Here is a 57,671-nt window from a genome sequence, read left to right on the forward strand (position 1 = left end):
GACAAGATATTAGCTGGTTTAGCTTAACGCCGCTGATCAATCTGCATCATTTTTACAATTGATAATCGTCCTCATTTACGTAATACAATACATGTTCTTGTCTTCAATCGGCAAACGATATATGTTCTTGTCATTCGATTTTGACAAGAACATATATCGTTAAAACAAAAAAAGCCGCTAATACGCGGCTTTTAAGCATACATGTTCTTGCCACCCGACATCGGATGACAAGAACATATATACTTAACTGTAAAAGTGGTCAAACTTACATCCCTTTTACTCGAAGAAAAAATCTTCATTCTGAAATAAGCTTTTTACTGCAAAAAATTTCATCACAAAAAATAGAACAACCGATGGAAAATCAGGAGTGGCTACCTGTATTCCATCGGTTGTAAGAGACAACTTATGACTGTATATTTCTTTTTTTTATTCCGTTCAAATTAAAAGACCTTATTCGTTCTCCCATTCATAATCTTTCAAAGCATCTTGACACTGCTAATCAGCACTAAAGTAACCACCAATTGACCGAAGAAGTAACATAAACCAGTTTTCTTTCTCCACTGTTCGCTCAGTGATTAAATCAACAGTTCTTAATTGTACGACGCTTTGCCCTTTGACTACGTAAGTAAATGTCGCCGTTCCAGCTTTTGTACCAGCTACCACAGGGGCAGCGAGCCCACCTGGAACTAAATTGACTGTAGCAATAGGTTGTGTAGATACATCTGATTTCGGGAGAATAAAATAAACATCATCTTTTGTTACTATCTGAACATTTTTTTCTTTCCCGCCGTTGACAGGAGATGTTTCCATTCCAGTGACTAAACTCCCAGCAGGAATTACTTGATTCATTGTAAAGTGATTGAATCCATAGTCTAATACCTTTGCCGTCTCTTCGAAGCGGCTCCCCATCGATGGAGTCCCCATGACAACACTGATTAAACGCATACCATTGCGCTCTGCAGTTCCGGTAAAGCAATAGCCTGCGCTTTTGGTATATCCTGTCTTGAGCCCATCCAAGCCCTCATAAGCATAACTCGGAATAGCTTTGTTCGTCTCTAGCATTCGGTTTGAATTGATAATTGGATCTTTATCAGACTTACGCATCTTGTAAAATGGAAGGGATGTGACATCAGCATAATCTGGTTCATCTTGAATAAGGTTTTTCGCCAATGTAGCCACGTCTTTTGCTGACATCAGCGTTTCCCCCATTTCATCGGGGCGAAAGCCTTCTGGCATGTCGGCGCGGCTCAGTCCGGTAGCATTGATAAAATGGGTTTTAGTCAGTTCCATGCGTTTGGCTTCCTCATTCATAAGTGCTACAAAGTTCTGTTCTGTGCCCGATACATGCTCAGAAAGAGCAATCGCAGCATCATTCGCGGATCCCACTGCCATTGCGATGTACAGTTCTTTTACCGTATGCTGATCTCCTTCTGCAAGAAATGCACGGGTACCTATGCTTTTAGATGCATGATCGCTGACTGTAACGATGTCATCCCAGGATAGTTCTCCTGTTCTAACTTTTTTGGCGACAATGTACTCTGTCATCATTTTGACCATACTTGCCGGAGCAAAACGCTGATCAGCATGGATGGACAATAGAACATCTCCTGTAGTTTGTACAATGAGAATGGCGGATTTAACATTAAGATGCAAGGATTCCACAGTCGGTATGTCAGACATTCCCGATGAGTTAAGTGTTCCTTGGTTCGTGGCTGAAACTGAGAGCGGTAACACATATATTGCAAGTATACAAACGGCGATTACTGTGATTAATGGTTTGAATATTCTAAAAATCAATGTTCTCTATCCTCATTTCTGATCATTGGTCGTTCCAAATCGATGTTTCCCATTAAGCTTTCTTAATGTTCTCCATTTGCGATATATGAAAATTATAGAACTGAATGATTTAATGTCAACCTTAATTTTTTTCTAGTCTTAAGAAATTCTTTAGAAATTACTTACCTCGTTCTTCAGGATTTGTTTTTTATGATGGATTTAAGTGAAGCAATGAAACTTGCTTTACTGTGTTTGAATGACCGTTGGAAAACGTTGGCGGGATAACCCATTATGAACGAATACCATTCGAGATTTTTTGGGAAAAGCAATCTTTATGTAAAAATTTCAATCCATGTTGGCATCAGTTTATTCCTTGCCTTTTTCCTAACATTAGGCTTCTCATATGATCTTGCGTATTGTCGCGGAATACTAAAACAATCTTTTTTAAATGGTTTGTTTGCATGCTTCCAAGGCTTTGGCTAAAACGTGCAAATCCCTTTACATCAGCATCTATTCGACAATGGCACAATGTTTTTGTCTTTCTCGGCTAAGGAACCAAAACGACCCCCAATCAAATCATTTGATTGGGGGTCGTTTTGAATATGGTGTTATCTGATGGATACGCCAACTAGGAAACACTAACATTTCTTTTACCTAATTTCTTAAATACCGAGTATTCCTTATTGGACTTAATAAAACTTAATATCTTTTCGGCACATTCTGTTGAATTCATCTCTTCCGTATTTACTTCGAGGTCATATTCATCAAAGCAATATACTTTGCTAAACTGTGAAGCTGCTAGTCCAACCTGTCTATCTCCTCTTGTTTGCTCTCTTCTTATGAGTTCTTCTTTCGAGCATATTACACCTATAAATAACGTAGGCTGATCGAAAAATTGATCAAGCCACTCATTAAACCTCTTGTCATTGTCGATTACGGTATCTACTATTACATTAAAACCCATTTCTGATAACAATTTAATTGTCGAATGGTACACTGAGAATATGGAATCATCAAGTATTTGTGAGACAACTTGATGATCTATTTCTCTTGTGGGTTCATCTGGAAATTTATTATTAATAAAATCATTGTAATTATTAAAAAAATCATCAATTGATAAATGATAAAAAGGAATCTCTTTCTGATTTATCAGTTCAGTCGATATGGAGGTCTTTCCAGAACTTGAAGTTCCATTAAGAAAAACTAATATCCCTTGCTTCAATTTAATCATCCCTTCAAAAAAAATCATTGCGTATCTTTCAGATAACGTTATATTCACAAAGTTCATAAAATTATCCAACTCAGAAAATATTCGAGAAACGATTGAAATATCCTGCCAGTTAGTTCAACGAGTTGCCGAAGAAGCACGGCTACCTCACTTTTTCTCCCCTTGTACCGTTTCTTATACCGTTTCTTCGTTATTGGAACTTTTCAAACTCATTTTTTAACCACTGTTTATTTTGATGAGAAATATATTGCTCCATCTTAATAATCATTTCAATTAATTCTGGCTTAGTAAGCTGTATATAGCGTTGTCTTACTCGTTCTATATTTCTATCAACTTTTATATGCTTATAAGCGTCCAAATCCTCCAGTAATGCTTTAGAAGTTCTTTTGCTAAACTTAGAAATTGATATTATATAGTATTTTATACATATGTCTAAATGAAAACTAAAAGCCTTGTCCATCAGGACTTCTTATATCTTCGTCGCAGCCAAGGATTCTTTTATCTTTTCCTCATGAAGAACAGGATCAAGATCGTGGATCTTGATCCTTGTTTGTGTTTTGGAATGTGTCTCGGGATACGTTCCATTCAACTTCTATCGCTCCTCCGATAGGAAAAAAAGAGACAAATTTATTAGTTTTTCACGGTCAATTTAATAAACGGGAATAAATTCATCTTTTATACTCATCAATCCATCACCATAAATCAATTCAATTTCGTGTTCTTTACCATTGCTGTCCTCTATAACGAAAGTAAACCGTTTTTTATAACGAACTGACATGTTCTCGGAACTAAAAAAATTCTCATAGTTACTTATTATTTCATTAGCAGCCCACTCCGGAACGTCGATATCGTCTGGGTTTAAAAATTTAGCCAATTTAGTGGTGTTCCCCGCATCAATAAGCTCTAAATAGTTAACAACCATACTTTCTGCATAAGGGAAATACTGTATAAAAGGATTGTGATAAACGGTAACTCCATTTTCTTGATAACGAATGACTAGCGAATTCTCTTCATGATTTTCTTTAAAATTCTTATCGACCAAAACGAATTCATACTGACCATCTTCAGGAGACATTGCAGGTTCATCATAATTTATCTGTACGGATAGGGACTCTAAATCAAAATTTTTATCGAAGCCTTCGATTATTGTATTTACTCCATCAATATCTAGTTGAGAACGGGCTGACATATTAACTGTTCGTAATAATTCATTTGAATCTTTTGCCTTAATAAGCTCTAGAAGCTCCTGGGCATCTTTTATCGCTTTCGTTTCATCGGTGACTGCATTCTCTTGGCTCGACGGGGAGCTTTCCAGTTTTGGTATAATGCTTTGTTCTGTTCCTGATGGCGACAGTGTATCCGCTTTTCCCTTAGTGTCATCATGGTTACTTGACACCATGTTAACCGTTCTTTGACTCGTACAGGAAGATAAGGTCAGCATCATCAATAACCCGACGAAGACCAGGCGAGAAGAAATCTTCATTATACCACTACTCCCTACATCTCTAAATTTTCTAACTACTGTTTGTAAGTGCCCCCTTTTCTGATTATCAATTCCCTTATCATCCAAACGTATATGATTGAATTTTGTTGCACGAACTTGCTCATTCGTATAGCTTAACGCCGCCGCGCTAGTCTAGAACTTTTATTTTCGACAGACACGTACAACGAGCCGGTACTTACTAACTGTCCCCTCTGGACAGTATTGATAGCTCCCCATAGTTCCCCCTTAAATAACCGTTCAAAGGCAATAAAAAAAAGGCCACTCCCGATAACAAAAATGGGACGGGCCATTACTATGTGACACATACGAGCCTTGTATAGCATCGTCAATCAAACTTATAACTAAACAGGATTTGCAGATGTTTTTCCATTTTCACCCTCGTTCTACACTTTTTTGAATTCGTTAACCGCTAATTTCGGTTTTGAGCCACTATTATACCTCTTGATTCTTTTGAATGTAAACAGTTTCATGAAATGCATTTCATTCAATCTCTGGACTGAGCCCCGACAACCATTTGGGAACACTTTGAATGTCCTCTGCCGAAATGTTTTTTAACTTGGGCATTCCATCTTTAACCAGAGCAGCTCCGTAAGGTTCGTTACCATGTTCAACGGCAAATTCTGCTAGGGCGTGTCTGAAAACCCGTTCAGTGGCCCCTTTCACCGCCTTTTCGCCCCCTGCTTCGTTCCGTTTGCTTGACGTACCCCCGGTACGCCTTCACAAACGCGCCTTGCATGGAACGAAAATTCGGCAAAATTTGCTGTCCTCAGAGTTCTCAGACACGCCCTAGCTTAATCGCTTCTTTCATAAAAAAACTCGTCTCGGTTCATTATTTCCCGCTTTTTAACATTAATCATTAAATGTTACCACATTTTATTTGAAAATACGGATCTGCTCAGTCTACCCTCTGCTCTAAAAATCTTGGAATATATCTTCTTGATTATCTCTTACGACCCATTTAAGCCACAAAGGATAATGGCTATTCAATTCAATGTTACGACGTGCATTGCCTGTTCGCTAAATCAGATGACTTGTACGTGATTCCCTTCCCGTACTTCTTCTTGATCGAAAAAAACACCGGCATTCGTGTGGACTCATAATTAATGTCCAGACTGCCGGTGTTTTTATACTAACGTTATCCGCCGCTTTCTTCCACTGCGAGCACGCGCATGCCTGCTTTCAGCGTCCGAATGATGCGGCTCGTATCATAAACACAACCTTTCCAGGTTCCGCCGCTTGCAGACTGCAGCGCGGCCCAAAGCCGGGTATCGTCCGGGAGCTCGGGGTCCTCCGCAAGAGAGGGATGCGGCGATCTAGCAGAAAGGATCGCTTCGCCTGCCTCCGGCGTATCCGGCAGCTCGCCGCAGCCGACCATATTGATCGAGCCCTCTAACTTGCGCGTGTCGATGCGGATGTCTACCCAGTCCCCGTCTCGCAGGCTCCCTACGGGACCACCTGCAAGCGCTTCCGGACCGATATGTCCGATGCAGGCGCCGGTCGAGACGCCGGAGAACCTGGCATCGGTCAGGAGCGACACCTGCTTGCCGAATGTCAGATGCTTCAGCGCCGACGTCAACTGATAGGTCTCCTCCATCCCGGTTCCTGTCGGACCGCGGCCGATCAGAGCCAATATGTCGCCAGCGAATATGCCACCGGTCTTAATTGCGCGGATCGCATCGCGCTCGGTCGTGTACACCTTGACCCGTCCAACATGCCGGAATACCCCCTCGTCGTCAAGAACCGACGGGTCGATGGCCGTCGACTTGATGACGGAGCCTTCCGGCGCGATATTTCCGGACGGGAACGTAACGGTCGGCGTCAAGCCAGCGGTCCGCGCCCGTTCTGGGCTGTATATGACCGTATCCGGGTCGATCCCTTCCCGCTCAGCAAGATAGTTTCGCATGCTCTTCCGCCGCTCGGACGTCTCCCACCAGTCCAGCGTCTCGTTTAGTGTGACACCGCTCGCGGTGAGTACGCTTACATCCAGCACGCCGAGCCGCCGAAGATGCAGCATCACCTCCGGCACTCCCCCGGCTAGAAACACACGGACTGTTGGATGAGGAACGGGGCCATTCGGCAGCACACTGACCAGTCGGGGAACGGTGCGGTTGACCTCCGCCCAGTCCCCGGCGTTCGGCACCGTGAGACCTGCCGCATGAGCAATCGCAGGAATGTGCAGCAGCAGGTTCGTAGAGCCGCCGAAAGCCGCATGAACAACCATCGCATTACGGATAGACGCGTCCGTCAACACATCACTAAGCGTAAGGCCCTTGCTTGCCAGCGCCATCGCCGCTCGGGCAGATTGGCGTGCCATCTCCGTCCAGACCGGCTGACCTGACGGGGCAAGCGCGGCGTGCGGCACCGTCATTCCGAGTGCCTCCGCCACGACCTGCGCGGTACCCGCCGTTCCGAGAAACTGGCAGCCACCGCCCGGCGTCGCGCAGGCTCGGCAGCCAAGGTCGGCAGCCTCCTCCAATGACAGCTCGCCGTTTGCATATCGGGCGCCAATCGTCTGAATTTTGCCAGCATCCTCGCCATTCGTCGGCGGCAGTGTAACACCGCCTGGCACGATAACGCCAGGCAGGTTTTTCATTCCGGCAAGCGCCAGCATCATCGCAGGCAGCCCCTTGTCGCATGTCGCGACGCCAACAACGGCTGCTCGGGTAGGCAGCGAGCGGATTAGCCGCCGCATGACCATTGCTGCGTCGTTGCGGTAAGGCAGTGAATCAAACATGCCCGAGGTGCCCTGTGATCGTCCGTCGCACGGATCGCTCACATGAGCCGCGAAAGGAATACCGCCCTTTGCGGCAATCTCTGCCGCCGCCGCCTTCATTAACAGGCCAATTTCCCAGTGGCCGGTGTGGTAGCCAAGCGCAGCGGGCGTGCCATCCTCGTTGCGGATACCTCCAAGCGTGCCCAAAATTAGAACTTCCCTGCCCTGCAAGCGGTCCGCTTGCCATCCCATGCCGACGTTCTGACTCCAGCCGAACAGATTGCCGCTAGGTTCGTTCAGAAGAAGCTCCGGAGTCAGCGGGAGCTTGCCGGAGGGCCCCGGAGCATGTGTGAACACGTCGAAATAATCCGCTTCGTCCGATCCCATTACGTTTTTTAACAGATCCAGATCATCCATTATGCGTACCCCTTCTGGTTATGGCTTCATGAAGACCGTTTTCACAGCTGTGTAAAACTCGATAGCCGCCTGTCCCTGCTCGCGAGAATGGGAGCTGGAGCCTTTCATTCCGCCGAACGGCGCCTGCAGCTCCACGCCCGCTGTCTCGGCGTTAACCCGGACGAGCCCTGCATCCGTTTCCTGAATAAACTTCAGTGCATAACCCAGATTGCTTGTATAAAGGGAGGCACTGAGTCCATATTCCGTATCGTTCGCGAGTTCAATCGCCTCATCAAGGTCACGCACCTCGATCAGTGCCAGTACTGGACCGAAAATCTCCTCTCGTGCAATGGCCATCTTCGGCATCACCTGATCAAACACGGCCGGTGTAATGAAGTAGCCGTCCGCCAGCTCCGGATCATCTGGCTGCTCGCCGCCAACGAGAAGCTCCGCACCTTCCTCCTTGCCCTTGCGAATATAATCTAGCACGGTTTCATACTGCTTTCGGCTCGCACATGGGCCAAGCCACGTCTCCGCATTCAAGCCATCGCCTACCTTTAGCCTTTCCACCTTCTCGAGCAATTTCGATCTGAACGACTCGTAAACGTCGCTCACAACGATAACGCGGCTCGTAGCGGTACACTTTTGGCCGGTTGAGCGAAGCCCTCCGCTGATTGTCGCATCAACGGCTAAGTCCAGATCGGCGTCGGCTGCGATGATGATTGGATTTTTACCGCCCATTTCAAGCTGATACTTCGCCCCACGTGCTAGAGCGATCTGGCCGACACGCTTGCCGACCGTGTCAGAGCCCGTGAAGGTGACAGCGTGAATGCCCGGATGCTCGGCGATACCCTGACCAATGACGGCACCTTCGCCAATAACCATGTTCATGACGCCCGCCGGAAAGCCAGCTTCATGGAAGCAAGCCATAATTAGTGAAGCGGTGATAGCCGTCTCAGCCGCTGGCTTCCAGACGACCGTGTTTCCGAAAACCAGTGCGGGCGCCATTTTCCAAACGGGAATCGCTACAGGGAAATTCCAGGGCGAGATGACGCCGACGACGCCGAGCGGAGCGCGAGTCGTGAACATCAATGCTTCAGCGTCTGTTGCTGGAATAACGTCGCCGACCGGACGCATACCCTCGCCTGCATAATAGCGTAAAATGGCTGCACCGCGGGCCGTCTCCCCCTTCGCCTCGCCAAGCGTCTTGCCCATCTCGCAGGTCATCGCACGGCCGATCTCCTCCAAGCGGCTCTCCAGCAGATCAGCTGCCTTGAACAGCAGGGCGCCGCGCTGAGCACCGGTTAGCTTTCGCCAGGCATAGCGGGCAGCCTCGGCGGATGCGACCGCAACGTCTAGATCGTCACACTCGGAGTCAGGCGATAAGCTAACGATTTCACTGCTGCGGGCCGGATTGCAGCCAGCATTGCGCTTGCCAGAGAGCGGTGGCTTCCACTCGCCTCCGATATAGTTATCTATTGACGGAATTTCCGGATTCACCGTGTATTCGCTGTTTACCATTATTTTTTCCCCCTTAGGCGTGATTTGGAGCCATGTCCAGCTCATGAGTGCTAATTACCGTGTTCACCAGCGTCCCTATACCTTCGATTTCAATTTCAATGCGGTCGCCGGAGGCCAGCGTAAACTGATTAGGCGGAACGAGACAGGTGCCTGTCAGCAAAACCGTACCGTCGAACAGCTCATTATCCCGTTTCAAGAAGCTGACAAGCTCCTCCAGTTTGCGCTTTAACAGGCCGGTATGCGCCGTTTCATCAACAACCAGCGCTCCATCCCGGTAAATGCGGCAGGCAATCGAGAGCGCGTACGGGTCAGCGACCGTCTCCGCAAGTCGGACGAAGGGGCCGATTGAGCAGGAGCGCTTCCAAATTTTCGCCTGCGGCAAGTAAAGAGGATTTTCGCCCTCGATGTCGCGGCAGCTCATGTCATTGCCAGCCGTATAGCCGATGATGGCGCCAGAGCTATCCAAGACCAGCCCAAGCTCTGCCTCCGGCACCTGCCACGAGGAGTCGCTCCTCAGACATACCGCTTCACCAGGTCCAACGGTACGGGCTGCTGTTGATTTCATAAACAGCTCCGGCCGTTCTGCCTCGTACACCTTGTCGTAAAAGGTGTCAGCATCGAGCCTTCCCTCCGTCGCCTCATAATTTCGCGCCTCACGGCTGCGTTGATAGGTCACACCTGCCGCCCATACCTCCGGTGCGTCCAGCGGCGTCGTCAGGTGCAGCGTTTCTGCCGGAGCACCGATCGGCGAGAGACTGCCAAGCATCGTCCCAACATAAGCAGCGGTTGTCAATCCGGCGGTGCGGGCATTTGCGACGAGTGTCATAAGATCTGGCGCATCTAGCCGATAACCATCTCCGCCTTCTGTCATTACTCCCAAATAGGAAAGCGAGTTTTCAAAATAACGAAATATACGCATAATTACATGACCTCCAGTTATTTTGTTTTATATTATAAAACTCCGTTCTCGTATTATGCTAAAAAAGATCCGCCCAGAATCTTTGCGTATAATCGCATTATCTTGGACGGTAGCCGAGTCCGCGTGAAATCTGTTCTGCTGTCTCCCGCAAAAGCAGGACGAAAGCTGCTAATTCCTCATCCCCAACTGTTGACGTCATCGTCGAGATGCTGATCGCCGCCGTAATTTGGCCGCTGTGGTCATACACCGGCGCCGCAGCACAACGGACACCTGCTTCATTCTCTTCCCGGTCGTAGGCGACGCCCGCATTTCGCGAGGAGATCAGCTCTTTCAGGAAGTCCGACTTGTTTGAGATCGTATGTGGCGTATGAATGGAATAGTCGTAGCTCTCCAGCAATCTCTCCAGCTCAGCTTCCGGCACGTAAGCCGCCAGCATCTTGCCGACCGCGCTGCTGTGCAGGGGCACCCGCCGGCCAATTCGGGAATATCGAATGGCTGCTTTGCTGCCTTCGACCTTATCAATATAGACGCCTTCCGCTCCGTCCCGGATAACAAGATGAACAGTCTGTCCCGTCTTCCCTGACAGTGCATCCATCGGTCCTCTTGCGATCTCCCGGATGTCAAAGCTCTGCAATAGCAGCTGCCCCTTCTCCAGCAGACGCATGCCGAGCCGATACAGCCCGTTCTCATCCTGTTCAATATAGCGATGATGTTGAAGCGTCTTAAGCAGGGAATGCACCGTACTTTTATGCAGTCCGACCCTGACACTGATTTCGGTTATTTTCAATACTCGAGTATGCTCATCAAACAAATCCAGAATGGTAAGCGCCCGGTCGACTGATTGAATGATGGGCATAAAATACATAATCCTCCTTTCGTTTTATAATACAAAACAACGTTCTTATATATTGTACCAAACGATTAACAGTGTCGTCTAGCTGGTTTGATTCGTTTTTTTTCGAGCTCGATATAGCTGCGGCGTTACGCCGACAACTCGTTTGAATAAGTTAGAGAAGCTTCCCAAGCTGGTATACCCAACCTTTTCCGCAATATCGGTAATTTTGAATTCGGTTTCTTCCAGCAATCGTTTGGCCTCCTGTATTCGTTCCTGAATAATAGCGTCAGACAACGATAATCCGGTCTCCTTCTTGAACAATCTGGATAAATATGCCGGGTTTAGATAGACATGGGCGGCCAATTCTTCGCGAGTGATTTCCTGATTTAAACGTGAACGAATGTAATGTCTGATCTTGGTGACGACGGTAGAGGAAACATTCTTGCTTGTCCTAAGAAGTAATACGGTCACCCCTAGAATCCCCCGCGTCCAATTTTGCAAACCTACCGAATGCTTTGGGTAACTTTCCTTATCCAATAATTGCTTTAACTCCAGTGACTCGTGTATGGACAAACCTTTCTTGGCCAGAATGGTATGCACTATAAAAAGGATGCCATGAATGAATTGTCGATGCGATTCTTTCGTCCATATGATCGCCTCGCTGCTGCAGAACCATTGCTTAACACGGCTATCCAGCTCATCCAGCTCGCCGAGCTCTAAAATGGTCGCCCACTCTGCAAACAAGTTCATTGGAGCAACTACCGGCAGCTGATTTAACAGCCTAGTGGAAGGCGGATAGGCCGGAGTGAAAATTTGCTGTGAGCTGTTTAGGTTGCTCTGCTCTCTTTCTGTCACATGAGCATAAGCGCTAACGATCTCTGGCAGCAATACGGTCGGGCTGATATAAATCGATAAGGAACAATGAAGAATCCGTTTGCACTCATTAAGAAACTGCCGGCAATTGTAATCAAGCACATTACCAACAAGAACCTCTTCGTCCCTCACATATACAATCGCCAAATTAAGACCTACATGATCTTGAAGTACGACGCCCTCTAGCCCTCTCAGAAGCAGTTCTCCAGCCAAATTGCGAAGGGCGTACTCCATAATAGCCTCATCACGAGCGCTTAAATTTTCCTTCCATTGTTCCAGGCCTAATAGAACTAGAATATAACGATCCTCCTTTTTGAGATCCAGGCCGCAAGTTTGCGAAGATATCTGCAACGATTCCGGGAGAAGAGAGGTGCGCTGGCTAAGGATGTCTTGCCAGAAGCGTTCTACTAATATAGGCAGCTGATGCTCCCATTTTCTTCGATAGTCTTGTATAAGTATTTCAAACTTATGCTGCTCTTTCTTCCTCGCGACTTCTGCAATAGCTGAGCTTGCCACCTGCTTCAATTGCTCGTAATCGACAGGCTTCAACAAATAATGGAACGCCCCATGCTGGATGGCCTGCTGTGCATACTCAAAATCAGCATGGCAGGTGAGCATAATCGTTAGCGTGTCCGGTGAGTGCTGCGATACCCAGACCAATAATTCCAGTCCGCTCCTCCCTGGCATCTCAATATCACAAATAAGTAAATCTATAGGGTGGCGCTCCAGGCACTCCACTGCTTGTTCTACGTTTTCCGCCAGATGGACATCTGCAATACCTAATTCGTCCCAATTCACGCCTTGCTGCAAACCGAGCAAGGCAAAATATTGGTCATCGACGATCAATATCCGGTACATATGTAAGATCACAGCCTCCTATGTATAGGCAACATTATTTTTATTACTCCACCGCCCTGAGGATCATTGCTAAAGGTAATACTCGCCCGTTCATTATAGAACATGCTCAAGCGTCGGCGTACATTCCATATCCCTAATTGGCGGTCAGTCGGATCTTTTTCATACAAACCAAGGTTAAGCCTTTCGAGCTGCAGCTCGGAGAATCCCGGACCAGAGTCGCTGATTTGGATGGCCATACACATAGCGCCATCTTTGCTGACTTCTTCATTTATTGTAATGTTGACTCTAAATGGTTTTGTGTTATTAATAAATCCATGCTTAATCGCATTTTCCACGAACGGCTGCACAAGCAATGGTGGTATGAGCGCATTTTCCAGCTCCTTCGGGAATTGATCATGAAAGCTAAGCTTGCCTGGGTACATAACCATCTGTATTTCCATATAATTTCGAATATGATTCAATTCACTAGTAAGCGTAATCCACGTATCGTTCGTGCTCATGATGAATCTGAAATAGGAAACGAGATGGGCAATTATTTTCTTAATTAGCGAATACTTCTGAAGCTCTACAAGATGAAAGACAATATTCAAAGAGTTCAAGAAAAAATGCGGGTTTATTTGAGCTTGAAGATGCTTAAGCTCTGCTTGCTGCACTTTCATTTTCTCTTCATATACATCGATCTTAAGATTTCCGATTTGTTCGGCCATTCGATTGAACTGCTCTGTAATCAACTGGAACTCCTTCGATTTCCCTTCCTTAAGGCGGTAATCCAGTTGTCCCTTTCCAATAATGCGCATCCCGCTGGTCAATTGTTGTATAGGCTTAAACACGAGCCGATTTAGTAGAAAGAACATAATAACCAATATCACAACCACTGCGATAGGAATAGCTTTAATCACGCGTTGGAACATCGGCAGTTCATCCAAAAGTGACTCCTCATCCAACAGAATGAATACGTGGAGATCCGAGAAAATGGACGGTTTGTCTACAAACAAGTAGCTGCTCCCATCATGGAGGCGCAATGATGCGTTAGCATGATTCGATTGATCTTTCAACTTACTGCGGAGCAAGTCAAGATCCTCCTTTGAGAATTGTCCCCATAACAGATTGCCATCTTTGGAGATGATGCCGATCTTTTCGTCGCTCCTTACAGACTCCAATTGGGTTAAAGGCTGTGCCAATGAGTCAATGCTGACAAGTACACCGATGAGCAGCCTTCCACTTTTATCAGGCAGCACCTTAAATAAGACCGGCTCACCTCCGACCGTAACGATTTCCCACTTCAAAGAAGTCGGAAGCATGAAGGTCTTCAGCTTGGAAGACAGTCCGGAACGAATAGCGTCCTTCTCCTTGTAATATTCTTTTTGGCTGCTGAGGAACAGTTCATCCCTATCATGGCGATACACAAACACGCTGCGAATACTGGAGTAGTAGCTGACATCGCTGTACCATTGATCCATTAATTTTCGTATAGATAAATAATAATTAACACTTTCCGGATCACTTTCCGAGTATAGCTCGAGCAGCATGCTCTCGTTTGAAGTGCGAAGTAAATAAGTGCTCGTCTGCTCTAGCAATTCATCAAGAGCACCTAAATGAAGGGTCAGTGTATCCGATGCAGATTTTGCCACTTTCTCCCGAACAATGTTTGTAGAATAGATGTTAGTATAGTATAAAAAAAGAAAAATAGGCGTCACTAGAAGCAAAACGAGAGCGCTTACTTTAAATTGCAAAGATAATTTCACATTTTCTCTCCTTTTCCTATCCTATTAACGCCTGTGAGGCGCAAAAGGGGAAAGACCTCATCAGTCTTCCCCTTTGCCTGCTTATGGTTGCTTCGCTTTCCATTCATCGTATTGCTTTTGAACTTCGGCGCGGATGTTCTCGATACCATTGGCTTGTAACTTTCCGTTGTATTCAGCCAATACCTTGTCTGCGTCCAAGCTTCCCGTTTCAAGCAATGGGCGATATTCCTTAATAATATTGCTGACGACGGATACTTCCGTTTTGACGGGAACCGTATTAAAGTTAAAGCCGAATGACTTCACCTTATGGGATTTCTCATTATAAGCCTTAAACTTCTCCCATTTGTCAGCGCTTTCTCCTTCCCACAAATAGGTGAGCGTCTGATTGCCGAACATCCATTCAATGCCCGGAGCCCACCCCGTATCCGCGCGGGTAGCCACGCCAGCCGGCAGCTTAATGAAATTATCCGTACCTTCTACCTTGACATATTGCCGATTTTCCACACCGAAGTCAATCAAATTGATTAGCTTCTTATCGGTATGCAAAAGATTCAGCAGCATCATCGTCCGCTCCGGATCAACGGATGTACGCCCTATTGCCATCATGGAATTGCTAACGCTGGCCGTGCTGATCTCGGGATCATTCCCTTTAAGCTTGACGAGCTCAATGCCTGTAGCGATGGAATCCTCTTTGTCGGAGTCCGGCTTGTCGGAACCGAACTTCATCCACGTTTTCCCAGCCTTAAGCGCGTCTTCGGCACTCGTTTTGGTTGTTGCGGCATCTTGGTTAATGTACCCCTTCTTAAACCAGTCACTGTAGAGCTTCATGCGATAAATAGCCATATCGGACTCCATAGAACTGATGATCATCTTGTCTGTCTTCGTGTCCAGTACGATTCCGGCAGGCGCACCCGCTACAAGCTCGTAACGAAAGTTTTCTGCTACACTAGGCCTTGTTTTGTCGAAATAACCAAGTGTATCGGAGCCGCTGCCCGAGAGCCAGATTGGAGCTATGCCAGGCTCTTTATCCTTAATCGTTTGAAGCCATGGCTCCAAATCCTCCAGCGTATTGATCGAATCGACATCAAATCCATATTTATCTACTAGATCCTTCCTAAACATAATCGTATGGCTTTCACCAATTTCTTTATTGGTTGGAATGGCATAGATTTTATCATCTACTTTGCCGCCGTCAAGAAAACGGGGATCCAGCGTCTCTGTAATTCCTTGTCCGTATTGGGCTAACAGATCATCAAGCGGGAGGAAAGCCCCCTTCGATACATTATTAGCAAAATCAGCCCAGTTTGGAGCAAAGGTTAAATCTACTTGTTCACCGGACTGGTAGGCAAGCGCCATCTTTTCCGACCATGTGGACCAAGGAAGTCCTTGAAAGTCAATCTCGGCATTAATTTTCTCTTTCAAATATTTGTTGATTTCTGCTATAACTTCCTTCGAGTCGTTCTGAGGGAAATTACCTACGGTATACACCTTGAGCATGCGGTACTTCGAGATGTCGGGATTGCCGGATGCGTTGTCTCCGGATGACTTGCTCGTTGACGCCGGATCTACGCTAGACGTATTGGTCGAGCTTGAGCTGCTGCTGCAGCCGGAGATTGCCAGCATGGTCACGGTTAGCCAAGCAAGCGTAATGCCCCACCCTTTCATTTTCTTCATTTTGTTTCCTCCCCATTCATATAATCATATATTCTAACCAGCCGTATAGCTAGAGTTAGACCATTTAACCTTTAATGGCTCCGATGGTAAGTCCCTTGGTGAAATACTTCTGGAAAAATGGGTAGACGAATAGTATAGGACCAATGGAGACGACTACCATCGCCATGCGAAGACTTTCTGTTGGAACCGCTTCTTGCACCATAAGAGCTACGCCGCTGCCCGCCAATTGATTTTTAAAAAACTCTGCTTGGCGAATCATTTGAATCATGACATACTGCAAGGAATATTTATCGGTATCATTAATGAATAACATGGAATTAAACCAATCGTTCCAATACATTAGAGTCGTGAACAAACCGACAGTTGCAAGAACAGGTAGAGAAATAGGAAGAACCAGCTGGAAGAAAATGCGCCACTCCGATGCTCCGTCTAATTTACCCGATTCAATCATCTCTTCCGGAACGGTCTGCTGAAAAAAGGTACGAGTAATGAATATATAAAACGCATTCGAAAGACCAGGAAGAATTAGCGCGGCAAATGAATCCTTCAGCTCCAAAAAGTTGACGTACAGTAGATAGAATGGGACCAGCCCTCCAGAAAACAGCATCGTAATCAGAAGATAGAAATTAAATGCCTTTTTGAATGGAAAATCCTTGCGAAAAATAGGATAAGCGTATAAGGCAATTAACAATACCGCAAGTATCGTTCCTATAATGGTAACGCTAAGGCTAACCCCATAGGCTTTTACGAGTGTTGTGGAATTGGTAAATAAATATTGATAGGCGGATACATCCAGTTTGTCAGGCCAGAACTTGTAGCCTTGTAACGTCAGAAGTTTTTCATCTGATAACGAAATAGCGACAATCAGCACGATAGGCATGATACATGCGAGACTAAAAGCGATGAATATAATGTGAAGTATAATCTCGGCTAGCTTGGAGGCCCTCTGATACGATGTAACACTTGCTTTTGGGTTCATTTCGATTCTCCTTTCTAGAAAAGTGCTGTATCGCGATTAAGTTTGCGAGCCAGACTATTGGCTCCAATGACAAGGAAAAATCCGACAACGGATTGGTAAAAGTTTGCTGCAGAGGACATTCCCAAATCATTGAGCTGAATCAAGCCTCTGTAAACATACGTATCAATGACATCCGTCGTCGAGCGCAACGCGCCAGAGTCGAGCGTAACGTGATAGAACAAGCCAAAATCGGAGCGGAAAATGCCTCCTAAATTCAGAATCGTCAGGATGACCATCACAGGAGTAAGAAGCGGAATCGTAATTCGGGTAATCTGCTGCCATTTGTTGGCGCCATCCATTTTCGCAGCTTCATACAGCTCCTCACTGATCCCGGTTATTGCCGCCAGATAGATAACGCTGCCTATACCAACAGAGTGCCACATTTTTGTTATCCATAAAATATAAGGCCATGCCTGAGGGTGCATATAAGCATTTACGGAAGAGTAGCCGAACAAGGGCAAGATATATTTCACCAAAAAGCCGTATTCTGGATGCAGAAAAGCGTATACGATATAGCTGACAACGACCATGGACAAGAAATTAGGCATAATCATAATCGTCTGATAGACTCGCGAAGCAAGCTTGGCACGCACTTCATTAATGGCAATGGCGACTGCAACCGAGAGAATTAGCCCAGAGACAATAAAAGCAACGTTGTAGGCAACTGTGTTAATGGTTACTCGCCATGCATCTGAGGTCGCAAAGAGAAAGCGGAAATTGTCCAGCCCAGCCCATGGACTGCCCATAATTCCATCAATATAGTTAATATTTTTGAAAGCAATGAAGACACCAAACATCGGAATGTAGCAGTTAACGAAAAAAATGATGCTTGTCGGCAGCAGCATAAGCAGCAGCACTCGATATTTCACAATATTTCGCAGCAGGAGGGCGATGCCCCTCTGTCGCTGTGAATGCGTTTGCTTAGACAAAGAATGTACAGTTGATGGAGTAGCCATAGTATTTAACCTCACTCTAGTTAACAGGATAGATTCATTATAGATGAGGTGGATACAGGTTCTCTCCATCGCAGGTGACCTCTTTTATTCAAAAGTTACTTTTTCAAGTTTAAGATAGCGTACGCATATCATTTTATTTTTTCATAAAAATATCCATGCGAATATAAACAGACATGATGATATCATCATGTCTGTTTATATTCAATATGAAGAAGCTTATAAAATGAACCATGTTTATCTTTTTATTTCACTCTAGTATTAGGGCGTGTTACAAATACGAACCGTATGAAGCATTGCCCCGACCCTCCTCTGCAAAGTCCCTAGAAATCCTAGTTCGTTTGTGACGACGGCCACTTAAACTTGAAATTTTTGAAAAATGAGCTGAGAAAAATGATATAAATCATTTTTCCATACCGGCCAATCATGGCCTCCGCTCTCCTCATACCAAATGTGAGGCACATTATGCTGGGACAAATAAGCATGTGTCTGGTCGCTGACATGTTTAAGATTATCCAGCACTCCGCATGAAAGCCAGAGCAGCTTGAGTTTTGAGGTTGCTTCCTCAGGATGAGGTACTAGCCGTTCAGGTGCCTTTGTATTAGGAGCAGAAGAGAAACCGCCAATCCATGCAAAATGGTCGAGATTCCCTAACCCGATATTGAGCGATTGCCCTCCTCCCATAGATAAACCGGCAAGCGCGCGATTCTCTCTGTCGATCTGAACCCAATAGTTTGATTCTATAAATGGAATGATTTCATATAACAAGTCAGATTCAAAATCCTCGAAAGCTTTCAGCTTGTCGGTATCGAATAGATTTCCCTCCGCTCGATCATTCGGCATTGCCCGGCCGTTTGGCATGACAACGATCATAGGCGCAAGCTTGCGCGCTGCATACAGATTATCAAGAATAACTTGCGGACTGGCATGATGGCACCATTCCGTTTCATCTCCACCGATACCGTGCAGTAGATAAAGTACATTATACCTTTGATTCTCTGTATAGCCGGGTGGGGTATAAATCATCATTTTGCGTGTGGTGCCTACTGTCTTAGAGACATATTCAACCGTGTCTATTTTTCCGCGCGCGACTGTTTCCCCATATTGGTCATATCCTGCTGGTGCGTTATTCAATATTAAATGATATTTAGCCATGTTCATGATCTTCCTTTCCTTAATGGAAGTACTGCACTGCCAACAGTGTAGTACTTCCATTTATTAATTACAACCTGTCGATTCATACTTCTTTCTCATCCCCCAAAAGTAGAGTTAAGCGGGGCATCCCCCATAATTCGACAGGTTGCCGTCGACCATTGTCTAGTAGTAAACTCATTTTGTAAACGCATACATTTAGTTCCATTGCAAAAACCGCCCCTAAAGCGAAAGGAATGGGCCGCTCCACCCTACTTCATTACTACCATGATTCACATAAATCAAAAAATTAAGGGAGATGTATGGAATGAGGAAGAAGAATGTCAGTTTAGGAGTAAAGATTATGCTGCTTCTCGCACTATTGATGTCACCGATGCTGCTAAGCGGAAATCCGGCAGAAGCATGGGTTGGCATGCCAATGTCCAAGCTTCATGTCAGTGGTAACCAGTTGGTAAACACTGACGGTCAGCCCGTATTGCTTAGCGGTTGGCACCAGCCTTCCGGTGCTTATTGGACCTACCAGAACAGCAACTACTATCTGAATCAGAACGGCGGGAATCGGCATGCTGCTATTCTGGCATATTTAAAGGATATTACCGATACCTTTACGAGCACTTCCGCCAAATACGGCAACAACCATGGATGGTATATGAATCAGGTTCGTCTATTCATAGACCGGGAAGACATGGGAGACGTTGCAGCGGGCACCTATAACTTTGCTGGTTTGCAGGCCGTCACCCAGAACGTAATCATTCCTTATATCAACTATGCTAAGACCAAAGGCTTATATGTTACACTTGGCCTCGATTACACGCTGAATAACAACCAAGCGACAACGCCCGACAATCTTGCTAAATTCAATCAGATCTGGGGCTACCTAGCTGATCAGCCGGGCATTAAGAGTGCGGATAACGTCATGTTCGAGCTAATCAATGAGCCTGTATTATCCGATGTTAACGGTGTTTGGGGCGGACACCCTTCCCAATCCAATTTCGCTGCTCACTGGAACTCGCTCAAAAATTTCCAAAACTCAATGATCTCTACAATCCGCAGTAAAGGTGCAGATAACGTTGTCTGGGCCGCGGGGCTCGGCTGGGATCAATACTATCAATTATGCGCAGCGTATCCACTGACGGATCCACTGAACAATGTTGGTTATTCGGTCCATTGGTATCCAGGGTATGGCGCCAATGACAATTATGCGCCTCTGCAGCAGCAGTGGGATACCAATATTAAGCCTTGCGCTGATAATTATCCAATCAATATTACGGAAACCACCTGGTTTAAGACACAACCTGGAGACTCCTCCTATTGGGAGCTCTTTAATGGCTCCAACGAGGGCTTCGGCAAAAACACAAAAGCGATCTTCACAGCAGCAGGCAATGTGAGCATTGCCGTCCATATGAACGGATTTTTGCTGAATTCCGGCATAAGAAGCTCGTTCGCGGACCCGACAGCTGGCTTGCTTTATGATGGCAATACAGCCAGAGATGGCATGGCCCGTTTTATTTTTGAATGGTATTATGAACGCGCCCAGTTCAATCCTTGGAATGGGGTTTGGAATGGAGTGACGAATGGGGCAACGTACAAGCTTGTGAACCGTGCATCGGGCAAAATACTCGAGGTCCCTGGCGGTCAGAATACTAACAATTTGCAGCTTGAGCAGCGGACAGACAATAACACGACGGCGCAGCGCTGGGTCGTTACGGATCAAGGAACCTATAACAACTATTATAAGCTGCGGAGCGTGAGCTCATCTGACAATAAAGTCATGGATGTTCGTAACGGAACGAAAAACAACGGGGAAGCGATTCAGCTTATGCAGGATCTTTCCAATACAGCACAACAATTTCGATTAATCAAGCTGAGTAACGGATACTGGAGCATGCTTAATGTGAATAGCAACAAAGCAGTTGAGGTTCTGGGATCCTCCACCGCAGATGGAGCGAAGATCCAACAAAATTTATACCGCGGCGATCTGAATCAGCAGTGGCAGTTGGTTCAGATTAATTAGCCAGCAGACTTTTGTAAGTGAAAGAATTAGAAATTAAGGAACACTAATCGAATATGTTCTCAAAGCAAAGAAGCTGGTGCCTTGTATATCAAGCGCCAGCTTCTTTGCTAAAGATAGGATTTCGAAGCAAGGTACAGAACCAGGAAATGGCTCTTGCTTAGCGCTTGAAATATTGCCTGACCAGAAATTGCATAACCTCACCAGGAAGCTCCTCCACAAACTCCGCCTTTTCCGCAAATTTCATGCCGTAAGGTGCTTCCGCTGTACACGGTTTCCAAAGAGGCATATCCTCTCCGGTTGAATCTTTGCCATTTGGATCTCCCGTGCCAATGAAATAGGCAAGATAATTGCACATCTGACGGGCAAGATCATAATGCTTGCCCACAAAGGGACGCCAGCATTTGGCTAGTGTCTCGAAGTGAAACCACAGATCCACCGAATGAAAGGTTCCCGGATTGTCCCAGCCCGGAATGTCTGCATCAAAAGTGTAATAATACATAGGGACGCCGCTGCCGGAATCACTGTTGGCCTTAACGGAAACACGGGCCGCATATTCAATATGGTTAACGGAAGCCTGACTTATCAATTCTTCCAGATTTTCTGAATGATCAGCAAATAGCTTAAGGTATTCCTTCGCTTCCTCGCCGAACATTTCAACAGCCATAGCATTAAATTCATCTACGCTGCTGACAACGGGTACGCTGAAAAATTCGGAGGCGGTATTTCCCAGCATAATCGGTACCTTATGCTGCTGCCCCTTCAGAAAAAGGTCATAAGGATTGCCTTTACAGTACACTTGGTCCACAACTGTTCCCCATAATCCGCCATAATCCAGCATTTTATCGCGAATATATACGGCGTCCAGTTTGCGAGCCTCTTCCAGTGTCGACACACCCATAAACTCAAAGAAGGACACCCCCTCCTCCTCAGCCGCCTTAAGGGATCGGTTCCTTGGAGGCACTGGGTTGTTTGGGTAGAGCGGAGTGAAGACCCCGCTCATAATTACGGCCCGCTGGAACAGTCCCTCATTTTGCGGGGAGGTCAGCTGGCTCAGCACACTTCCGCCGCCGGCCGATTGCCCCCCTATTGTGATTTGATCAGGATCTCCGCCAAAAGCAGCAATATTTCGTTTCACCCACTGCGTACCCGCCTGCTGATCCAGATGTCCAAAATTCGCGGGAGCATCGGGCGATTCGGCAGTAATTTCAGGATGGCTTAGAAAGCCAAAGGCATTCAAGCGGTAATTCACGGTCACTACGACAATCCCTCTGCGGGCAATACGTTCGCCGTCAAACTCCATTTCCGCCGTATGTCCGACCTGGAAACCTCCGCCAAAATACCATACAAAAACGGGAAGCTTCTCATCGGTATGTTTCGCAGGTGTCCACACATTAAGATAAAGACAGTCTTCATCCATCGGAAGGTTTGGATCAACAGCCCATTCCCGGGAATAAATATTATTGATATCAATGACGGTCGGTACTTGCATGGAAATAGGGGCAAAATCATACGCTTTCCATTTCCCATCCCAGCTTTGCACAGGCTGAGGAGCGCGCCAGCGGTTTTCTCCAATAGGCGGCGCTGCAAACGGAATTCCCTTGAAGCTGGTAATACGCGGATCAGCCGCCGGCAAACCTTGAATGATCCCATTCTCAACATGCACTTCTCTTAACATGCTTTCGCTCCTCTCTGAATAAGCTCCTACTTACCCTTTTACTCCGCCTACCATCATGCCTTTAACAAAATATTTCTGTAGGAACGGATACACCATAATAATCGGCACCGAGGCAACAATCGTCATCGTAGCACGAACGGCCATCGGCGTAACCATATTTTGCTGACCTCCGGTGGCCCCTTGAATCATTCCATCCATGCTGGATGTTCCGGTGGTCGTATTGGAGTTCTGTAGAATTTTCTGCAGCTCATATTGCAAGGTGCTTAAGTTGCTGTCTGATGAATTATAAAGAAATACGTCAAACCACATATTCCATTGGTATACCCCAGAAAATAAAGCAACCGTTGCTAGCACGGGCACCGTTAACGGCAAAATAATATTGAAAAAGGTTCTGTAATCTCCTGCACCGTCAATTTTTGCCGACTCCAGAATACTTTCCGGAAGATTTTCAATAAAGGAACGGATAATGATCAGGTTGAAAACGCCAATGATACCCGGAAGAATATACACCCAGAAGCTGCCCACCAGCCCCATATCTCTCATTAGGAGATAATTAGGAATCAGTCCTCCGTTAAAATACATGGTCATGATGAAGGCCACGGTGATGAATTTGCGCAGCACATATTCCTGTCTGCTAAGCGTAAAAGCCACCATGGCTGAGCAGAAGACTGTGACGACGGTTCCTATGACTGTCCGTAGGACTGAAATGAAAGTCGCATGAAAAATGGTCGCCTCTCTAAAAATATAGCTATAGTTAGCGAGTGTCCACTCTCTTGGCAGCAGGTATATTCCGCCCTTTATTGAATCCTGTGCACTGTTGAGAGAAACCGCAAGTACATTCAAAAATGGGTAGAGAGTAATAATCATCAAAAAAATCATAAAGCTGTAGTTGCAAATGACGAACAAGCGGTCACCGATGGAAGAGTTCATTTGATGCTTGTTCCGTTTATTCTTTTTGACAGCTACGGTTTCCATTTTCGTGCTCCTCCTTTTCTAATACAGCCTGGCTTCGCCCATACGTTTCGCAGCGTTATTCGCTATGAACAAGAGAATGAAGCTGACGACGGTCTTGAACATGCCTGCAGCAATGGAGAGAGAGAAATTGCTCTGGGCAATCCCGTATTTCAACACGAAAATATCGATGTTTTCGGAATAATCCACATTCATGCCGTTGCCTAGCAAATACTGTGGTTCGAAGCCCGACTCCAGCAGATATCCGATATTCATAATTAGCAGGATGATCACAACCGATTTAATACCAGGCAGTGTAATATAAATCATCTTTTTGAAACGGTTTGCGCCATCAATTTCTGCAGCTTCATATTGCGTAGGATCAATCGTAGTCATCGCTGCCAGATACACAATGGTATTCCATCCGATGTCTTTCCAAATAGAGCTGGCTCCGAATATGGTCCAGAAATATTCAGGAATGCCTAAGAATAATATTTCACTACCGCGATCAATAAAACCTAACCCTACCAACAATTGGTTGATCGTTCCATCCGGCGACAGTGTCGTTTGGATAATACTCGCAGCTACGACCCAGGATATAAAGTGAGGTAAATAGCTGACTGTCTGAACGACACGTTTAAAGGCGATATTGCGTACCTCATTAAGCAGCAAAGCAAGTGTAATCGCGGTAACGAAACCAAAAATCAGATTAATCGAGCTCATAGCCAGCGTATTCCGAAGAACCCTGAGAAACCGATCATCCCCGAACAAAAATTTAAAATGCTCGAACCCAATCCAGGCTTGATCCATAAATTTCTTAGCTGGCTTATAATCCTGGAAAGCGATGGTCCAGCCCCATAGCGGTAAATATTTAAATATAATTAGCCATATTAAAAAGGGAACGGACATGATGGCAAGGGCCCGCTGTTGAAACAGCCTCTTAAAGAAAAGACTGATTCGGCTCGGGTGTTTGTTTGCCTTTGACTGTGACATGGCCAATACCGTATTTTTGTCCACCTTTATTCTCTCCTTCCAAAACCATACGGGTAAAGCAAACATTCAGAAAGGCCAGCCCCAACCGATGCAGTCTGGCCTTTCTCATAAACAGGATTACTGGTTCGCCATCTCAACCTTCAGCTTCACTTGCTCTGTTGTCCATTTTTCATAGCCAGCCGTGTCTAGCTTGCCGAATTCCTTCATATACTCCTCCCATATCGCATCAAACTTATCAGGAGCTGCCATTACCATTTTCGGGAAGTATTTCTTCGTCATTTCATCCTTGCTTGCTTCCCATAGCTGTTCCGGTGAGTTTTGCTCCTTGGCAAAGCCCCAAGCAGGGAAGTAAGGACGGCTTACCGGCTCAGCATACAACTGGCTATAGGTTTGAACACCATATTTATCCAAAATTAATTTATCCTTCTCTGTCAGTGTCATTTGGAAAACCTCTGGTTGGCTGGCAACATTCCGGGCATTTCCGTTAGCCAGTGTAGAGGTCGCATTATACATTGGCCAGTTCCAGCTGTAATATTTGAAGCCAAAGCTTTCTCTGAACGGCTCATCAATTTTGTCAATTTGCTCTTGCGTACGATAGTAGCGGCCTTCTTCATTTACTTCATAGGTTTCGCCCTTGATTCCCCATGACAACAGCGTTTGATTCTCTTCCGTCAGCATATTGTCAAAGTATTGAATGATTCGGACCGGATCCTTGGCGCTAACCGTAATCCCGATTCCGCGGTTGGTTACTAGTCCACCCGGAGGATCCAGATAAGCATCCGGCGTATTTTCATCAAAGGTAATTGGAAGCGGGAAGTAATTATATCCGTCCAGGGAAGGATCTTTTCTTGCCGCATCCTTCAGTACATTAAGCGCATTGTCTACCTGCCAGCGGTAATCGAAAAAGCCGAGTACCTTGTGGGAAGTTAATTTGGCAATATATTGGTCGTAGTTGTCTACAAAGGACGCTTTGTCAAACAGTCCATTTGCATTGAGATTATTTAATTGTTTCAGCCACTTCTTGGTAGCATCTGAGCCTGCATACGTTTTTGCTTCCCAAGTGTTGGTATCGACCATAACGTTGCCATCATTCGGATAGCCCATAAGGTGCATAGGCGGATTGGAGGTTGCAAAAAATCTCCAGTCATGTGTAAGTGACACTAATCCTGTCAGATTTTCGTCCTTATGCTTCTCCCGGTAATTCGTGATTAGCTCGACGTATTGATCCAACGTTTTGATCTTGGGATATCCAGCTTCCTCCAGCACACGACGCTGTACCCAGAAAGCCGCTCCTGCTTCCGGCTCAGGAATAAAATCGTTCACCTGTGCGGCAATAGGGAGGAAATAGATTTTTCCATCTTTAGATTTCATTTGATTCAGTGATTTTCCATAAACCCGCTTGATATTCGGACCGTATTGCTCAATGAGATCATCGAGAGGTATAAAAGCACCAGCATTCAGCACTTCTTCTATTGCTGCATCCGGGATTAGCACATCTGGGTAATCGTTAGCGGCAATCATCGTTCCAATCTTTGTATTTAAGTCGCCTACCACAAACTCCAGCTTAAAATTAACACCGGTTTGATCCTCAAGGAGCTTGCCGATGGTCGTTTGATTGGTATTTCCATCCTTCGAGCCGGCTACCCCGTTGAAAATTTTAAATGTTACTTTATCTTGCTTTGCTTCGGCACTCGCACTACCACTCGGCTCCGCCGTTCCTGTACTTCCCTTGGTCGTATTGTTGCCAGAGCAAGCTGTAATCATAGATAACGATAAAACGGCAGTTAGACAGAGAAGCCACATTCTTCTGGTTTTGCTCATTGCTTTTACTCCCCCTTTTATATGAATGATGTGTTACTCCCTTAGTATAAAAGCGTTTTCATCCCATCGTTACCCATTAAATTATGGTTTATTCTTTGAAAACTATGGATTCGTTGGAATTTTCAGCACGATCCGTGTTCCTTCACCAGGCCCGCTATGTACTTCAAATAACATTCGGTCGCCATAAAGCATTTTGCCCCTGTAGATTACATTCTGTATCCCTATCCGGTCACCAATAATGTCCTCCGTCGTAAGGTAATCATACAGCCTGCTGACCTGTTCCCCGTTCATGCCAATGCCGTTGTCTTGGACTGAGAAAACGACAAAATTCTCCTCAATCCCAATTCGGATATCAATTCCCCCGCCTTTTTTCAGCGGTTCAATCCCATGAATACTCGCATTCTCCACAAAGGGAAGGAACACCATCTTAGGAACTACACAAGCACGGGCCTCAGGCTCTACATCGACCTGGTATTTCAGCTTGTCCTCAAAACGGTATTTTTGGATTTCTAAAAAACACATGATAAAACCCAATTCCTCCTCTACCGTTACCCATTCCTTATTCCAGGTTAAGGAGCTGCGTAGAATCATCGCCATGCTCTGAATCATTTTGGCTGTCTCCTTCTCTTGCTTAAGCAGACTCCTCATCCGTATCGTTTCCAGCGCATTGAACAGGAAATGGGGATTAATCTGACTTTGAAGAGCATTCAGCTGAGCCTTCCGCCGTTCCAGCTCAAGTGATTTTTTCTGTATGGCCGTAATATACACATCGTTAATTAATGTCTTAATCTGCATAATCATATTGTTGAATTCGAGTGTCAGTTGACCGATTTCATCACGTGCTTCCCCATACATGATCATCTGGAAATTCTGTGTTTTTACTTTCTTCATATGCTTTAGGATTTCGATAATCCGTACGTTAATGGACCTTGTAATAATTAAAATGATGACAGTAGGAAAAATCATCATCACGCAGCCGGACCAAAGAATGAAATAGCGTGACTTCAGCTCCTCCTTAATAATCTCATGCTCATTGATGGTACCTACGATCTTCCAGCCGCGCAAATAACTGATGCTGCCATAGCCCTTTTCAAATTGGATAAGATTGTCTGTTTTCAGGGAGCTGTATAGATGCTTCGTATTGGTCTGCCAGTCAATTGCCTGGTTGGTTGTGTATTCTATTCGGTCTCCTGGACCCAGCAGGTACATATCTCCCTTCACATTTAAATTGGAAAAAATTTCTGTGATATCAATCGTCTTGAAGTCAAGTTTGATCAGCTTTTCCTTGTCCATTCGATCCGCAAAATAATCCATTCTCCGAAGCAGCGAAAAGGATTGAAACTGCCCCTCCGGGTCTTCGATGCGAACAAATACAGGCTGTGGTGACGCCTCCTTCAGCCAAAGCTTATACCATTCTTCTTCACGAACCTCATCGGATAATATGCCGATATTGCCTGAATTCAAAAGCGTGGGATTGTCTACATATATCGTTTTGTTCTGCAGGGAAGAAGAGAACGGGGAGTAATTGTTCAATATTGATCTTAAATACAGATCATAGGCTTCTACATAGTCTTCCGTATGCGTGAAATTCATGTTCAACACTTCATTGGTTTTGTAATCCGCATAAAAGAAGGAGGACAACCCAACACCTTGGTCAACCATTAACTGGAATTCATTTTTAATTTGCTCCACGGCACGGTCAATATCATTGATTCTTTGTTCTTTTACATTCTCGGTAATAATATTATAAAAAATCGCATTCGTCAGAATGATAGGAGCAATGACACCAAGGAAATATACCAGAAACATTTTGTTCCTCAGCCGGATATTATTCAGTAATTTCATAGAATACCCTTCCCCTCCTCACGTTAGCGCTTGCCAATGCGGCTTCTATATTCCGTAGGGGTCATCTGTCCCAGCTTTTCAAATTGCGTCACGAAATAATCAGCATTTTTGAAGCCCACCTGTTCGGCAATTTCATAAATTCGCAAATCGGTCTGTCTTAGAAGCTTCTTAGCTTCCGTAATACGCAGCTGCAGCAAGTAGTCGTTGAAATACATACCATAGTTTTTTTTGAATATTTGTCCGAGATAAGCAGAATTCATATAAAATTGATTAGCAATACTTTTCAGATTTAGATTTTCATGAAAATTTTTATCTACATAACACTTAATTTTATAAATCCCGCCACTTCCGTAGCTTTGATAGAGACTCTGAATCAACCCGGCAGCCTCCAGCGCAAAGGTTTCAAATAGTGCCCGGAGCTCGCTAAATGTAATGTTATGATCCTGCCAGTTCATGATCGGCACAAGACTTGCCAGCCGCTTCTCATCACCTTCCATACTTCTGACCGTATTCAGCACACTGTGAACACATTGAATAGTAGCCGCTTTTATGGCTTCCTGTGATACAACCTTCTCTGTAAACTCCGTAAACATCCGGTCGATAACCAAAACAAGCTGATGCTCGTTGTTCTCTTCAATAGCTTCGATGATTGTCCGATACACCTCATCCCTAATATGGACATAATTAAGCTCCATATCGGCAATGTCCGAATGCAGCAAGATTCGCTCTGTGTGTCTGAAGTATTTATATTGCACGGTTTCCTTGGCACTGACGTAAGAATGCTTCAACAGCATGAAGGAGTTTACCGTTCTGCCCACATAGGCTTGAATGTCTAATGAGAAGAGATTATTAAGCTGGTGCAGACAATCTGCCATGAAGCTCCGGGCATCACCATGATGTCCCCTTAAATAGAGATCAGGTATAATAAAGCCGAATGCGCGGCGATGCTCGTACACAATCGGAGCTTCCGAACAAAGCTGCTGAACGGATTGCTGAATGGCATATTTCAGTTCTGCCTTAGGAGGGATGAGCCTGTCTCCCCAGGGGAACACATTATTGATTTCCAGCAATACGTACATGAATTCCTTAGCCCCCATACCCGTCCAATGCTTTTCCCAGGCTTCAAGAGCATTGTCCTTGGCTTCACCGCGGATGAGCGTCTCAATCAATTTCTCGCCCTCATGTACAATAAGTTTCTCTCTTAGCTCTTTCTGCGCAGAAAACTTTTCACGGTATTTATGAAGCGCTTTCACGATTTCGTTCTCATTAATAGGCTTGAGCACATAATCCAGTACCCCATACCGAACCGCCTGCTGGGCGTAACGGAAGTCGTTATACCCGCTGATAATAATAAATTCGGTCTCAAGCTGCGCCTCTGTTACGGCATGAATTAGTCCGATTCCATCCAGGCTTGGCATACGAATATCAGTAATGACAAGATGCGGCTGCAGCTTGCAGATTAGCTCTAGAGCGTCTTCCCCGTTGTCCGCCTCACCTATCACCTCAAAACCGCTGCTTTCCCAATCAATCATTTCTATCAATCCCTTGCGGACAAATAATTCGTCGTCAACAATTATGATTCCGTACATAAAAATCTCACTCCCATACTCTAGTTCATTCATTCTACTTTCTGTAATAATCGCCATTTTTAATGGTGAAAAATTCCGCAAGCATTGAAAAAACACACGATAACCATGCCGCCGAATTCTGGGCAAATCACAAAGCAAGTGGGGGGGTGATTAAATCGGAGCAAATATTCTTTACTAAAGAAAAGCAAAGGGTTTTCCTACAGCTTCCCTTTGCTCCAAAAATTGCAGCCTATTATTTAGACTCTATTCAACTGCGAATTTCGGCCTAATTTTGCCTATTATAATGAAAATAATCAAAATCAGCATAGCCGCCCGACTGACTGGTCGCATAGTTAAAAAGACCAATCCTATACCCCATAAAATGATCCAGCGTGTATTTCATTTGCAGCGTCTGGCCGATCGGCCTCCACGCTATCCCGTCTTCCGAATAAAAGAACCTTGCCTGGTCGATGCTGTCTTCAAAATTAAAATAAATTTTAAGATAAACCCTTTCACCAGTGAACACAACGCTTTCCACCGTATCCTCGTATCCGTCACCGCCGTTGATACACATCTCAATACTCAACTGTCCTTGCTCACCTGCTGCAATCCCAACAGTGCCAAAACCATTCTGCAGCGCCACCAATCCTGCCCGGTCGCCGGGCTGCATTCCGGAGATCTCCAGCACTGTCTCCACGCTGCAGGCTGGTCCCTCAGTCCGCTGCGTCAGCGTATTGCGAGCCTGCAGAATACCCTTTGCCAATTGACCAGTTCTGAGCCGCAAATAGCTAGGCCGCTCTGTAACAGACCACAGCCTGTTATCAGGATTATGATTCCACTGCCAGTTCAAAGCAAGCCGGTCAGCAGCATAGTCGAATTCATCACTAATAACAAGCGGCTTCGGTTCAGCAACGGGAAGCTTCGTCATAACTACATGAGATGCTGTACCGTTATCCCCGATTATTGGCCAATCATCCTCCCACTTCATGGGAAGCACGCAGGGAACCCGACCAACCGCATCACGATCCTGAAATACTACTGTATACCATTCGTGATCCGGCGTATCGACAATACCGCCCTGTGCTAAACCGTTATTCAAATAGCCCATATCGTCATCCAGAATTATCTTTCGCTCATAGGGACCCAGAAGCTCACGCGAACGGTAACATATCTGACGTCTGCGCTTATTTCCAGTTCTCGGCCATTCAATAAAGAACAAGTAGTAATAACCGTTTAGCTTATACGCATGACATCCTTCGATCCGCAGACCTATGTCCGTCCGTTCGCCTTCAAGCAGCAGTTGATCGACCCCACCGGGCTTCATAGCCGTAAGATCTTCCGTAAGCTCTTTAATACGAATATCACCATTGCCGTAGATTATATAATTGTGGCCATCGTCATCCAGCAGAAGACCCGGGTCATGGTAAAGATCTGGTATCACCGAACGCTCCCAGATTCCATGTTCAATATCAGCTGTGCGGTAGATATAAAACTGGTTCATGTCATTGGATGAAAAACAAACGTAGAACACCCCATCCTTGTAACGAAGGGAGGCCGCCCAAGAGCCTTTGCCGTAAATACCTTCTCCATTCAGCAGCCGATGGGCAGCGTTATCCTCAAAGGTATCATATACATAATTTACAATTTCCCAATCCTTCAAGTTAACCGATTTCATAATCGGGCAGCCTGGCATCGAATGCATACTGGTACTAATCATATAGAACTCAGACCCCACCCGGATTACGTCAACATCCGGTACATCTGACCACATGATAGGATTTGTTATGACAGCATTCACTTATAATACCTCCTATGGATAATTTTATATACTCGATAAACAGCCATGCTTCAAGCTTGAAACGCCCCGTTCGCTGCGGAGCGGGCAATTCGCCAAATGGCTCTCTCCTATTCTAAGTTAAACCTCACAAAAAAATAAACAATAAATGTATAAAACTAATCTGGACGTTCACAATTCTATCCATCTGCAGGCTGTAGCATTCCAAAAATATTCTTCTCCCAAGCTAGAAAAAAAGAGAGAAGGAAGCTTCAACAGCTTCCCTCTCTAGCTTCCTTCTCACTTTTCCCTATAATCAAGGAAGGCTGTTACTTAAAGCTTACTCTCCATAAATTCTGTAGATGATGACTGCCGCTTCCGCTCGCGTAGCTGTTCCGGTTGGATGAAGGGATTTTCCATCACCTTGGATAATCCCTTCATGGACCAAGGCTGCTATACTATCTATGGCATATTTGGCAACCTCCGTTCCATCTGTATAGCCGCTTAAATCTCCGGCGCTGCCACTGGCGGTTAGCCTATTTACCGCCTTCAACGCTCTGGCTGCCATAACCATCATATCCTGCCTCGAGATTTCTCCCTTCGGATTAAAGTTGTTGCCGTCCATTCCTTGAATAATCTCCAGTTTCTTAGCAATACTGAGGGCTTCATAGTAGTATGCTCCTTGACTTACATCTGCGAAATGGGTATCGGCTTCTGCGTCGAGGCCCAGAGCCCGCACCAGCAGCAGCACAAAGTCAGCTCTCGTAATGTTTTTCTCCGGACTAAAGGTCGTTTCGGAGGTTCCTTTAATAATCCCCTTTGCAGACAGCGCAGCAATCGCTTCAGAAGCCCAGCTGTATTTGCTGCCCAAATCTTTAAAATGGCTTGCTGGCATCGGTGTCGGCGTAGGTGTTGCTGTTCCTGTTGGCGTTGGTGTTGGTGTCGGAGTTGCTGCTGGTGTCGGCACCGCTGAACCCCCGCTGTTGCTAAGCGTGGTTACACGGGTGTTTGGACCGTCCATACTCCAGTTTCCTGCCGCATCACCTGCCTGCACCGAGAACGCATACCCTGTGCCCGCAGCAAGTCCGGACACCTCGTACCTATGCACCATTCCAGGCAGCGTCGCGATCTCCTCCTGTCCGCTGTAAATCTTGTAAGCCGTGACTGCTGTATCATCTGCAGACCCCGTCCATTCCAAGGTGAGTCCATAAGCCGTTATTTGAGAGGCTTCGAGCTTGCTTCCCTCCGACCATGACGGCGGGGTAGTGTCTGAAGCCCGCAGTGTGGTTGCTGAAACAGATGGTCCGTCCGTACTCCAATTTCCGCCTGTATCCCCGGCCTCTACCTTAAACGTATATTGCGTATCCGGTTTTAAGCCCGTTACTTGATGACTGTATACAGACCCGGTTACAGTCACCGTATATACGGCATCCGTAACGGTAACGGACTTGTTATCCACTCCAATTGTAATCCGGTAACCCGCAATACCGCTCTCATCTGCTGCCGTCGCCGACCACGTCAAGGTCAGTCCCTTACTCGTGACATTGGAGGCTTCGAGCATACTTCCTTCTGCCCAAACCGGTGGCGTGGTGTCTGACGTCGGCAGTGTAGTTACCGAAACGGAAGGTCCGTCTGTGCTCCAGTTGCCGGCAGCATCTCCTGCTTCCACCTTGAAGGTATACGGTGTATTTGGCATCAATCCAGACAACTGCTGCTGATATACACCTCCCATTACGGTTTCAACGGATTCCCCGCCAGTTATAGTGACTGGTACTTCATCGACGCCGTTGTAGATTCGATAACCGATGACCCCCAGGTTATCCGCAGCCGCCGGCCACGACAAGGTGACTCCGTTGCTGGTTACATGAGCCGCTTCCAGCTTGCTGCCCCCTGCCCAAGTCGGCGGAGCCTGATCTCCTTTGCCGATGAGGGTGAGGCTGCCGAACACCTCTGTTGACTTTGTGGCTCTGCCAAGCAGATCATTCCAGGTTGCCACACCGACCAGATTGGCTCCCGTTGCATTGTTTACTTGGGCATCAAACCGGATTTGTGTACCGTTTTTCGGGGTGATGGTTTTGAACGGAATCTTCATTTCCACCGTATACTCCGTTCCAGCCGTAACGGCCGCCGATTCAAATCCGGGAGAAACCGGCGGTGTCGAATTACTGAGAAACTTGAAGGACTGCTCACCGGCAAAGTTGACCCGGTATTGTCCATCATCTTCGCGGTATGGCCAGGCATTAACACGGTCCTCGTCCACATAGGCTTCGACTGAGTCCTGCTTTGTCTTATCCGCGTTGTCTTTGCTCAGCTGCGTATCCTTCACCTGGAACAGTACATACAGGTTTTCATCGTCCCACAGCGTTTTGGCTGTTCCGGATGCTGTGGACGATATCATCAAGTGGTTGTCGATTTGAATCTCAGGCGCATCCCTCCAGATGTCATCAATGGTTCCATCAATGTCCGGCGTACCATAATGCGCAGCAGCGCTCTTAGTCTCAGGCGTGATATAGAGCGGATGCTCGGCCAGATATTTCTCCGGATTGATAATGGCATAATAAGCAGGCTTCGGTGCCAGAGAACTGACGAAGGGCAGAGGATTCTGGCTGGCTCTCCAACTGGAGCTGTCTGTATATCCCCAGATGGTGACACGCGCGATCTTATCGGCATGCTTCTTATAGATTTGGAACAATTGGGCATACAAGTTCGCCTGCTTCTCCGCCCACTCTGCAGAAAGGGAGGAATTCATTCCAGCGAGAACATCAAGTTCGCTTATGGAGATTTCAACACCCAGTGAAGCGTATTTGACAATTGCTGCTTCCACATTGGCGGGCTGGGTTCTCATGTCGTAATGCGATTGCAGTCCGATCCCGTCAATCAGCAGTTCTCCGGGATGAGTCAGCGCATAACGGTCATTGATTTCTTTAACCATGTCGTAGATGGCGTCCCGCTTCTCCGGAAACTCGTCATTGAAATCATTGTAATACAGCTTGATATCGTTCCATTCCGGGTGTTTAACCAGCACTTCCCTTGCCGCAATAAATGCCTGCTCCACAAAGTCAGGACCTACAGAGTAGTACCAGGGCGACTGCCGGAGCGCATCCTTCCAGTCAGCAACAGCAGGTGGCCCATCTTGCATGGCTTCATTAACGACATCCCATGAGATTACCTTATCCCCAAAGTGTTCCATTACCGTTTGGATGTGGGTTCTCATATTCGCGAGCGCCGCATCGCGGCTGAGATAGATCGGGTTGCCTGCCTGATCCTTCAATGCATTGCCAGCTGCGTCTACCTGCTGTGTAAACCACGCTGGGGTCTGGCTGTGCCATACCAGTACATGTCCGTGTACTTTCATACCCATAGCCTGAGACTTTGCCGTCATTTCATCAGACCTCGTAAATGTATAGATACCCTTGTTTTTCTGCAGCGCATCCGGCTTCATCTCATTGCCAAAGGTCACACTGTTAAAATGATAGTTAAAAAAAGCGTTCTGTCCGTTGCCCGGGGTAATATCATTATTGCCCGGTACATTTCCAAGCAGGAAGTCACTCTTATAGACGTCTTTAAGAGGTACAATATTTTGCAGCGCTGTATCCTCGAAGCTGAAGTCATCAATATAATACGATGCTGCAGCACTGTTAGGGCTTTCTACATATAGAGTGACATCATTATGCAGATAACGGTAGGTGCCTTCCAGCTTGACCCACTCTCCGTTTTTACTGACGTTCTGGGTTGAAAGACTAATGTAATAAGGCGTTGGGGCATTGACCAGTGCTGTCAGCTTCAGTTGAGCGCTTGCCGGGTCAATCAGCTTCACCCATACGGTAGCTTTATACTCATTACCGATCTTGACAGCGTCCTTCAAATTAACGGACGGGCCATCCGAATTCGCGGTTCTGCCGGTTACTTTCAGGGAATAAGCTCCACCCTGAGTATGGTTGGCTTCATCGGTAGCCGCAAGCATTACGCCAGCACTGCCCTTTGGCTTGAAGCCTTGTACCGTTTGATCCTCAAAATCCCTTGTGGGTTTCACACCAGCTACAATAGTAAGCAGGCCAATCGATACGCTCGCACTGCCTTTCGATATGATTAGCGTAAAACCACCATTCTGGGAGGAAAGTGCGGCGGTCACTCCAAGCGCCTTCAGCTCTTCCTTGTTATTCAGATACTCTTGTGCTTTGGTCTTTAGCGTGGCTGCGTCATCACCCGCTGCATTCGGAACGGTAATCTGGCTGCCGATTAGCAAGGCTGCTGCTTCTACCGCGAGTTGATCCTCACCCCGTTCGCCAGCTTCCCCTAATGCCTTAATCAATGTCACGTTCGAGAAGGTCACTTTGAAATCAGTCGAGGCACTGACATTGGTTCCATATAATTGAACCTTTGCATCCTTGAAAAATTCCGGGCTATACGTGGACGGACTACCCATGGCCGTCCACGTTGTTCCGCTATTCGTCGAAAAATAGCCTTGTACCACATTTCCCTCCTTTACAATCCGGAGAAAATAGTTTGTACCGCTCAAATTGGTTTGATTGGTATTGTTGGTAAATGCGGTACTGCCTGTTTTGCCTGAATTATTTACTTTAATATTGGTGCTTACTTTTCGCGCATTTATTCTGTAAAACTCACCGCTAGATGTTCGGCTGATGCCAAGCCCCACTTGGGAATTCTCACCCATTGAAGAATCATTAAGCGGCTTATCTACGGCAAGCTTCGCCGTCAGCGTCCAGCTGCCTTCAGCTGAACCCGGAAACTGCAGCATATTATGGCTGTTGGGATAGTCCGTATCGCCCTTCAATGTCTTGATTGTCGCCCCCTCAGCGCTATAGCTTAATGCATTTTGCGGCTCAACCGGATTCATGACTTCCCAATCCACTGGAAGGCCATTGGAAAAATCAACAATTTCGTTCGTACTGAAGGAGATTTTATACGACTTAACGTTTTCGCCTTTGATAAACCGGACAACTGCGGTACCTTGGGTGCTGTCTGCCTGCGAAATGCTAATGAGCACAGCGGGATCGTTAGAAACGGCCGTTACTTTCGGTATGGCGCTGCCGGATACTGTATAGGCGTAATCATGTTTGGCAGCATCAAAATGAGATGGCTGAACGCCGTCAATAAAAATACTGTATGAAGCAATAAGCTCAGGAGTCAGCGACAGCTGATCCGCATACAGGATGCTGGCATCCTTTGCATACACCGCTATAACCACCTTGGCAGTACCTGCCGGTTCATCATAAGTAAACGGCTGGTTAGGCGTCTCATGCCAGTCTGCAATCTTCACGTCAAGCGGCTGGAAAGAGCTTAGCGTGAGCGGCCCGCCTTCAAGTATGCGCCCAATAAACTTGCCGTTGCTCCAATAAGCAGGATCACCAGCCTCACGTGCTGGGTACGGTTCAGGCATATCGCGGCTATTAATCTCGCTCATGCCCAGCTGATTACCGTTCTTATCGAAATACACCAGTGCAACCTCCACGTCACCCGGATTTTCCGCAGCGACATCATAGCTCTCAGGCCGACTCATCATAGAGAGAAAGTAGCCCTTAAAGTTATAGCGCTCTCCCTTGTTCAGCTTTCCGGTAACATCCTGCCACATCCCGTCGTATTGCTGGTCGGCATTAATACGGCCCGATATTTTCCCTGATCCGGCTACCTTCGAGGTAGCGTTGTTTTTCAGATAACGGGAAAGGCCCGAGTAGCTCTGAATGGTATCCGCAGTTAACGCAGGTCCATTCACAACCGATTCAAAGCTTCCATTGTTGTAACGTCCTGTGGACCAATTATCTGTATTGGAGGACGTTGCGGTATCAAAATCTCCATTTAGCAGTATGTTCCCTGGTATGGAGGCTGTCGAGTTATTAGCAGCAAGACTCCAGTCGGAATCGTTGGCTCCGAACAGAAAGCGGTCAACGGTGATCGCACCACTAGATCCATTCGGTACGGCAGCAATATACAGATCCTTATGCCCATAGGCGCTAAGATCACCCGTATCGACCATAGACTGGAATTTACTGTATGTGTCATTGGCTGGTACCGAAATTTCCGCTACACGCGTACCTTTGGACAGGACATCCGCATTGCTGCTCACAGCGGTTCCTACCGGAAGTACATAAGCGGTAAGCTTCCCTCCTTGAGCCGACTTCGTCTGGGCGGTCAGATATAGCAAGTGTCTGCGCACAACACCGCCGTTGGCGGAGCCATCAGCAAAGTTTAGATTTTTGTAGGCCAGGTACTCACCGTCACTGAGTGACACCGCCTCGCCTGCGCGGCCGGCATTTCCGGCGCTGTCGCCAGGTACGCCGTTATCATTTCCCTCCGCCTCAAGAGTGGAGAAAATGTCGCGTTCCCCGTCAAGGCCCTTATAGGCGGCAAAAGCACCCTGAGACGGAACGATAGTGACAATGCTGGCGGACGGGATGTCGATTGCGAACTTGCCGTTCGTTACTGGAATCGTTCCCAGCTTCTTCTGATTTTCGCTTCCAGAAGTACGGAACACGGTTACACTTGTCGTGCCGGCCGGGAAATCCTTCAGGCTGAATTCAAGCGGCTGAATGCTGTCATCATTTTTGGCATTGGAAACCGTGATCGAGTAATCATTGGTATTTGGGTTCTTGAACCCAATCACATTCATATCGGCTGCGGGAACACGTGTAACATCAAAACGAACATCGCCGGGATTCATAAACCGGGAGAAGTGCCCGTATCCGTAAAAACGCTTAAATATACGATATTCTCCAGTTAACGTACTGATACGTCCCGGCTCCTGTTGGGAGTTAGTAGTGACGAAGCGAATGAGGTCAGAGCCATCCGCTCCGTTACTATCCCACATGCTCCACCAGACAAAGCCGTAAAAGCCGGGGTTGCTGCTGAACATATTGGTCATCAAATTGGACCAGCGCACTGCGTCATTGATATTCTGATTGCCATACCGCTGCGTATATGCGCCGGCTGATCCATCCGCGGTATCCTGATTCATAAACTCTGCCTGCCACAGCTTATACTTGGTCAGGTATTCGGGATACTTGCTCCCATCCTTTGTATAATCCAAAGGACTTTGGGCAAAGTCACCTGTATGGTACAGTTTGTTTTCATCCGTCCCTATGCCGACCGTGCCATACAAATGGGTGGTAAATAAATCAAGATACGGATTTTTGTCCAATGCATTATCAGGGTCGGTTTGAGAGAATACTTCGCCGCCTCTGCTTAGCGAGGCGCTAAGATTGGTTCCGTCCACGGCGGCAAGCTGAGGGATAAAGTAAATGAGCTTTCCGTCTGGGTTTTGGATATCATAAAGGGCCCCGCCTGGCTGCATCGATTTTTTCAAGGTAGGACCGATATAACCATTAATTAGCTCTGTTACATATGAAGCAGTTCCGCCTGCCAGATCAACCTCGTTAAAGGGATTGATGTGGGTAATCGGAATCCCCCATTGCTCCCACATTCCCCGGATATACTGAACGAGATAATCTGCGTAGGCCTGATAGTAAATTTTTACTGGTTTACCATTTATCGTAACTGTGTCGCCACGTACGATTTTGCTCGGTGAATTAGTTGAAGATTGGCTCATCCAGTAAGGTACAGTCCACGTACAAGCGTAGAATTGCGTGACGCCATACTGCATCGCCTGACGCATCGTCCAGACTTGGTCGAAATCGAACAGCTCTTTGCGGGTACGCGGCGAGTTTTTAATTACAACAGGATCTTCCCCCAGTGCGCTAAGTAGATTGGTTGGGCCCCCATCGTCATTGTCAATTGGCTGATTCCAAGACGGATAATCCCAGACGAAATCTTGCACCGGTACCAGCGTACCAGGAGCGTGTTCAGGCTCAACAGGCCAGATACTGTCGGTATTGCCGTCTGCATAGCGGTTTTCAGCTTCTATTTTATAACCATACTGACCCGCCGATCCCCTCATGGGAATGGCATTTCCTTCAACATCGAAACCAGGATTGCTGACATCTGCAAGCAGGCCTGTTAGAGGATTGAACCCCGGGCTGGCTGCGGTGGCGCCTGTAGTGGCAAGGCCTCCGTTATCACCAATGATGACCCGGACAATGTCGTGGCCCGTGCCTTCTTGTTCACTGAAGGTCAGATCCAGCAGATGCCTGACGGTGTCTTGATGACCAGCCGTAGCGAGCTGCATCATATGAATGGAATCCGTGTATGCATAGGCAGCACCTACCCCATCCATTGTTTGGTACGTCTTGTACCAATCGGCGGTTACCTGTGCCGGGGCTGCAACTGCCGGAGCTGCCTGAATTGGAGTGGAAAATGGCACTGGGGTCATAACAGACAGCAGAAGCGCGCCAGCTATTGAAACCGCAAGTGTCTTTCTCCGAATTTTTTTAATCATTATACGTGTTCCTCCTTTTATCATTGAACTTGTTGTAAAATGATCGTGCGCATTTGATCTACAGAGCACTTATTCTCAATCAGCACGTCCGGTAGTGAAGTGTGAATTTCCCCCTTTCCTAAATCCAATACTGTATGCGCTTACATTATTTTGTCTGGTTATAGCTTACCAATTCAAAATTGAAATTTGTATGAGAACGATGCACGAAACATTTTAAAATAACACTATAATGATTTGTTTTTTTACGAAAAGAAAACTTCGGATTATTGCCGAATTTACTCTCGCTAACAGCAAAAAGCCCGGTTATAGAGAGAGTGGGCCGTTCACTCAAATCTCTCCATAAAAGAGCTTAGCTTTGGGAAATTCAATCATTAATTTTTTATAAGTTCTGTAGGATTCATACCGGTTATTTTTTTGAACAGTGTGCTGAAATAGGGAATGTTCTTATAACCGACACGCTCCGCCACTTCATACACCAGCATATTCCGCTCCATAAGCAGCTCGCGTGCCTTCTCGATCCGAACTCGGGTCAGGTAATTGTTAAAGGTTTCTCCGGTCATATTTTTAAAAATAATAGACAAGTGGTTCCGTGAAATGTATACCTTATCCGACAACTCGGCGAGTGTCAGCTCCTCCGCATAGTGCTCATGAATGTAACTGGTCATGAATTCGACAACCTGCCGGTGCTTGCTGCTTCCTTTCCATTGTCTGCTGCTGCAGATCTTGGTGATTTTGTCCATAAGCCAGTTTGCCAGCTGGTCCGGTACGATCAGGCCATTAATTTCCTTGGCAATCTGGTCATTGGTGAACAGGTCATCCAGCACCAAGCCGGATTCATACAGCGAGTAGGTTATAATTCCCCACAGCTCACTCCCAAGCATTTGTACGTAACCCTGCGAGATCCCCTCTTGATTTTTCATTTCCATTATATATTCCAGCACAAGCTGATGGGCTTCCACTTCCTGGGATGCCTTCATGGCTGTTGCCAGCTTATACGAAAATTTGACCGGAAAGAGGGCGACATTTCCCGGTTCGCTGCTGCTGTTCTCCTGGTATCTATACACTTCATGTGAGGAGGCGACACGCCATGCCCTTTGATCCATCGCGCGGAAAGCTTCTTCTGTTGAGTCTGAGAGGGTGGTCCATGAATGCTTCACTCCCCCGATTCCTATACGTGTAATCAGCTTTAGATAACTGCCAATACTGTCAATCAGCCTGATCCCCAGCTCTTTCAGCTTGTTATCCAACTGTTCGAGATTCCCAGCATCCGGGTGAATAATCAGTAATGCTCGGGTACTGTGCAGCTCAGCATATTCCAAATCAGAGAACAGCTTACGTGCTACTTCACAAGCAATATTGCTGACTGCAAACCGGAACAGGTTCCAATCGGAGACGGATAGACATCCGGCTCGTTCATCCCGAATCAGCTCGATGCCAACTGTGACATGCTTGCTATCCTGCCAAAAAAGATAAGACGGCGGAAGACGCGTGCTGTCTCTATATGCATGGTCAAGGGTACCTACAGCTGCGGAGCGGACCCACTCCTTTTCAACAAAAGGCTCATACAGCTTCATTTTAAACTCTAGCTCCCATTGCCTATTTCGCCTCTCCTCCTCTTCCTCAAGTTCCTGTACGACATTGCTCAAAATTGATTTTAACGTTGGCAGACTGATTGGCTTGGATACATATTCGGTCACATTAAACCTTAAAGCTTGTCTCGCATGCTCAAAATCCGAATAACCGCTGAGAATAATGATTTTACCTTTAAATCCTTCCTTCCTAAGCTGCTCCATCATATCCAGCCCATTCATCACGGGCATATAAAGATCAGTGATTACAATGTCTGGAAGGTTACGGCGGATTACCTCGAGGCCGTCCTCTCCGTTCATAGCCTCGCCAGCCCACTCTGCTCCCAGCTCATCCCAGGGAATCGCCCGTTTCATTCCATTAAGAACTTGACGCTCATCGTCGATGATTGCGATTTTCCACATTATGCTTACCTCCTAAACTCCTAAACTCCTTAAGTACGATAGCACGCTCGCTGTTCACTCCGCCTAAGAAAGCACTCCCTTTAATCATACGGGGTCAGTCATTTTTGCTTGGAGGCTCTATCAGCAACGGGAGCGTGATTTCCACTCTTGTTCCGCCTTCTTCACGTTCTCCTAGAACGATTCCATAACTCGCACCAAAATATCCGGCAATCCTCTCTCTCACATTGCGTATACCGTAGCCTCCTGTATGACGGTTATGCGGCCTGTCCTCAGACTGCTTCAGTCCCGAACCGTTATCATCAATGACAATGCGCACCGTATGACCAACTCTCTCCATTGCGATTGACACATAGCCGCTTCTCTGTTTGTTAAAGCCATGAACGATGGAATTCTCCACAAACGGCTGTAGTGTAAGCTTCGGAATATATAACGTTTGTAGCTCGGGGGAAGCCTCAATGCTGTATTCAAGTCCTTCTCCCCAGCGCAGCTGCTGGATTTCCAAATAACAATTTATATGCAGCAGCTCATCAGCTATAGGGATAAAACTGTTCCCGTTGGACAGGCCGATCCGAAACATACGACCCATTAGCTCCAAAATACGGCTAAGTTCATTCTGCCTTGCCTCAATCGCCATCCAGTTCAGCTGATCCAGCATATTATAAAGGAAATGCGGATTAATATTAGCCTGAAGTGCCTCAATTTCGGCTTTCCGCTGCTGCTCGTAACGGCGCTCCAATGAGAGATACAGTTCTTCAATCCTCTCGTTTTGCTTTCGGTAACCAGAGAATAAATAACCGAATTCATTCTCATAATCCACCGGAAGATCTACATTGTCGCCTCCTACGGAGTACACTCGCATCGCAGTTACAAGCCTTTTGATAGGCTTCGTAAACTGTCTGCTTAAAAAGTGGGTCAGGAGCACGACCAGCAAAACTGCTGCAATACCGATCAAGCCGATCCATTCTGCCAGCTTCAGGCTGCTTGCCGTAATTTGTTTCCAGGAGGTAAATTCAATAAGCGTCCAGATGGAATTATCCATTCTGGAGTAGACGAGCAGTGTATCACGCGAGTCATCCTTTGCCGGAATATGGACATAACCGGATTTATTACTTTTCACATCGATCCACCTAGACCAATCGTTCTGGTCCAGCGCATCACCTATTTTCATAATTTGCTGACCTTCGCTATCCACCATGATCCTGTTTGATCCATCCGAATTGCCCGTTAACAGTTTTCGTATTTCGTTGGCTTTGATGTGGACGACTAGAACTCCCAAATAATCGTTCTCAAAGACTATTTTTCTGAAGAAGCTTAGTACAGGAATCTCCCCTTGCGTACTGGGGAACATATACTCTTTGGACCAGCAATAATCGCTCTTCGCCAAACATTCAGCTCGTCCCTCTTTATCCAAATCCTTAAAATTTCGGAATTGAATATAGTTTTGCCGTTCACTTAGAATTGGATTATCCATATACAAGTCAATGCCTTGGATTAGAGGAATAGCATAAGTCAAATTTGCAAGAGCGCTTTCCACTTCAGCACGTCTGCGGTATCTCTCAAATTCGTCTTGTCTGTTCAGAAGATAATTGGTCAGCTCGCTATCGCGGGAACTGGACAGTGATATCTGTTCGATCATGACCAGCTTGGTGTTAATTTCATTATTCAATTCATCAAGGAGCTGTTGCTGGTAGTGGGAGGTGGTTTGTACGAGCGCCTTGGAAGAATTGCTGTAGCTTGTCCATGCGGTAACACCGATTACGGCAATAAGCACAATGGCAAAGCTATGAAAAAACAAACGGTCAATTCTATATTTTTTAAAAGGATTGAACAAATGCTCGACCTCCCTTCAAGTCCGGTTCAGACACAATAAACGGTAAAGCTGCGAAGGGTATTCGACGCTTTACCGTTGATGGAGAGTTGTTTTTTTACATCTTATCCTTTAATTCCAGTCGTTGCAATCCCTTCCACAAAATACTTCTGGAGAAACATAAAGAGGATGGTTGCCGGAAGAATAGACACTAGTGACATGGCAAGCAGCTGCCCCCACTCCTGAGCAGACTGAGAATCATTGATCATTCGAAGCGCCAGTCCGACCGTATATTTGTCTACTGTGTTGATATACAGGAGATGACCCAGGAAATCGTCCCAATTCCACAGGAAGCAGAAGATGGTCACGGTAACAATTGCCGGAAAAGCAAGCGGCATAACCACTCTCCAGAAGATTCCGAACCAGGAGCACCCGTCAATTTTGGCAGATTCATCAAGTTCTCTTGGAACACCTCGTATAAATTGGATCAGCAGGAAGACGAAGAAGCTGCCGCCTGCCCCTCCGGCCAGCAGATGGGGAATAATGAACGGGAGATACGTATTCACCCAACCCAGCTGATAAAACAAGGTATATTGAGGAATGATCAGCACTTGTCCAGGCATCATTAAAGTCAGCATGAGAATGGAGAACCAGAAGCTTTTCAACGGAAAATCCAATCTTGCAAAACCGAAGGCCACCAGCGTACAGGATAACAATGTTGTGACAATTACGGCAAGCTCAAGTCCGAAGGTATTAAGATAGAAATCGGTAAACGAATGTCCGGGAACCGCGTTCCAGCCTTTAGTGAAGTTGCTCCATTGCGCAGCAGCAGGGAAAATGGACGGCGAGGTAAGCTCTGTGCTGTGTTTCAGTGAAGCACCGATCCACCAGATAACCGGATACACCATAACGAAGCTGAAGAGAATCATGAACAGATGACGAAGCCCCGACTTCCATTTTAGTGTTGTTGTCATTTGCGTTTTCTCCCTCCAGTGTCTGTTTCATAGAAAACCCAATACTTCGAGGTTTGGGAAATCAGGACAGTAGCTGCAATAATGGCCACTAGCATGATCCAGGCAAGTGCCGAGGCATATCCCAGCTCATAGCGGCTGAATGCCCTTTCATACAAGTACATCGCATATACATAAGTGGCGTTCATCGGCCCGCCGTTTGTAATTACAAATGCGGAGGTGAACATTTGGAAAGCGCCAATGACTGCCATGATCAGGTTGAAATAAATGATCGGTGAAAGCATCGGGAGCGTGATTTTAAAGAATTGGGATACTTTGCTTGCCCCATCTACAGAAGAAGCCTCGTACAGATCATTCGGAATTTGCTTGAGCCCTGCCAGAAAAATAACCATCGTAGATCCGAACTGCCAGACCGTCAGCAGAATCAGCGTGCCAAGCGCTGTATCGGGATTGGTAATCCAGCCCTTCCCTTCAAAGCCAAAGACAGCTATCAGTTTGTTAAAGACACCGTCTACACCAAAAATATTGCGCCAGAGCAGAGATACCCCAATACTGCCTCCGATGAGTGACGGAAAATAAATCGCTGTGCGATAGATGCTGATCCCTTTTACAGCCTTACTGAGAATCATAGCAACAAAGAGAGCGGCTATTAGCTTCAAAGGCACGGACGCCAGCACGTAAGTAAAGGTTACCTTAGCGGATTGAATGAATTTGGGATCTGCTGTAAAGATACGCTCATAATTGCGGGTTCCGATCCACTTCATCGGCTGCATCAACGTGTAATCGGTAAATGAATAGTACAAAGATAAGAATAAAGGGTACGCCGTAAGCGCTAGAAACCCGATCAGCCAGGGGGAAATAAACAAATATCCTGCTAGCGGAGCGTTCCATCTGCTTTTGAAGTAGGAGCTTTTTTTCGTTTTCGCAGCAGCTTGGGCTATAGTGGCTGTAGAACGGTTCATCTGATGTCACCTCTTGTGCTTAATTTTTATAGTTTAAGTATATAGGCCGCATATGCCCCGCTAAAGGAGGGGAATGCTCGAATTCTTTCAAAATATAACGATAAAAAAAAGAAACGCTAACCTTCATTGCCAAATAAATGCAAGGCCCGAAGCAAGACTGCTCCGGGCCTTCGTTCTTGCATTATTTTTCGTAAGATTGTGCGGCTTCTTTCAGCTGCTCATAGGCTTTCTCCGGCGTAACTTTTTCAAAACTGAGCTGATCCCTGACAAGCACCCAGTCTTTATCGATAAAGTTTGTCCAGCCGCCTGCTCCAGCCGACCAGGTTTGACCATCCGGCTCGGTAGCACGGAGGAGACCTAAACCAACCTTATCCAGATCACTCATGCTTGCTTCCAGTGAGGTGGCAATTTCCTTGTTAGCCGGCAGGCCACGGAATGTCTGCAGGATGTTGCCTGCCTCCTGATTATTCACAAACCAATTGATGAATTTTTTGGCTTCTTCAGCATGCTTGGAGTTTTTGGAGACGGACAGATACATCGATGGCTTCAGCCATCCGCCTGCTTCTTCTGCATGCGGCATCGTTACAAGTGCGTAAGCACCTGGTTTAATGCTGTCCCAAGTGCCTAAATTATTGGAAAAGCTGTACCTGAACAAAACCTTACCCGCTGCCATCAGGTCCATTTGCGGATCGTTTTCCTTGTCGGATGCGTTAACATCGGCTGGAGGAACAAGTCCTTCCTTGCGCAGCTCTTCAAATTTCTTGGTCCATTCCAGATAGGTTGCTTGATCTGCATTGAAATGTCCATCATCTGTGATAACCGGGCCTTTACCTTTTGCATATTGGTAGGCTGAATACATAAAGTAGTTACCTGCATAATCCAAAGTGAAATATTGTCCGCTCGGCAGCTTGGACTTGGATTCTTTGGCCAAGGCGAAGAAATCATCCCATGACCAGCCATTGGCCGGATTTGCAATACCGAGTTTATCCATAGCAGCCTTGTCATACACCATACCGAATGCAACCGAGCCCAAAGGAACAGCGTATTGCTTACCGTCAAGTTGACCTCCTGCGAGCAATTTCTCGTCGAATTTGCTTACATCAACCTCAGGTGCCAGCTCCACCAATTGGTTGCGCGACATCCAGTCCGGCATCCAGCCTGGATCAAGCTGAACGACATCCGGTGCGTTATTAGCTGCAGCCTGTGTCGATAATTTATCCAAATATCCATCCATACCCGAGTATTCCGGCTCAAATGTAACATTAGGATTGTTCTTGGTGTACAAATCCAACGCAGCCAAGGTTGCCTCATGACGTGGCTGGGACCCCCACCACATAATACGCAGCTTAACAGGCTCATTGCTAGGTGCAGCCGTTGAAGCAGCATTAGTACCAGCAGGTTCAGCAGTGGTTTCTGCATTGTTATTTACTCCGCCGCTGCAGGCTGCCGTTCCTAGCAAAGCCGACATCGCCAAGACTGTAAGAGAACGCTTCCATTTCAACATCTTTAACCCTCCTAAATTAATCCGTATTGTCTTTCTACACCGTTATAGTAACAATTATAATTGGAAGTTCATATGAGGGCGATGCACGATTTATTATAAAATCTCACGAAAATTGTACACGTATGCTTCATTTTCCTAATGAATTCAAGCAAAAAGCACCGCGTTTGTTGATATATTTTACACACTTTAAACAGGGAGTCATGCCGCTATCTCATCCTCCTATTATGGGATTAATCAAATTGTCTCCTGTCTGTGCATATTCCCAGTAGTCGCCAACAAGTCCCTCGATGACCGAAGCGCTAGCCCAAGGCATCAGACAGAACCAGGTGCTGGCTGGAGTACCATCCGCGTACTTTTCGGTGACAAGCCCTTCCGAATGGCAGAAGCGTTCGGACATCCATCCTTTTTTTCCATAGCCGTATTCCTGATCATAGCGATTGTATGTCTGACAGCCCCAGCCAATTGTATCCATCAAACGCTGAAGAACATAAGATTCCTCCCGCTGCTGTATGTAGTACAACATCTCATCCACTAAATTGCTGGACATAGGGTGAATATGCGGATTGGCTACTGAAGTAACACTCCCCCCAGAGCTGGACCAGCCCAATGTACTGAGCGGCGGAATCTTGACGGGTGAGTTGTAACAAAACTTGAAACTGAACTCATAATCGATTGCGTCCCTCATGTGATCAAGGAAAAGATCATCTCCGGTCAGCGCATGCAAAAACCGAACCGCTTTAATATAAGCCAAAATTCCTTCCGAATCGATTGATTTATCCGCATCCAGCGGAGCACCATAACATTCCATATGTTTGACATACGTATCGTAATAATGGGCTTCACTCCGTCTAAGCCCATCGATCGAAGATAAATCTTTGGTTAACCAACTGTAGTAGGCCAGGGCAGCGAGACACCAGACGCCACTGAAACCATCATATTCGAGACCTGCTCCTGTCCGCTCTGACAAAATGATCGGATACTCTCCATCCGTATTTTTAGTACGTTCTATGCGATCAAGCACCTGCTTGACATATACAAGCCAATCATTGTGTAGGCAATTCCGAATGCGCTGCTCATAATCGAAGCACTTCAGGATGTAGAACATGGCCTGAGCGACCAGGTACGCAGAATGTCCCGGAGTCCGCATACCGTCGAACCACCAGCCCTTTATGCTCCATGTGCCGTCTTGATAAGCATCATAAGGAAGACCGGAATTAGGATTCATGGAATGTTCGATAATATTCGTCATGCAGGACAACGCTTGCTGCCGCATGGGTTCGTCATTAAGCCGCAGTGCAGCCATCAGCATCGGTGCAGCCACAGTCATGCCATTCGTCCAACTGATAGAGATAATTTTGTTATACCTGTAACCTCCGGTTTCAGTATCCTCATATACAAATGTGGAATAATGACGATCCACTGGCAGCCAAGCATATTCATAAATCGCTTTGGACAGATCTGATACCGTTGTCTGAATGTCACTTCCTTCTCTCGGCTGCTCATGATACCGATTATAGATTGCTTCCAGCGCTGTATTAATGCCTAGCTCTGATGACGACTTGTAAGCGTACAGATCAAGAGTCAGCTCAGCGGTCTCTCCAGCACCCAGTTCGAAAACATTATCACCGAGAGGAACCCGATCATGAACAAGTCTTGATTTAATGAACAATAATGGCGCATTCTCATACCCCAATGTATATCCAACCGTGCCTCTGTCAATGGAGCAGGTGTATCCCCCATATTGTACAAACGTCCCATTCCGCCCTGGCTGCCACTGCTGCTTACAGCCGCCGCTGCTAATCCAGTAAGGGCTTGCAGACAGGCCATATACGTACCCATCATCATAGACCAATGCAGCCGGATGTGACAGCCGGTCGCTTCGGACCATCCACCATGGCGACGAAGGGAGCGACGGATTCCCTTCCCGCAATCTCGGAAACTGATTGGGGACATTTTGCGGTGCCTCTCCCCGGTTGCGTCCATACATAAATGCCGGCAGGAAAAAACGTGGATTTTGCTTGTCAAACGGCAATTCTACATGAATGACTCCGAACCAGGCATTTTCCCCGCAGTTGTGAATTTTCACATTAGCCTGCCAAGGGTCTCTTGCACTTCCTGTCCCGCCTGCAAGTTCAACGTCAGCCTTCAGACCATGTTCTCTCAATCTCGTATATTCCAATTTCTTCTGTGCTCTGCTTCGCGCAGTGAAAATCAGTTCCATTGTATCCTCCAATCGCGTTGTAAATGCTATTTTCGAGAGCGCTTGCATTTTTTCATCCAGCATGCTAGCATAATTACATTTTATAAGTTCGCGGGTGCAATTTCATTGCACGAATTGCTATATTTATTGCGTGAAACGACAAGGAGGTCATCTGTTTGGTATGAATGTATCCTCGGAATACCTGTTCGATCCTATTCAGACTGAGCTATTGTATCTTCATCGCGTCACCACGTACAACATGGGCACGTTCTATCATCGACATAATGCATATGAGCTGTATTTGTTTCTTCGCGGTAATGTGAATTTTTATATTGAAAGCCGTTGTTATCATCTTCAGCCTGGCGATCTGCTCGTTCTCAGCCCAGAAGAAATGCACCGTTCCTTTGCCCTGGACCAAAACGAATATGAGCGAATAACCATCAATCTCAAAAAGTCATATCTGAACCGCTTGTCTACCTCAACCACCAACTTATCAGCTTGCTTCGATTATCGTCCCATGGGTAAGGGCAATATTGTACATTTGGAAGAGGACCAGCTGCAACAGGTGCTGCAATTAACTCGCGAGCTTGAGACGAGTCTCTCATCGAGTGTTTATGGAGCCGATATTGAGACTAATGTCCGAATCGCTCAGTTGCTTGTCATTACGAATCTTGCATTTCAAAATACTTCTTTAGTTCCAACTGACATTATGCCTGAACTGGTTCGCAACACAATGAACTATATTGAAGTCAACCTTGCGAGGGAACTGACGCTTGAACATTTATCAGAAGTATTATTCATGAATAGCACCTATATCAGTCGGCAATTTAAAAAGCACACCGGGCTCACCATTCGAGCGTACATTCTCAGTCGACGCGTGGAGCTATCGAAATATTATTTAACCGAGGGTATGAGTATTACGGAGGCTTGTTATCAATCGGGTTTTGGCGACTATGCCAATTTTATTCGCAGCTTTACCAAGGCCATTGGAATCTCCCCTGGAAAGTTTGTGAAAAATGGCCTCGTGGAATAATCGCATGATCTGAAATCCCATCCTAACAAAAATAAGCCGCCACTGGGCGACTTAAGACAATGCAGGTGTCGAGGAATGCGGGCTCTCGCCCCGGGCATCTTTAATTACAGGAAGACAGATTGCTTCTCCGGGTTGGAGTACGACCCCTATTCCTTCCTCAAGGAGCGAAGTAAAGGAGTGGGGATCTTGTTTAATGAACGGAAATGTGTTGAAGTGGATGGGGACGACTTGTTTTGCTTGAAGCCATTCCGTCGCGATGGCCGCATCTTCCGGTCCCATCGTGTGGTTGTCTCCGATTGGGAGAAAGGCCAGATCAATCTTATTCCGTTCCCCGATCACCTTCATATCATAGAACAAGCCTGTGTCCCCTGCATGGTAAATCGTTTTGCCTTCTGCTGTGAACAAAATTCCGGCAGGCATTCCCGTATAGATGATCGTTTTGCTCTCCGGGTTAACATAACTTGAGCTATGGAAAGCTTGCGTCAGCTTCACTTTTCCGAAGTCGAATGTATAAGCACCGCCGATACTCATCGGATGGGTTCGCACGCCCTCCCAGCCGAGCAGATCTGAAAGTTCTGGAGCTGCAATGACCAACGCATGGTTTCGTTTAGCGATATCAACTGTATCCCCTACATGATCCCCATGTCCATGGGTCAATATGATCACATCTGCTTGCACGCTGCCTGCATCCAGATCGGTATTTGCGTTGCCTGTAATAAATGGATCAATTAAAATGGTTGTGCCATTCGTTTCGATTTTCACGACGGAATGTCCATGATAAGATACGTTCATTGCTTTTCCTCCTTTGATTGAAACGATGATGCTGTTAAGAGTGAATATAACGCAGAATAATTGCGGATGAGCACCGAATAAGTGTTTCTCCGCAATTATTCATTTAACAGATGCGCCGTCGACACGAATGCACATAAACAGTATGTAGTGCAGCATGCCAGCTTGCGATTTGAGTGATGGCTTAGAAGTTTCCAGCTGCGCTGCGCGCTTTATCAATCGCAGCGGCTTTAATCAGTGGAGCGCGGTCTCCTGCAGTGGACAATCCCTCCACGAACAAATGATCGAAGTCAGTGATGCCTACAAAATTCAACACGGTTTTCAAATGACGGCTGCCGTTTTCGCGATCAGCGACAGGTCCTTCCGAGTAAACTCCGCCGCTAGCTTGGATATAGAATGCTTTTTTGTTTTGAAGCAGGCCAACTGGGCCATTTTCCGTATATTTGAACGTTTTGGCTCTGACGCAGAAGGAATCAATGTACGCTTTCAATACAGGAGGATAAGAGAAGTTCCACATAGGCGCTACGAACACATATTTGTCAGCAGCAACAAATTCGTCAAGCAGTTGATTCAATTGAGTCACTTTTTGTTGTTGAGCAGCAGTTAATTGATCGAAAGAACCGCCCGTCTGCAGCTTGCCCCATGCTTCCAATACGTCAGAGTCAATATGCGGGATGCTGCGTTGGTATAAGTCCACATGCACCACTTGATCCTCTGGATGGCTTTCTTGGTATGCTTGTACGAATTGCTCACCAACGGATAGGCTGTAGGACGCCTCTGGGCTGCCAGGATGTGCAGTAATATAAAGAACAGTCGACATGATTAAAACTTCCTCTCCTATTTGAATGGTTTGTGAAATTATACGATGAATGGCGCTAATCCATTTCCGTAAGACCAGTTTTCTTTCGTGACTTCAACTAGATTGATGAACACGTCTTCCGTTCTGATACTGCATTGTTGGTGCAGTTGCTCGGCTAATGCCGCATAGAACTCTTTTTTCATTTCGGCAGATCTGCCAGCATTCAAAGTGATTTGAACGATGAGAAATCCGTCGCTTCTTTCAATATCTAGGCAATTCGGGTCAAAACGGAAATTTTCACGGTCGAGCTCTTCGATTATCAAAAAACGATCATTTTCGGGCACGTGCAGCTTGTTCACGATCGTTTCCAAGACGACCTCTCCAATGCGGGCTTTTTCCTCGCTCGAACGACCTTTCAATGTGACAATACGTGTTAATGGCATGTGTATGACCTCCTCGTTTTTTTGTTTTTGTTGATATGGCTTATTATATCTGCTAAAATCCAGAACACGAATGTATATGAGTTCGTGTTTGTTCGTGTCGAAATTGCTCATACTATGGAATTCAGGTGATGGGATGGAAGACGGGAAATTTTCGAAAGATTGGCCTCATGATTGGATCAAAAAAATTCGTTCCAGACCTGCTAGGCATGGCTTATCCAAACGGCTGCGGCAAGTGGACTTGGCAAAGCGGGTTGGTGTTGATCCACGGACGGTACAGCAATGGGAAAACGGGGATCGTCTTCCTAGCGTGGGCAGCCTCAAACGCATGATCCAAGCTTTTTGGGAAGAAGGCCTTTTCCTAGAAGGTGCTCCGCGTCAAGAGGCGGAGGAGCTTTGGTTTGCCGTAAAACGTTTTTCGGAAGCGCGTTCGGCGACATCGCGGGAGTTTCCTGATTTCGATGTTGCCTGGTTCGAAACGTTGCTTAATATAGAAGAAAGTGCACGGGAAGCAACAAGCTCCGCGCCATCCGCATTAATGGCTGCAGCTCGGTTGCCAAGACTCCCTTCGCTATTCGTTGGACGAAGCCAGCCAAGAGCAGACTTGGAGAAGCAGTTGAATGCTCACCCCCTTGTCTCCATCGTGGGACCCGGAGGCATCGGCAAAACATCCCTTGCTGTACAGGTGGCCTCAACGCTCGCAGAAAAGTACCCGCATGGAATTTTAATGTTTGAGTTTGGTGATATAAATGATTCCCTTGGCTTGAACCAGTTGCTTTTGTCCATGCTAGGGCTGCAAAATCAAGCGAACCGGACCGATCTTCAAACGGTGCAGGAGGCCTTGTCCAATCAAAAAATGCTGTTAATTTTCGACAATTGCGAGCATGTTATCGACGCCAGCGCAACTCTGGTCGAATCGCTTCTGGCAACTGCGCCGGAGCTAACCATCCTCGCCACCAGTCGGGAACCACTCAATATCTCCGGGGAGTTTGTCTACAGAATCCCCCCATTATCGTTCCCCGCGGACGAACACATGCTACAGGAGTATTCAGAACAGGAAATCATGGACTTTGATGCCGTGCGGCTGTTTCTGGAACGGGCGCGCATTACAGCTCCCCAATTTCAGTCCACGCTGCCAAACCTCAGGCTTGTTGGCGCTATTTGCAAAAGGCTGGAGGGCATCCCGTTGGCCATTGAGCTTGCGGTTGTCCGAATGAACATGCTGACACTGGAACAAATCGAGGAACGTCTAACAAACTTGTTGACCTTGTTGACTGCTGGCAAACGAACGGCTGCGCCACGGCAGCAAACGCTGAAATCCACAATTGACTGGAGCTACAATTTGCTGACTGGCAAGGAACAACTGCTTTTGAGGCGGCTTAGCGTATTTTCCGGAGGGTTCACTTTGGAGGCAGCGGAAGAGATTTGCACCTGCGAGCTCGGAATGCATGAGCAGGGGAACTCCATCATTCCGGAAATCATACTTGACCTTTTGTCAGGCCTAGTGAACAAGTCTCTCGTCTATTCCGAGATTGGCGGGGACTATCGCTTCATCCGTTATTTTATGCTGGAGACCATCAAGGAATACGCAGCCGAGAAGCTGCTGGAAGAGCACGATGACCGTAATCGTCACCTGCTTTCCGAGCGCCATGCTCGTTATTACAGTGAATGTTTGGTACGCGCAGAGCCTAAGTTCAGGACTCGCCAGCGAGACGCTTGTATTGAAGAAGTGAGGCAGGAATATGCGAATTTACGCTCCGCTCTTCAGTGGTCCCACTCCAATCCGCAAGCGCAATCGTTTGGACTACATATGGTCTCAAACCTCTATTGGTTTTGGCTCCATGAAGGCAGGCTTAAGGAAGGACTGCTCTGGCTGGACCGCTTTTTGGACAGTGAAATGCATGAAGGAGCGTACAGCGCCGATATCGCCAAAGCCTTGCATGGACGAGGGGTCATTCAATTTATTTTGGGAAATAGTGAGAATGCTATGGTTGCGGCTGCGCGTAGTGTGGATCTTGCTCGCGCATTAAAAGAATGCTCTCTCTTGGCTTCCTCCCTTCGCTTGCTCGCGTTTCTCCACATCAAACAGAAACGCTTTGAGGAAGCCGAATTGTTAGTTCAACAGAGTGTCGACATTGCAAGAACCAGAGGCGAGCTGTGGAATTTGGCCTCCTCCTTGCATGCTTACGGGAAGCTCAGATTGGAGCAAAAAAACTATCAAGCAGCATCCGTGCATCTGAATGAGAGCGTGCATGTTTTCGAATCGGTTCAGGATCAATGGGAAGTATCTGGTCCGTATGAGAGCCTAGGCTATTCCGCTTTGAAGCTTGGGCAACTGGCTGATTCCATCGAATGGTTTAAAAAATGCATATCCGCAAGTCAAATCTATAGAGGCTATTGGGTTCTTTCTCGCGGGTTGGAAGGACTATCCCTTGCATTATGTGCAAAAAAGGCTTTTTCCGAAGCTGCAATTCTTCTCGGAGCCGCAGAGAAAGGGCGCCAAAGCTCCGGCGGAGAGGCGATGCCGAATTTTCCCGCTGAGCACGCAGAGGTTATTCTTGATCTGGAGCATATTTTTTCAGAGCAGGAATTACGTATTTTGTGGAGCAAAGGCAGAGAAATGACTCGCGCTCAAGCTCTTGCCTATGCACTGGAGATTTAGTCTAAAGGCTGTCCTATTCAGGTGTTGCAAGCATACGGCTATATAATCTTACAATAACACAAGCGCCTGGCCTTCCGATGTGAAGGACCAGGCGCTTAGTTCTTTTCTCGATCCTATTCTCTTTTTGCTGATGTCAGACAACAGCTACTTCCCCTGCTCGTGTATCACCTGCTCTATCCCCATTAAAATCAGCTTCATGCCAAACTCAAACGCCTTGTCGGTTCCCATCGTCTCAAATAGTCCGTTATTATACATCCTTCGAAACAGTCCCGCTTCCGATTCGCTCATGGTGTTGAGTAGGTGAATCATCTCCCCGCCCGGAAGCTCTCCCCCCTGTTCCTTTAAAATAGCGGAGACCGTCTGCTGATGCTGATAATCATCTAGAACAAAGTAGAATACATAATTCAAGAGCGTTAGAACAGCGTGTAATTTCTGTTCTTGCTCAAGTGGCGTCGCTTCCATGCAAAGCAGGATGCGGTTGGTAAACCGGATCATGTCCGGCTCGTGCGGCAGCGTCAGCATCATGAGCTGCGTGGAGCAAGGATACTGTCGGAGCACCCCCCGTACCGTTACCGCAAGCCTCTCCATTTGCTCCTTCCAATCTCCTTCGGATTGCAACTCCTCCAAAATCAATTTCGATATCTGGTTGGCCAGACGCTGGTAGAGATTCTGCTTGCTTTTAAAGTACCAGTACAGAGAAGGAGCTTGAATCCCGAGACGGTCGGCCAATCGTCTCATACTGAATTTCTCGATGCCCTCTTCCCCAAGAAGCTTCCACGAGGCTTCCAAAATCTTATCCTCCGAAATTTGAGGCTGCTGTTTTTTCATCGGTATCCATCCTTTTATCTAACAGTGTAAGTTTGTGCTTTACAGGTCTATCCTTTCATGATACCATCTAACACTGTAAGGTTCAATCTAACACCGTTAGACTGTGACAACAAAATTAATCAAAGAAAGTAGTGATTTGCATGGATGCAGACAACCTCCATTACTTTGAAAAAGCGCCGATCGTAAAAGCAGTAGCTCACTTCGCAGTACCGATGATGCTAGGCACATCAATGAGTGTCATTTATTCCATTTTGAATGCCTATTTCCTTGGGACACTGGGCAATACCGGCATGTTAACCGCTATCGCACTTACCCTGCCATTATTCGCAGTCATTATGTCGCTAGGCAACCTGATCGGTATGGGCAGCGGTACATTCATCTCCCGTTTGTTAGGAGAGAAAAAATATAATGAGGCAAAGCAAGTTTCTTCATTCGCCTTTTACAGCAGTTTAGTTCTCGGTCTTATCGTGATAGCTGCCGGGCTTCCGCTGATCGATCCAATTGTTCATGGCCTTGGTGCCACGCCTGAGTCCCTTGGATTCACGAAGGACTTTGTCACCATTATGCTTATGGGGTCACCATTCGTCGTATTATTTTTCACGTTGGAAAATATAGTGCGCTCAGAGGGCGCGGCAATCACGTCGATGATCGGTATGCTGCTCAGTGTGGTTGTAAATATAATTCTCGATGCGATAGTCATTTTCGTCCTCCATTGGGACGTACTCGGTGTTGCATCTGCTACGGTCATCTCTAACTTGGTTGCGAGTGTATTCTACGCCTTACGTATTGGGTATAAGAGTCCTCACTTAACTATTTCCATTAAATGGTTCAAGGCTTCCAAGTACATTCTGAGCCATGTATTCAAAATTGGAGTACCCGTCTTTATTATGAGTATCTTCTTGGGTGCAATGTCACTCGTCTTGAACCATTTTCTTGTTGAATACGGGGATCAAGCCATAGCGGGGTATGGAATTTCATCTCGTTTATTGCAATTTCCCGAGTTTATTCTGATGGGCTTATGCGAGGGAGTCGTACCTTTGATTGCCTTTACTTATACAGCGAATAAATTACGCATGAAGCAAACCATTGGATTTACGCTTAAAACGATTATGGCGCTAGCCATTGTGTTCGGCTTGATCGTCTACCTGACTTCCGACCACTTAATTAGTTGGTTTACGAATGACCCGCAATTAATTGAAATGGGCAGCTACATTCTTCATGTTACTTTTTTATCCTTGTTCATTTCAGGAACGACCACGTTGTTTATAGGGATCTTCCAAGCAACAGGACAAGGAACAGCCGCATTTATTATGTCAGTGATTCAAGGAATCACTCTGATTCCTGTGTTGTATATCGCCAATAAAATGAATGGTTTCCACGGGGTGGTCTGGTCGCTCGTCATTGCGGACGCCGTAGCGTTCCTTGTTGGTGCCCTTATGCTATATGTATTGCGAACCAAATTGCAGCCAGAGTTTACTCGGAGTTATTTATCATAGCCGAATTTCCCCTTGCTGCGGTCAGATGTCCGT

The 57,671-nt window shown here is 46.4% G+C and carries 37 protein-coding genes; 4 read left to right on the top strand and 33 right to left on the bottom strand.

Going from position 1 to position 57,671, the window contains the following annotated elements:
- Nucleotides 1-495: 495 nt before the first annotated feature.
- From ABEW34_RS30610 to ABEW34_RS30680, 15 genes are all read right to left on the bottom strand, one after another.
- The gene (locus ABEW34_RS30610) at nt 496-1,797 is read right to left on the bottom strand and encodes a D-alanyl-D-alanine carboxypeptidase family protein (RefSeq protein WP_430165215.1); all 1,302 of its coding nucleotides are present in this window, start codon (nt 1,795-1,797) and stop codon (nt 496-498) included.
- Nucleotides 1,798-2,404: 607 nt separating this feature from the next.
- Nucleotides 2,405-2,998, bottom strand: a complete 594-nt coding sequence (locus ABEW34_RS30615) for a chloramphenicol phosphotransferase CPT family protein (RefSeq protein ID WP_430165337.1) — start codon at nt 2,996-2,998, stop codon at nt 2,405-2,407.
- Between the two features lie 196 nt (nt 2,999-3,194).
- A complete protein-coding gene (locus ABEW34_RS30620) occupies nt 3,195-3,464 on the bottom strand; it encodes a hypothetical protein (RefSeq protein WP_430165218.1) in 270 nt (89 codons plus the stop codon).
- Between the two features lie 189 nt (nt 3,465-3,653).
- Complete coding sequence (locus ABEW34_RS30625; RefSeq protein ID WP_430165221.1) at nt 3,654-4,487, bottom strand: hypothetical protein; 834 nt, start codon at nt 4,485-4,487, stop codon at nt 3,654-3,656.
- 501 nt (nt 4,488-4,988) lie between these two features.
- Nucleotides 4,989-5,171: a hypothetical protein gene (locus ABEW34_RS30630; RefSeq protein WP_430165223.1), complete on the bottom strand. Its 183-nt coding sequence runs from the start codon at nt 5,169-5,171 to the stop codon at nt 4,989-4,991.
- 472 nt (nt 5,172-5,643) lie between these two features.
- Entirely contained in the window at nt 5,644-7,608 is a 1,965-nt protein-coding gene (locus ABEW34_RS30635; protein ID WP_430165340.1) for a YjhG/YagF family D-xylonate dehydratase, read from the bottom strand.
- Nucleotides 7,609-7,656: 48 nt separating this feature from the next.
- Nucleotides 7,657-9,138, bottom strand: coding sequence for an alpha-ketoglutaric semialdehyde dehydrogenase GucD (gene gucD / locus ABEW34_RS30640; protein WP_430165226.1), 1,482 nt, complete (start codon nt 9,136-9,138; stop codon nt 7,657-7,659).
- 13 nt (nt 9,139-9,151) lie between these two features.
- Nucleotides 9,152-10,057: a fumarylacetoacetate hydrolase family protein gene (locus ABEW34_RS30645; RefSeq protein WP_430165228.1), complete on the bottom strand. Its 906-nt coding sequence runs from the start codon at nt 10,055-10,057 to the stop codon at nt 9,152-9,154.
- 97 nt (nt 10,058-10,154) lie between these two features.
- Nucleotides 10,155-10,913: an IclR family transcriptional regulator gene (locus ABEW34_RS30650; RefSeq protein ID WP_430165230.1), complete on the bottom strand. Its 759-nt coding sequence runs from the start codon at nt 10,911-10,913 to the stop codon at nt 10,155-10,157.
- Nucleotides 10,914-10,991: 78 nt separating this feature from the next.
- The gene (locus tag ABEW34_RS30655; RefSeq protein ID WP_430165232.1) at nt 10,992-12,623 is read right to left on the bottom strand and encodes a response regulator transcription factor; all 1,632 of its coding nucleotides are present in this window, start codon (nt 12,621-12,623) and stop codon (nt 10,992-10,994) included.
- Nucleotides 12,624-12,631: 8 nt separating this feature from the next.
- Nucleotides 12,632-14,254 carry a sensor histidine kinase gene (locus ABEW34_RS30660; protein WP_430165235.1) on the bottom strand — a complete coding sequence of 541 codons (1,623 nt, stop codon included), beginning with the start codon at nt 14,252-14,254 and terminating at the stop codon, nt 12,632-12,634.
- 195 nt (nt 14,255-14,449) lie between these two features.
- Nucleotides 14,450-16,042 carry an ABC transporter substrate-binding protein gene (locus tag ABEW34_RS30665; protein WP_430165237.1) on the bottom strand — a complete coding sequence of 531 codons (1,593 nt, stop codon included), beginning with the start codon at nt 16,040-16,042 and terminating at the stop codon, nt 14,450-14,452.
- A 64-nt stretch (nt 16,043-16,106) separates the two neighbouring features.
- Nucleotides 16,107-17,021 (bottom strand): carbohydrate ABC transporter permease, encoded by a 915-nt coding sequence (locus tag ABEW34_RS30670; protein WP_430165239.1) that lies wholly within the window; start codon nt 17,019-17,021, stop codon nt 16,107-16,109.
- Nucleotides 17,022-17,035: 14 nt separating this feature from the next.
- Nucleotides 17,036-18,016 (bottom strand): ABC transporter permease, encoded by a 981-nt coding sequence (locus tag ABEW34_RS30675; RefSeq protein WP_430165242.1) that lies wholly within the window; start codon nt 18,014-18,016, stop codon nt 17,036-17,038.
- Nucleotides 18,017-18,370: 354 nt separating this feature from the next.
- Complete coding sequence (locus ABEW34_RS30680) at nt 18,371-19,168, bottom strand: alpha/beta hydrolase (protein ID WP_430165244.1); 798 nt, start codon at nt 19,166-19,168, stop codon at nt 18,371-18,373.
- 304 nt (nt 19,169-19,472) lie between these two features.
- On the opposite strand from ABEW34_RS30680, the gene ABEW34_RS30685 reads away from it, so the two are divergent.
- Nucleotides 19,473-21,179, top strand: a complete 1,707-nt coding sequence (locus tag ABEW34_RS30685) for an RICIN domain-containing protein (RefSeq protein WP_430165246.1) — start codon at nt 19,473-19,475, stop codon at nt 21,177-21,179.
- Nucleotides 21,180-21,336: 157 nt separating this feature from the next.
- Here ABEW34_RS30685 and ABEW34_RS30690 read toward each other — a convergent pair whose 3' ends face one another.
- The 14 genes from ABEW34_RS30690 to ABEW34_RS30755 all read right to left on the bottom strand — a co-directional run bounded on the left by ABEW34_RS30690 (nt 21,337) and on the right by ABEW34_RS30755 (nt 49,612).
- Nucleotides 21,337-22,854, bottom strand: a complete 1,518-nt coding sequence (locus tag ABEW34_RS30690) for a carboxylesterase/lipase family protein (RefSeq protein ID WP_430165249.1) — start codon at nt 22,852-22,854, stop codon at nt 21,337-21,339.
- 30 nt (nt 22,855-22,884) lie between these two features.
- Nucleotides 22,885-23,784: a carbohydrate ABC transporter permease gene (locus ABEW34_RS30695; protein ID WP_430165343.1), complete on the bottom strand. Its 900-nt coding sequence runs from the start codon at nt 23,782-23,784 to the stop codon at nt 22,885-22,887.
- Between the two features lie 63 nt (nt 23,785-23,847).
- The gene (locus ABEW34_RS30700; protein WP_430165346.1) at nt 23,848-24,798 is read right to left on the bottom strand and encodes an ABC transporter permease; all 951 of its coding nucleotides are present in this window, start codon (nt 24,796-24,798) and stop codon (nt 23,848-23,850) included.
- A 117-nt stretch (nt 24,799-24,915) separates the two neighbouring features.
- A complete protein-coding gene (locus ABEW34_RS30705; RefSeq protein WP_430165251.1) occupies nt 24,916-26,619 on the bottom strand; it encodes an ABC transporter substrate-binding protein in 1,704 nt (567 codons plus the stop codon).
- Nucleotides 26,620-26,721: 102 nt separating this feature from the next.
- The gene (locus tag ABEW34_RS30710; protein ID WP_430165254.1) at nt 26,722-28,464 is read right to left on the bottom strand and encodes a sensor histidine kinase; all 1,743 of its coding nucleotides are present in this window, start codon (nt 28,462-28,464) and stop codon (nt 26,722-26,724) included.
- A gap of 23 nt (nt 28,465-28,487) precedes the next feature.
- Nucleotides 28,488-30,053 carry a response regulator transcription factor gene (locus ABEW34_RS30715; RefSeq protein ID WP_430165257.1) on the bottom strand — a complete coding sequence of 522 codons (1,566 nt, stop codon included), beginning with the start codon at nt 30,051-30,053 and terminating at the stop codon, nt 28,488-28,490.
- 265 nt (nt 30,054-30,318) lie between these two features.
- Nucleotides 30,319-31,830 carry a glycoside hydrolase family 43 protein gene (locus ABEW34_RS30720; protein ID WP_430165260.1) on the bottom strand — a complete coding sequence of 504 codons (1,512 nt, stop codon included), beginning with the start codon at nt 31,828-31,830 and terminating at the stop codon, nt 30,319-30,321.
- Between the two features lie 316 nt (nt 31,831-32,146).
- Nucleotides 32,147-40,156: an endo-1,4-beta-xylanase gene (locus tag ABEW34_RS30725; protein WP_430165263.1), complete on the bottom strand. Its 8,010-nt coding sequence runs from the start codon at nt 40,154-40,156 to the stop codon at nt 32,147-32,149.
- 371 nt (nt 40,157-40,527) lie between these two features.
- On the bottom strand, nt 40,528-42,147 hold the full coding sequence (locus ABEW34_RS30730; RefSeq protein ID WP_430165266.1) for a response regulator transcription factor: 1,620 nt from the start codon (nt 42,145-42,147) through the stop codon (nt 40,528-40,530).
- A 94-nt stretch (nt 42,148-42,241) separates the two neighbouring features.
- On the bottom strand, nt 42,242-43,978 hold the full coding sequence (locus ABEW34_RS30735; RefSeq protein ID WP_430165269.1) for a sensor histidine kinase: 1,737 nt from the start codon (nt 43,976-43,978) through the stop codon (nt 42,242-42,244).
- Between the two features lie 101 nt (nt 43,979-44,079).
- Nucleotides 44,080-44,928, bottom strand: coding sequence for a carbohydrate ABC transporter permease (locus ABEW34_RS30740; RefSeq protein WP_430165272.1), 849 nt, complete (start codon nt 44,926-44,928; stop codon nt 44,080-44,082).
- Nucleotides 44,925-45,887 carry a carbohydrate ABC transporter permease gene (locus tag ABEW34_RS30745; protein ID WP_430165275.1) on the bottom strand — a complete coding sequence of 321 codons (963 nt, stop codon included), beginning with the start codon at nt 45,885-45,887 and terminating at the stop codon, nt 44,925-44,927. The genes ABEW34_RS30740 and ABEW34_RS30745 overlap by 4 nt, the downstream gene beginning before the upstream one ends.
- 181 nt (nt 45,888-46,068) lie before the next feature.
- Nucleotides 46,069-47,391 (bottom strand): ABC transporter substrate-binding protein, encoded by a 1,323-nt coding sequence (locus tag ABEW34_RS30750; protein ID WP_430165278.1) that lies wholly within the window; start codon nt 47,389-47,391, stop codon nt 46,069-46,071.
- A gap of 211 nt (nt 47,392-47,602) precedes the next feature.
- A complete protein-coding gene (locus ABEW34_RS30755) occupies nt 47,603-49,612 on the bottom strand; it encodes a hypothetical protein (RefSeq protein WP_430165281.1) in 2,010 nt (669 codons plus the stop codon).
- A 160-nt stretch (nt 49,613-49,772) separates the two neighbouring features.
- Between ABEW34_RS30755 and ABEW34_RS30760 the strand changes: the two genes are divergently transcribed.
- On the top strand, nt 49,773-50,624 hold the full coding sequence (locus ABEW34_RS30760; protein ID WP_430165284.1) for a helix-turn-helix domain-containing protein: 852 nt from the start codon (nt 49,773-49,775) through the stop codon (nt 50,622-50,624).
- A 51-nt stretch (nt 50,625-50,675) separates the two neighbouring features.
- Here ABEW34_RS30760 and ABEW34_RS30765 read toward each other — a convergent pair whose 3' ends face one another.
- The 3 genes from ABEW34_RS30765 to ABEW34_RS30775 form a co-directional block, all read right to left on the bottom strand.
- On the bottom strand, nt 50,676-51,416 hold the full coding sequence (locus ABEW34_RS30765) for a metal-dependent hydrolase (protein ID WP_430165287.1): 741 nt from the start codon (nt 51,414-51,416) through the stop codon (nt 50,676-50,678).
- Nucleotides 51,417-51,597: 181 nt separating this feature from the next.
- Nucleotides 51,598-52,233, bottom strand: a complete 636-nt coding sequence (locus tag ABEW34_RS30770) for an FMN-dependent NADH-azoreductase (RefSeq protein ID WP_430165289.1) — start codon at nt 52,231-52,233, stop codon at nt 51,598-51,600.
- 38 nt (nt 52,234-52,271) lie between these two features.
- A complete protein-coding gene (locus ABEW34_RS30775; protein ID WP_430165292.1) occupies nt 52,272-52,655 on the bottom strand; it encodes a tautomerase family protein in 384 nt (127 codons plus the stop codon).
- A 133-nt stretch (nt 52,656-52,788) separates the two neighbouring features.
- On the opposite strand from ABEW34_RS30775, the gene ABEW34_RS30780 reads away from it, so the two are divergent.
- Nucleotides 52,789-55,314 carry a tetratricopeptide repeat protein gene (locus ABEW34_RS30780; RefSeq protein ID WP_430165294.1) on the top strand — a complete coding sequence of 842 codons (2,526 nt, stop codon included), beginning with the start codon at nt 52,789-52,791 and terminating at the stop codon, nt 55,312-55,314.
- Between the two features lie 144 nt (nt 55,315-55,458).
- On the opposite strand, the gene ABEW34_RS30785 is transcribed toward ABEW34_RS30780, so the two are convergent.
- A complete protein-coding gene (locus ABEW34_RS30785; protein WP_430165297.1) occupies nt 55,459-56,142 on the bottom strand; it encodes a TetR/AcrR family transcriptional regulator in 684 nt (227 codons plus the stop codon).
- A 140-nt stretch (nt 56,143-56,282) separates the two neighbouring features.
- On the opposite strand from ABEW34_RS30785, the gene ABEW34_RS30790 reads away from it, so the two are divergent.
- Nucleotides 56,283-57,638, top strand: coding sequence for an MATE family efflux transporter (locus ABEW34_RS30790; RefSeq protein WP_430165300.1), 1,356 nt, complete (start codon nt 56,283-56,285; stop codon nt 57,636-57,638).
- Nucleotides 57,639-57,671: the final 33 nt, after the last annotated feature.

The organism is Paenibacillus algorifonticola, from assembly GCF_050481745.1.
GTDB classification, from domain to species: Bacteria; Bacillota; Bacilli; order Paenibacillales; family Paenibacillaceae; genus Pristimantibacillus; species Pristimantibacillus algorifonticola_A.

Excerpts from the sequence above, each read along its gene's own strand:
- ABEW34_RS30760 (WP_430165284.1), top strand. The coding sequence starts at position 49,773 with ATGAATGTATCCTCGGAATACCTGTTCGATCCTATTCAGACTGAGCTA.
- ABEW34_RS30755 (WP_430165281.1), bottom strand. The coding sequence starts at position 49,612 with ATGGAACTGATTTTCACTGCGCGAAGCAGAGCACAGAAGAAATTGGAA.
- ABEW34_RS30675 (WP_430165242.1), bottom strand. The coding sequence starts at position 18,016 with ATGGCTACTCCATCAACTGTACATTCTTTGTCTAAGCAAACGCATTCA.
- ABEW34_RS30690 (WP_430165249.1), bottom strand. The coding sequence starts at position 22,854 with ATGTTAAGAGAAGTGCATGTTGAGAATGGGATCATTCAAGGTTTGCCG.
- ABEW34_RS30655 (WP_430165232.1), bottom strand. The coding sequence starts at position 12,623 with ATGTACCGGATATTGATCGTCGATGACCAATATTTTGCCTTGCTCGGT.
- ABEW34_RS30700 (WP_430165346.1), bottom strand. The coding sequence starts at position 24,798 with ATGTCACAGTCAAAGGCAAACAAACACCCGAGCCGAATCAGTCTTTTC.
- ABEW34_RS30715 (WP_430165257.1), bottom strand. The coding sequence starts at position 30,053 with ATGTACGGAATCATAATTGTTGACGACGAATTATTTGTCCGCAAGGGA.
- ABEW34_RS30785 (WP_430165297.1), bottom strand. The coding sequence starts at position 56,142 with ATGAAAAAACAGCAGCCTCAAATTTCGGAGGATAAGATTTTGGAAGCC.
- ABEW34_RS30705 (WP_430165251.1), bottom strand. The coding sequence starts at position 26,619 with ATGAGCAAAACCAGAAGAATGTGGCTTCTCTGTCTAACTGCCGTTTTA.
- ABEW34_RS30685 (WP_430165246.1), top strand. The coding sequence starts at position 19,473 with ATGAGGAAGAAGAATGTCAGTTTAGGAGTAAAGATTATGCTGCTTCTC.
- ABEW34_RS30750 (WP_430165278.1), bottom strand. The coding sequence starts at position 47,391 with ATGTTGAAATGGAAGCGTTCTCTTACAGTCTTGGCGATGTCGGCTTTG.
- ABEW34_RS30695 (WP_430165343.1), bottom strand. The coding sequence starts at position 23,784 with ATGAACTCTTCCATCGGTGACCGCTTGTTCGTCATTTGCAACTACAGC.
- ABEW34_RS30620 (WP_430165218.1), bottom strand. The coding sequence starts at position 3,464 with ATGGACAAGGCTTTTAGTTTTCATTTAGACATATGTATAAAATACTAT.
- ABEW34_RS30670 (WP_430165239.1), bottom strand. The coding sequence starts at position 17,021 with ATGAACCCAAAAGCAAGTGTTACATCGTATCAGAGGGCCTCCAAGCTA.
- ABEW34_RS30730 (WP_430165266.1), bottom strand. The coding sequence starts at position 42,147 with ATGTGGAAAATCGCAATCATCGACGATGAGCGTCAAGTTCTTAATGGA.
- ABEW34_RS30725 (WP_430165263.1), bottom strand. The coding sequence starts at position 40,156 with ATGATTAAAAAAATTCGGAGAAAGACACTTGCGGTTTCAATAGCTGGC.
- ABEW34_RS30745 (WP_430165275.1), bottom strand. The coding sequence starts at position 45,887 with ATGAACCGTTCTACAGCCACTATAGCCCAAGCTGCTGCGAAAACGAAA.
- ABEW34_RS30790 (WP_430165300.1), top strand. The coding sequence starts at position 56,283 with ATGGATGCAGACAACCTCCATTACTTTGAAAAAGCGCCGATCGTAAAA.
- ABEW34_RS30740 (WP_430165272.1), bottom strand. The coding sequence starts at position 44,928 with ATGACAACAACACTAAAATGGAAGTCGGGGCTTCGTCATCTGTTCATG.
- gucD (WP_430165226.1), bottom strand. The coding sequence starts at position 9,138 with ATGGTAAACAGCGAATACACGGTGAATCCGGAAATTCCGTCAATAGAT.
- ABEW34_RS30710 (WP_430165254.1), bottom strand. The coding sequence starts at position 28,464 with ATGAAATTACTGAATAATATCCGGCTGAGGAACAAAATGTTTCTGGTA.
- ABEW34_RS30625 (WP_430165221.1), bottom strand. The coding sequence starts at position 4,487 with ATGAAGATTTCTTCTCGCCTGGTCTTCGTCGGGTTATTGATGATGCTG.
- ABEW34_RS30650 (WP_430165230.1), bottom strand. The coding sequence starts at position 10,913 with ATGCCCATCATTCAATCAGTCGACCGGGCGCTTACCATTCTGGATTTG.
- ABEW34_RS30780 (WP_430165294.1), top strand. The coding sequence starts at position 52,789 with ATGGAAGACGGGAAATTTTCGAAAGATTGGCCTCATGATTGGATCAAA.
- ABEW34_RS30635 (WP_430165340.1), bottom strand. The coding sequence starts at position 7,608 with ATGGGATCGGACGAAGCGGATTATTTCGACGTGTTCACACATGCTCCG.
- ABEW34_RS30680 (WP_430165244.1), bottom strand. The coding sequence starts at position 19,168 with ATGGCTAAATATCATTTAATATTGAATAACGCACCAGCAGGATATGAC.
- ABEW34_RS30645 (WP_430165228.1), bottom strand. The coding sequence starts at position 10,057 with ATGCGTATATTTCGTTATTTTGAAAACTCGCTTTCCTATTTGGGAGTA.
- ABEW34_RS30665 (WP_430165237.1), bottom strand. The coding sequence starts at position 16,042 with ATGAAGAAAATGAAAGGGTGGGGCATTACGCTTGCTTGGCTAACCGTG.
- ABEW34_RS30775 (WP_430165292.1), bottom strand. The coding sequence starts at position 52,655 with ATGCCATTAACACGTATTGTCACATTGAAAGGTCGTTCGAGCGAGGAA.
- ABEW34_RS30765 (WP_430165287.1), bottom strand. The coding sequence starts at position 51,416 with ATGAACGTATCTTATCATGGACATTCCGTCGTGAAAATCGAAACGAAT.
- ABEW34_RS30770 (WP_430165289.1), bottom strand. The coding sequence starts at position 52,233 with ATGTCGACTGTTCTTTATATTACTGCACATCCTGGCAGCCCAGAGGCG.